This is a genomic window from Streptomyces sp. NPDC048295 (genome assembly GCF_040652135.1).
Lineage (GTDB): Bacteria > Actinomycetota > Actinomycetes > Streptomycetales > Streptomycetaceae > Streptomyces.
Window position 1 is genome coordinate 110,657 of the sequence record NZ_JBEZLL010000022.1, and the last position, 55,143, is coordinate 165,799.

Annotated in this window: 48 protein-coding genes and 3 pseudogenes (1 of these 51 running past the window's edge); 24 read left to right on the forward strand and 27 right to left on the reverse strand. The window is 70.5% G+C overall.

All coding sequences use genetic code 11. From position 1 onward, the window contains the following. A protein-coding gene (locus AB0D53_RS28750; protein ID WP_362451821.1) for an alpha/beta hydrolase crosses the window boundary here: on the forward strand, positions 1 to 697 show its 3' portion. 278 nt of this gene lie to the left of the window's left edge; only the last 697 of its 975 coding nucleotides appear in the window; its start codon lies off the left edge, out of view; it ends in the stop codon at positions 695 to 697. Positions 698 to 858: 161 nt separating this feature from the next. Here AB0D53_RS28750 and AB0D53_RS28755 read toward each other — a convergent pair whose 3' ends face one another. After that, a complete protein-coding gene (locus tag AB0D53_RS28755) occupies positions 859 to 2,121 on the reverse strand; it encodes an NADH:flavin oxidoreductase/NADH oxidase family protein (RefSeq protein ID WP_362451824.1) in 1,263 nt (420 codons plus the stop codon). A gap of 95 nt (positions 2,122 to 2,216) precedes the next feature. Here AB0D53_RS28755 and AB0D53_RS28760 point away from each other — a divergent pair, with 95 nt between their 5' ends. After that, on the forward strand, positions 2,217 to 2,834 hold the full coding sequence (locus AB0D53_RS28760; protein ID WP_362451827.1) for a TetR/AcrR family transcriptional regulator: 618 nt from the start codon (positions 2,217 to 2,219) through the stop codon (positions 2,832 to 2,834). A gap of 114 nt (positions 2,835 to 2,948) precedes the next feature. Then, positions 2,949 to 4,868 carry a cellulase family glycosylhydrolase gene (locus AB0D53_RS28765; RefSeq protein ID WP_362451831.1) on the forward strand — a complete coding sequence of 640 codons (1,920 nt, stop codon included), beginning with the start codon at positions 2,949 to 2,951 and terminating at the stop codon, positions 4,866 to 4,868. Between the two features lie 193 nt (positions 4,869 to 5,061). Here AB0D53_RS28765 and AB0D53_RS28770 read toward each other — a convergent pair. The 3 genes and pseudogenes from AB0D53_RS28770 to AB0D53_RS28780 all read right to left on the reverse strand — a co-directional run. Then, positions 5,062 to 5,214, reverse strand: a pseudogene (locus tag AB0D53_RS28770) (IS630 family transposase); the annotation flags it as partial. A 73-nt stretch (positions 5,215 to 5,287) separates the two neighbouring features. Next, positions 5,288 to 6,268 carry a pyridoxal-phosphate dependent enzyme gene (locus AB0D53_RS28775; RefSeq protein WP_362451833.1) on the reverse strand — a complete coding sequence of 327 codons (981 nt, stop codon included), beginning with the start codon at positions 6,266 to 6,268 and terminating at the stop codon, positions 5,288 to 5,290. Between the two features lie 400 nt (positions 6,269 to 6,668). Then, positions 6,669 to 7,946 (reverse strand): hypothetical protein, encoded by a 1,278-nt coding sequence (locus AB0D53_RS28780; protein ID WP_362451836.1) that lies wholly within the window; start codon positions 7,944 to 7,946, stop codon positions 6,669 to 6,671. A gap of 354 nt (positions 7,947 to 8,300) precedes the next feature. Between AB0D53_RS28780 and AB0D53_RS28785 the strand changes: the two genes are divergently transcribed. From AB0D53_RS28785 to AB0D53_RS28805, 5 genes are all read left to right on the forward strand, one after another. Then, positions 8,301 to 8,627, forward strand: a complete 327-nt coding sequence (locus tag AB0D53_RS28785) for a PadR family transcriptional regulator (protein WP_362451838.1) — start codon at positions 8,301 to 8,303, stop codon at positions 8,625 to 8,627. After that, positions 8,624 to 8,980, forward strand: a complete 357-nt coding sequence (locus AB0D53_RS28790) for a DUF1048 domain-containing protein (protein ID WP_362451840.1) — start codon at positions 8,624 to 8,626, stop codon at positions 8,978 to 8,980. The genes AB0D53_RS28785 and AB0D53_RS28790 overlap by 4 nt, the downstream gene beginning before the upstream one ends. A gap of 1 nt (position 8,981) precedes the next feature. Further along, positions 8,982 to 9,308, forward strand: a complete 327-nt coding sequence (locus AB0D53_RS28795) for a DUF1048 domain-containing protein (protein WP_362451843.1) — start codon at positions 8,982 to 8,984, stop codon at positions 9,306 to 9,308. 330 nt (positions 9,309 to 9,638) lie between these two features. Next, positions 9,639 to 10,625: an ATP-binding cassette domain-containing protein gene (locus AB0D53_RS28800; RefSeq protein WP_362451846.1), complete on the forward strand. Its 987-nt coding sequence runs from the start codon at positions 9,639 to 9,641 to the stop codon at positions 10,623 to 10,625. Further along, on the forward strand, positions 10,622 to 11,413 hold the full coding sequence (locus AB0D53_RS28805; protein ID WP_362451848.1) for an ABC transporter permease: 792 nt from the start codon (positions 10,622 to 10,624) through the stop codon (positions 11,411 to 11,413). Before AB0D53_RS28800 ends, AB0D53_RS28805 begins: the two co-directional genes overlap by 4 nt. Positions 11,414 to 11,812: 399 nt before the next feature. Here the strand turns inward: AB0D53_RS28805 and AB0D53_RS28810 are convergent, their stop codons facing one another. Then, on the reverse strand, positions 11,813 to 12,076 hold the full coding sequence (locus tag AB0D53_RS28810; RefSeq protein ID WP_362451850.1) for a hypothetical protein: 264 nt from the start codon (positions 12,074 to 12,076) through the stop codon (positions 11,813 to 11,815). Between the two features lie 516 nt (positions 12,077 to 12,592). Next, positions 12,593 to 13,429, reverse strand: coding sequence for a ribonuclease activity regulator RraA (locus tag AB0D53_RS28815; RefSeq protein WP_362451852.1), 837 nt, complete (start codon positions 13,427 to 13,429; stop codon positions 12,593 to 12,595). Positions 13,430 to 13,538: 109 nt separating this feature from the next. Between AB0D53_RS28815 and AB0D53_RS28820 the strand changes: the two genes are divergently transcribed. The 5 genes from AB0D53_RS28820 (at position 13,539) to AB0D53_RS28840 (ending at position 20,428) form a co-directional block, all read left to right on the forward strand. After that, positions 13,539 to 14,816, forward strand: coding sequence for an alpha-L-fucosidase (locus AB0D53_RS28820; RefSeq protein WP_362451854.1), 1,278 nt, complete (start codon positions 13,539 to 13,541; stop codon positions 14,814 to 14,816). 462 nt (positions 14,817 to 15,278) lie between these two features. After that, positions 15,279 to 16,523 (forward strand): extracellular solute-binding protein, encoded by a 1,245-nt coding sequence (locus tag AB0D53_RS28825; protein WP_362451856.1) that lies wholly within the window; start codon positions 15,279 to 15,281, stop codon positions 16,521 to 16,523. Further along, positions 16,502 to 17,422 (forward strand): sugar ABC transporter permease, encoded by a 921-nt coding sequence (locus AB0D53_RS28830; RefSeq protein WP_362451858.1) that lies wholly within the window; start codon positions 16,502 to 16,504, stop codon positions 17,420 to 17,422. The genes AB0D53_RS28825 and AB0D53_RS28830 overlap by 22 nt, the downstream gene beginning before the upstream one ends. Positions 17,423 to 17,435: 13 nt before the next feature. Continuing rightward, on the forward strand, positions 17,436 to 18,350 hold the full coding sequence (locus AB0D53_RS28835; RefSeq protein ID WP_362451860.1) for a carbohydrate ABC transporter permease: 915 nt from the start codon (positions 17,436 to 17,438) through the stop codon (positions 18,348 to 18,350). A gap of 101 nt (positions 18,351 to 18,451) precedes the next feature. Continuing rightward, positions 18,452 to 20,428 (forward strand): right-handed parallel beta-helix repeat-containing protein, encoded by a 1,977-nt coding sequence (locus AB0D53_RS28840; protein ID WP_362451862.1) that lies wholly within the window; start codon positions 18,452 to 18,454, stop codon positions 20,426 to 20,428. Between the two features lie 66 nt (positions 20,429 to 20,494). Here AB0D53_RS28840 and AB0D53_RS28845 read toward each other — a convergent pair whose 3' ends face one another. Both AB0D53_RS28845 and AB0D53_RS28850 read right to left on the reverse strand, forming a co-directional pair. Then, positions 20,495 to 21,307: a GntR family transcriptional regulator gene (locus tag AB0D53_RS28845; protein ID WP_362451864.1), complete on the reverse strand. Its 813-nt coding sequence runs from the start codon at positions 21,305 to 21,307 to the stop codon at positions 20,495 to 20,497. Between the two features lie 298 nt (positions 21,308 to 21,605). Further along, positions 21,606 to 22,430 carry an amidohydrolase family protein gene (locus AB0D53_RS28850; RefSeq protein ID WP_362451867.1) on the reverse strand — a complete coding sequence of 275 codons (825 nt, stop codon included), beginning with the start codon at positions 22,428 to 22,430 and terminating at the stop codon, positions 21,606 to 21,608. 110 nt (positions 22,431 to 22,540) lie between these two features. Here AB0D53_RS28850 and AB0D53_RS28855 point away from each other — a divergent pair, with 110 nt between their 5' ends. Together AB0D53_RS28855 and AB0D53_RS28860 are read left to right on the forward strand one after the other, a co-directional pair. Next, complete coding sequence (locus tag AB0D53_RS28855) at positions 22,541 to 24,487, forward strand: hypothetical protein (protein WP_362451869.1); 1,947 nt, start codon at positions 22,541 to 22,543, stop codon at positions 24,485 to 24,487. Continuing rightward, a complete protein-coding gene (locus AB0D53_RS28860) occupies positions 24,484 to 25,440 on the forward strand; it encodes an aldo/keto reductase (protein ID WP_362451871.1) in 957 nt (318 codons plus the stop codon). Before AB0D53_RS28855 ends, AB0D53_RS28860 begins: the two co-directional genes overlap by 4 nt. 68 nt (positions 25,441 to 25,508) lie before the next feature. Here AB0D53_RS28860 and AB0D53_RS28865 read toward each other — a convergent pair whose 3' ends face one another. The 14 genes from AB0D53_RS28865 to AB0D53_RS28930 all read right to left on the reverse strand — a co-directional run bounded on the left by AB0D53_RS28865 (position 25,509) and on the right by AB0D53_RS28930 (position 40,489). After that, complete coding sequence (locus tag AB0D53_RS28865; protein ID WP_362451873.1) at positions 25,509 to 26,738, reverse strand: zinc ribbon domain-containing protein; 1,230 nt, start codon at positions 26,736 to 26,738, stop codon at positions 25,509 to 25,511. Between the two features lie 4 nt (positions 26,739 to 26,742). Further along, a complete protein-coding gene (locus AB0D53_RS28870; protein ID WP_329816653.1) occupies positions 26,743 to 27,306 on the reverse strand; it encodes a phage tail protein I in 564 nt (187 codons plus the stop codon). After that, positions 27,303 to 29,264: a putative baseplate assembly protein gene (locus tag AB0D53_RS28875; RefSeq protein ID WP_362451875.1), complete on the reverse strand. Its 1,962-nt coding sequence runs from the start codon at positions 29,262 to 29,264 to the stop codon at positions 27,303 to 27,305. The genes AB0D53_RS28870 and AB0D53_RS28875 overlap by 4 nt, the downstream gene beginning before the upstream one ends. Then, positions 29,264 to 29,689 carry a GPW/gp25 family protein gene (locus tag AB0D53_RS28880; protein WP_362451878.1) on the reverse strand — a complete coding sequence of 142 codons (426 nt, stop codon included), beginning with the start codon at positions 29,687 to 29,689 and terminating at the stop codon, positions 29,264 to 29,266. Before AB0D53_RS28880 ends, AB0D53_RS28875 begins: the two co-directional genes overlap by 1 nt. Further along, positions 29,686 to 30,003: a PAAR domain-containing protein gene (locus tag AB0D53_RS28885; protein WP_362451881.1), complete on the reverse strand. Its 318-nt coding sequence runs from the start codon at positions 30,001 to 30,003 to the stop codon at positions 29,686 to 29,688. The genes AB0D53_RS28880 and AB0D53_RS28885 overlap by 4 nt, the downstream gene beginning before the upstream one ends. Positions 30,004 to 30,063: 60 nt before the next feature. Beyond that, positions 30,064 to 31,830 (reverse strand): VgrG-related protein, encoded by a 1,767-nt coding sequence (locus AB0D53_RS28890; RefSeq protein WP_362451883.1) that lies wholly within the window; start codon positions 31,828 to 31,830, stop codon positions 30,064 to 30,066. Continuing rightward, positions 31,827 to 32,549 (reverse strand): LysM peptidoglycan-binding domain-containing protein, encoded by a 723-nt coding sequence (locus AB0D53_RS28895; protein WP_329816658.1) that lies wholly within the window; start codon positions 32,547 to 32,549, stop codon positions 31,827 to 31,829. The genes AB0D53_RS28890 and AB0D53_RS28895 overlap by 4 nt, the downstream gene beginning before the upstream one ends. Positions 32,550 to 32,610: 61 nt before the next feature. Continuing rightward, entirely contained in the window at positions 32,611 to 33,036 is a 426-nt protein-coding gene (locus tag AB0D53_RS28900; protein ID WP_072486909.1) for a phage tail protein, read from the reverse strand. Between the two features lie 62 nt (positions 33,037 to 33,098). After that, entirely contained in the window at positions 33,099 to 33,503 is a 405-nt protein-coding gene (locus AB0D53_RS28905; protein WP_362451887.1) for a hypothetical protein, read from the reverse strand. Between the two features lie 2,524 nt (positions 33,504 to 36,027). After that, positions 36,028 to 36,186, reverse strand: coding sequence for a DUF6760 family protein (locus AB0D53_RS28910; protein ID WP_177328192.1), 159 nt, complete (start codon positions 36,184 to 36,186; stop codon positions 36,028 to 36,030). Next, positions 36,183 to 36,674, reverse strand: a complete 492-nt coding sequence (locus AB0D53_RS28915) for a hypothetical protein (RefSeq protein WP_329816662.1) — start codon at positions 36,672 to 36,674, stop codon at positions 36,183 to 36,185. Before AB0D53_RS28915 ends, AB0D53_RS28910 begins: the two co-directional genes overlap by 4 nt. Next, positions 36,671 to 37,111, reverse strand: a complete 441-nt coding sequence (locus AB0D53_RS28920; RefSeq protein WP_072486912.1) for a phage tail protein — start codon at positions 37,109 to 37,111, stop codon at positions 36,671 to 36,673. The genes AB0D53_RS28915 and AB0D53_RS28920 overlap by 4 nt, the downstream gene beginning before the upstream one ends. Positions 37,112 to 37,150: 39 nt before the next feature. Continuing rightward, positions 37,151 to 38,677 (reverse strand): phage tail sheath family protein, encoded by a 1,527-nt coding sequence (locus tag AB0D53_RS28925; protein ID WP_362451891.1) that lies wholly within the window; start codon positions 38,675 to 38,677, stop codon positions 37,151 to 37,153. Between the two features lie 519 nt (positions 38,678 to 39,196). Further along, a complete protein-coding gene (locus tag AB0D53_RS28930) occupies positions 39,197 to 40,489 on the reverse strand; it encodes a hydrolytic protein (protein ID WP_362451916.1) in 1,293 nt (430 codons plus the stop codon). A gap of 237 nt (positions 40,490 to 40,726) precedes the next feature. Here AB0D53_RS28930 and AB0D53_RS28935 point away from each other — a divergent pair, with 237 nt between their 5' ends. The 4 genes from AB0D53_RS28935 to AB0D53_RS28950 all read left to right on the forward strand — a co-directional run bounded on the left by AB0D53_RS28935 (position 40,727) and on the right by AB0D53_RS28950 (position 47,641). Then, positions 40,727 to 41,455: a LuxR C-terminal-related transcriptional regulator gene (locus AB0D53_RS28935; RefSeq protein ID WP_362451893.1), complete on the forward strand. Its 729-nt coding sequence runs from the start codon at positions 40,727 to 40,729 to the stop codon at positions 41,453 to 41,455. A gap of 215 nt (positions 41,456 to 41,670) precedes the next feature. Then, positions 41,671 to 44,808 carry a hypothetical protein gene (locus AB0D53_RS28940; protein WP_362451895.1) on the forward strand — a complete coding sequence of 1,046 codons (3,138 nt, stop codon included), beginning with the start codon at positions 41,671 to 41,673 and terminating at the stop codon, positions 44,806 to 44,808. Continuing rightward, positions 44,805 to 45,509, forward strand: coding sequence for a DUF4255 domain-containing protein (locus tag AB0D53_RS28945; protein WP_329816666.1), 705 nt, complete (start codon positions 44,805 to 44,807; stop codon positions 45,507 to 45,509). Before AB0D53_RS28940 ends, AB0D53_RS28945 begins: the two co-directional genes overlap by 4 nt. Then, positions 45,506 to 47,641, forward strand: a complete 2,136-nt coding sequence (locus AB0D53_RS28950) for an ATP-binding protein (RefSeq protein WP_362451898.1) — start codon at positions 45,506 to 45,508, stop codon at positions 47,639 to 47,641. The genes AB0D53_RS28945 and AB0D53_RS28950 overlap by 4 nt, the downstream gene beginning before the upstream one ends. 9 nt (positions 47,642 to 47,650) lie before the next feature. On the opposite strand, the gene AB0D53_RS28955 is transcribed toward AB0D53_RS28950, so the two are convergent. Next, on the reverse strand, positions 47,651 to 48,142 hold the full coding sequence (locus tag AB0D53_RS28955) for a carboxymuconolactone decarboxylase family protein (protein WP_362451918.1): 492 nt from the start codon (positions 48,140 to 48,142) through the stop codon (positions 47,651 to 47,653). Positions 48,143 to 48,277: 135 nt separating this feature from the next. Here AB0D53_RS28955 and AB0D53_RS28960 point away from each other — a divergent pair, with 135 nt between their 5' ends. The 3 genes from AB0D53_RS28960 (at position 48,278) to AB0D53_RS28970 (ending at position 50,109) form a co-directional block, all read left to right on the forward strand. Next, a complete protein-coding gene (locus AB0D53_RS28960) occupies positions 48,278 to 49,267 on the forward strand; it encodes a pirin family protein (protein ID WP_362451900.1) in 990 nt (329 codons plus the stop codon). A gap of 40 nt (positions 49,268 to 49,307) precedes the next feature. Beyond that, on the forward strand, positions 49,308 to 49,649 hold the full coding sequence (locus AB0D53_RS28965) for a GNAT family N-acetyltransferase (RefSeq protein ID WP_362451902.1): 342 nt from the start codon (positions 49,308 to 49,310) through the stop codon (positions 49,647 to 49,649). A gap of 154 nt (positions 49,650 to 49,803) precedes the next feature. After that, positions 49,804 to 50,109 (forward strand): hypothetical protein, encoded by a 306-nt coding sequence (locus AB0D53_RS28970; protein WP_362451905.1) that lies wholly within the window; start codon positions 49,804 to 49,806, stop codon positions 50,107 to 50,109. Here the strand turns inward: AB0D53_RS28970 and bla are convergent. Both bla and AB0D53_RS28980 read right to left on the reverse strand, forming a co-directional pair. Beyond that, positions 50,106 to 51,059, reverse strand: coding sequence for a class A beta-lactamase (gene bla, locus AB0D53_RS28975; RefSeq protein WP_362451907.1), 954 nt, complete (start codon positions 51,057 to 51,059; stop codon positions 50,106 to 50,108). The two genes, AB0D53_RS28970 and bla, sit on opposite strands and share 4 nt — an antisense overlap. Positions 51,060 to 51,100: 41 nt before the next feature. Further along, positions 51,101 to 51,229, reverse strand: a pseudogene (locus AB0D53_RS28980) (alpha/beta hydrolase); the annotation flags it as partial. Positions 51,230 to 51,442: 213 nt separating this feature from the next. Here AB0D53_RS28980 and AB0D53_RS28985 point away from each other — a divergent pair. After that, positions 51,443 to 52,183: a class I SAM-dependent methyltransferase gene (locus AB0D53_RS28985; RefSeq protein WP_362451908.1), complete on the forward strand. Its 741-nt coding sequence runs from the start codon at positions 51,443 to 51,445 to the stop codon at positions 52,181 to 52,183. A gap of 10 nt (positions 52,184 to 52,193) precedes the next feature. Here the strand turns inward: AB0D53_RS28985 and AB0D53_RS28990 are convergent, their stop codons facing one another. Then, entirely contained in the window at positions 52,194 to 53,960 is a 1,767-nt protein-coding gene (locus AB0D53_RS28990; RefSeq protein ID WP_362451909.1) for a protein kinase, read from the reverse strand. Positions 53,961 to 54,252: 292 nt separating this feature from the next. Between AB0D53_RS28990 and AB0D53_RS28995 the strand changes: the two genes are divergently transcribed. Continuing rightward, positions 54,253 to 55,020, forward strand: coding sequence for a methyltransferase domain-containing protein (locus AB0D53_RS28995; RefSeq protein WP_362451910.1), 768 nt, complete (start codon positions 54,253 to 54,255; stop codon positions 55,018 to 55,020). Positions 55,021 to 55,048: 28 nt separating this feature from the next. On the opposite strand, the pseudogene AB0D53_RS29000 reads toward AB0D53_RS28995, so the two are convergent. After that, positions 55,049 to 55,143, reverse strand: a pseudogene (locus tag AB0D53_RS29000) (lytic transglycosylase); the annotation flags it as partial.

Here is a 55,143-nt window from a genome sequence, read left to right on the forward strand (position 1 = left end):
CGGGTGGGTCTTCGGCGACGACCGGACGCACGACCGCCTCTTCCGCGAGCTGGCCGTCGGCGCCGGGGCGGCCGGTGTCTTTCCCGTCTACGACCGCGCGCCGGAGGCGAAGTACCCCACTCAGGTGGAGCAGAACTACGCCGTCGGCCAGTGGGTCCTGGAACACGGCGCGGAGCACGGCCTAGACGCCTCCCGGGTGGCGGTGGCCGGCGAATCGGTCGGCGGCTGCATGTCGACGGTGTTCGCGCTCATGAACAAGGAGCGCGGTGGCCTCGGCCTCAAGGCGCAGGTCCTGCTCTACCCGGTGACCGACGCCGGCTTCGACACCCCGTCCTATGCCCAGTTCGCGGAGGGCCACTACCTCACCCGCGACGGCATGAAGTGGTTCTGGGACGCCTACACCACCGACCCTGCCCAGCGTGCCGAGGCGCATGCCTCCCCGCTCCGGGCCTCCCTGGAGCAGCTCCGGGGGCTGCCCACCACCCTCGTCATCACCGACGAGGCCGATGTCCTGCGTGACGAGGGCGAACAGTACGCCAACAGGCTCCGCGAGGCGGGGGTCGACGTCACCTCCGTCCGGGTCGCGGGCATGGTCCACGACTTCCTTCTCCTGGACAGCCTGCGAGACACCCGCGCCGCCAACGTGGCACGCAAGCTCGCCGTGGACGCCCTGAGGACGGCGCTGCACGACGGCTGAGACGACACCCGCATCCGGTCCGCACGCGCCCTCGCCCCGTGAACCCGTGGGCGGCCCGGGTCCGGCTCCCCTCCGTGCCCGGGGCGGGCCGGCTCGCCGCGTCCTCCCGGCCGGCCGGTGCCGTCACAGCGGTGAGACGGTCTGCCGGGAACGAACGCCGCTCACACCGGCCGGTCAACCGTCCCGGCCTCCTGCGACGCGGAAAGCCAGGCACGGTACCGACGCAGTGCCCGCTGGTCCTTTCGCCACTCGGAGAACAGGGCGTACGCCGGATGGGTGCCGGGCCTGGGGTCGCTTCCACGGGCGAGGCGGCGCATCTGATGGCGGACCTGGGCCATGCCGGCGGCCGAGGCGAGGGCCTTGTCGGACCAGCCGGCGCGCGGCATCTGCCGGTCGGCCTCGCGGTGGTTCCGCCAGCGGTCGGGCAGGTCCGGGGTGACGGCGAGAGCGGTGCCGATCCCGATGACCGCAACGCCAATGCCGAGGACCTTCCCGGCGGTGGCGCGCCGGGTGATTCCACCGGTGAGCATCAGCGGGAGGGAGCTGGTCCCGACCAGGTCCTTCGCCAGGTCCAGGAAGTAGGCCTCACGGGCCCGGGTACGGTCATCGGCGGGGCGGCCGGACATCGCGGGGCTCTCGTAGCTGCCGCCGGACAGTTCCACCAGGTCGACGCCGAGCGGTTCGAGCATCCCGATCACCTGCCGGGCGTCGTCGGCGTCGAACCCGCCGCGCTGGAAGTCGGCGGAGTTGAGTTTCACCGCGACCGCGAAGGACGGTGAGACGGCGGCCCGGACCGCGCGGACGACGTCCAGCAGCATCCGGGCCCGGTTCGCGAGCGAGCCGCCCCACTCGTCGGTGCGCTGGTTGACCAGGGGCGACAGGAACTGCGACAGCAGATATCCGTGCGCGGCATGGACCTCCACACCGTCGAACCCCGCCTCCTCGGCACGGCGGGCCGTGACGGCGAACCGGTGCACGGTGGCATGGATCTGCTCGGGGGACATGGCGACCGGGCGGCCGAAACGACTGCTGTGCCGTCCCAGGTCGACGCCGACGGCGGACGGGCCCCACACGACGCCGGGCATGCCGGCCCGGACCTGGCGGCCGGGGTGGTTGATCTGCATCCACATCGCAGCGCCGCCGGACTTGCCGGTCTCGGCCCACTCGGCGAACGGCTCCAGCGGCGCGGTGTCGTCGAGCACGACACCACCGGGGCCGGTCAGCGCCTCGGCGTGGACCATGACGTTGCCGGTGATCAGCAGCCCGGCGCCGCCGGTGGCCCAGCGCCGGTACAGCGTCAGCAGTTGCCGGTCGGGCAGCCGGCCGCCGCCGGCCATGCTCTCCTCCATGGCAGCCTTCGCGATCCGGTTGCCGAGTACCTGCCCGGAGCGCAGGGGCAGCGGCGAGAACAGCTCGCTGGTCATCCTGGTTCCCCTCTCCCATCTCCACCGATTACGATGTACGCACCGTTCACATTAAGTGGCAATGTAAGCACTGTAAACTTCAGGGAGTGTGACCTGTGTCGCAGGCCGGTGCGTACCACCACGGCGATCTGCGCGCCGCCTGCCTGCGCGCGGCGCGGGAGTTGCTGGAGGAGGACGGCAGCGCCGGGCTGTCGCTGCGTGCGGTCGCCCGACGGGCCGGTGTGTCGCCGACGGCCCCCTACCGTCACTTCGCGGACCGTGAGGCACTCGTGTCGGCGGTCGCCGCGGAGGGCTACGGCGAGCTGGCCGGGTGCCTGACCGCGGCGCACCCCTCGCCCACGACACCCGAGGATCTCGCCGCGGTCGCCGTCGCCTACGTCCGTTTCGCGCTCGACCACCCGGCGCTGTTCCGGGTGATGTTCGCCGAGCCCTGCGATCCGAACGACGAGGAACGGGTCGCCGCGACCACCCTCATCTCCGAATACGTCCGCGGCATCGTCCGCGGCGCCTTCCCCGGCGCCGATCCGGAGGCGCTGTGGACCACCGTGTGGGCGCTCGTCCACGGTCTGGCGTTCCTGCACCTCGACGGCAAGCTCGACGCCTCCACCCCCGAGGTGGTCGCCGCCCGGGTGAGCGCCGCCGTGCACGCCGCGTTCACCGTCTCCCCGGCGATGTCACGGACGGCGGCCGCACCGCCCGTGCCGGAGGGGTGACAGCCCGATCCGGGGCACAACGGGGCCTCGTCGCCGCCCGTCGAAGGGCGGCGGTCCCGCGGTTCGCGAACAGCGCCATCCCCCACACCCCTTGCCCTTCCTGCGGAGGACACAGTGAGACGAACCCTCTTTCCGGCACTGCTCTCCGGGGCGTTACTCCTCGGAGCGCTCGGAGCCGCCACGGCGACGGCCGCCACGAACGCGCCGCCTCCTACCCGGATACCGGCCGCGGACGACGCCATCGGCCCGGCCGACACGTGGACCGCTCCCCTGAGCACCCGTGGCCGGTACATCGTCGACGCCTCCGGCAACCGCTTCAAACTCAAGTCCGCGAACTGGCACGGCGCACAGGGGTCCTGGACCGGGTCCGGAGACATCGACGACCCCGCGAACCACCATGACGGCGAGAAGGCCGACCAGATGCCGCTCGGTCTGGATCGCACTCCGATCCGGACGATCCTCGCCGATTTCCACGCGCTGGGCATCAACAGCATCCGCCTGCCGTTCTCGAACGAGATGCTGCACGACCAGGCGCCGGTCCCCGACGCCTCGGTCGCCGCCAACCCACAGCTGCGGGGCAGGACTCCGCTCCAGGTCTTCGACGCCGTCATCGCCGCCACGACGGCGGAAGGCTTCGCGGTGATCCTCAACAACCACACCAACACCTCACGCTTCTGCTGTGGCCTGGACGGCAACGAGCGCTGGAACACCAGTCAGTCCACCGCACAGTGGGAGAGCGACTGGATCGCCCTCGCCCGCCGATACAAGGACAACGAGCGCGTCGTCGGAGCCGATCTCTACAACGAGGTCCGCCGTACCGTCACCGATGACGCCAATTGGAACCAGGGCGACGACCACGACTGGTGGGCCGCCTCCCAACACCTCGGTGACCGGCTCCTGGCCGAGGCCAACCCCGACCTGCTGGTGATCGTCGAAGGCATCAACTGGCAGGGCATCCCGCTCGACGGGTTCTCCCACTGGCGCCCCACGCTGGAGCCGGCGCGAACGGTGTCGCACACTCTGGTGGCCTCGAACAAGCTCGTGTACTCGGCGCACTTCTACGGTTACACGGGTCCGAACCACACGGGGGCGAGCGGCCTCGGCGAAACCCACGATCCGCGCTATCAAGAACTGTCCCGCGAAGACCTGTTCGCGACGCTGGACCGTCAGGCCTTCTTCGTCGCCGGCGAGACCGGACGTCACTTCACCGCCCCGGTATGGATCAGCGAGTTCGGCATCGGCAGTGACGAGACGGCCCCGCAGGCCCGCACGTGGTTCGGCAACTTCGTGGACTACCTGATCGACCGGGACGCCGACTTCGCCTACTGGCCGCTGGTCGGATGGACCGGGCACGGCACCTGGTCGATCCTGAACTACGACGCGCAGGGCCGCCGGTCGGGAATCCTCGGCTCCGGTGACTGGCGCACGGCCGACTGGAGCCGGCTCGTCGGCGCACCGCAGAAGAGCGGCCCGGTCCCCGCCTCCGATACATGGGACATGCTCGACCTCGATCACGCGGACGCGGTCCAGTCGCTGCGGACACGAGCGCGGGGAGACTGGGATCCGGGAGCCCGTAAGGGGGTGTGCCCCGACGGCCAGCGTCTCACCGGTCTGGCGCACAGCGGTGGCCGGGGGCTGTGCACCGACGCCGGAGCTGCCCCGACGGCCCCGGCCGGTGCGCTGCCCGCGGTGGTGCGCGACGAGCGCAACGTCCAGCAGGGCGACTGGGCCGGCGGCTACACCAAGTTCCAGTGCGGAGTGGACGAGTTCATGTCCGGGTACAGCGTGCGTGGGCAGCGGGTGTCGGCGGCCCTGTGCACTCCTGCGGGCCGCCCGCTCGGCATGAACGGTCGGACCGTCTGGTTCGACCGCGGGGACAGCCGGCCTGCCGGGGAGCCGGGCGGCGAGTTCGCCCTGGGCAACTACAAGGGCCAGTGCCGAACCGATGAGTACGTGGCGGGTGTCGCCTTCACCGCCGCCTGGGCCAAGGGGAGCACCCCGGACGCCCTTCTGTGCCGGAAGCTCGAGGGCTGAGGGCCCGTCCGTGTGATGCACGAGCGGCGCGCGTCCGCGCCGTGGCAGGGGTCATCTCTCCGAGGGCGTGACCCCGCCGATCGGGCGACCGACGGGAAACCTCGTTGCTCACGGACGCAGGGACCGGACCGCATGGTGCCCATGGCACCCACCACCTCGGTCTCGCTCGTGGCCGGGGGCCGAGGCTCGTGGCCGGGGCCTTGTGCCTGCCGCCGCGTTCGGCCCATTGCCGGCCGGGGTGGTGCTGGTGGCCGATCGGCCCGAACTCGGCCCGACAGAAGACGACTTCGGGTTCCCCTTCCTCGGGCATGACCTCGCCATCACCGATCGCGTCGAGGTGCTCGATTTCACCTGTCCTGGGGGGCATCGGGTGGTGCGTACGAGTGAGGAGGGTACGGCCGGTACTCTTCGCGCGCTCATCAAGACCAGTGGCCGGGAGCCGCGCCCACCCAGCGGTGGTAGGCGTCCACGTCGACGTTGCTGCCGCACACGATGGTGACCACGTGTCGGCCGGCGAAACGGTCACGGTCTTCGAGGATCGCCGCGATGCCGAGCGCGGCCGACGGTTCGACGACGAGGCCGGCGTGGTCGAGGAGCATCCGCATACCGGCGATGATCGACGCCTCCTGGACCAGGACGGCGTCGTCCGCGACCAGGAGGAGGTCGTCCAGGACGGCCGGGTCGGGACGCCGGCCGGCGACGCCGTCAGCGATGGTGTCGGTCGAGTCGGTGGTGACGACGCGCCGCCTGTGCCACGAGTGGGTCATCGCCGGTGCGCCCAGCGGCTGGACGCAGATCACCTCGGCCTCGGGCGCCAAGGTCTTCACCACATGACCTACGCCCGTGGCCAGCGCCCCGCCGCCAAGGGCGATCAGGACCGTGTCGAACGATGTCGCGGTGTCGACCAGTTCCAGGCCGATGGTCGCCGCTCCCTCGCAGGTCTCGATGTCCAGGCTGTCTTCGAGCAGCCGGATGCCGTCGCACCGCGCGATGGCCGCGGCACGCTCGCGCGCCATCTCGTGGTCGCCGTCCACCAGTTCCAACCTGGCGTCCAACGCGCGGATGCGATCAAGCTTGGCCGCAGTCGCGAAGCGGGATGCCACGACGGTGACGTCGAGCCCCCGGCCACGACCGGACCAGGCGAGGGCTTGGCCGAGGTTGCCCGCGCTGGCGCACACCACGGCTCGCGGGCCGATGTCGGCGAGCAGGCTCGCGACCACCTCGGCGCCTCGGGCCTTGAAGCTGCGGACGGGGTTCGCCGTTTCGAGTTTGATGCTCACCGTGCACCCGAGGCCGGGTTCCAACGCCTCGCAGCGGTACAGCGGTGTGTCGAGAAAAGCCGGGTCGATCACCCGGCGAGCCGCTCGGATCCGAGTCGTGTCGAGGCGTGTCTCCCGCATGACACAGCAGCGTAGGGCTGCTGGCGCTGTTTCGTAAGCAGCCGAAGCGGGAGCCGGTTGACGCATGATCGCTGGGCCAAGCATCTGTTCTCCGCCCGATTCGAGAGGACCACCACCCATGGGTACCGCCACCCTGGCCGCCTTCACCGAGCCGGACCGCCCCAAGGACCGGCTGATCCGATGCGTCTCGGTCGGCGGCTAACACGTGGATGTCACCGGCGCCGTCCAGGACGTCTCCGGGCCCGGCACGGCACCGATGGAGCTGGACCTTCTCTGCGCCAACGGTGCGAGTCGGCTGCGCCCGTCTCGATTCGGTGGCCTCACATTCCTCGCAGTCCTCGTGCACCCGCAGTCCTGGAGCCCGTTGCCGGAGGTCGCGCCCCGGGTGAGAGCAGTGAGCTCACTCGCCGGGTCCGACAAGTTCTCCGGTCAGGGTTCGGAGCACTTCAAGACTCGGTGCCACCTGGTCAATGTTTCGGGAGCTTCTGTCGCTGGCTCCCGCGAGACGACCCAGGCGTTCTTCCAGCTTCTTCACCGCACGGGACTGAGCCACGGCGTCGAAGCCCCCGATACCGAGCAGCAGTACGCCGGCGCCAACGGCGACAGACGTCGCGGGGAGCGACATCGGGGTTCCACGAAGTCTGCCCAGGGCCACAGACTTTCCTGCCAGACCTTTCGCAGTGGCGGATGCAGTTGTCGCGATTGCTCCTGACGCCCAGGACGGCACATTCACATGCTTCGAGGCGGGCCGGAACCGGGCACGGACGCTCTCGTCAAGCCGGCCGAGCCGACCATGGACGTCTTCGATCTCGGCACGGAGCTCGCCGGTGGACCGAGTGATGCGCTCGGCCAGGGTCCTGGCGACGTCAGGATTCTTCTTGTGATACTCGAAGGAGATCTCGGCGAGTCCGAACTGGACCGTAGCCGCGTAGCACTTCGCCATCAGATCGAGGTACAGCATCACCTCCTCCACCGCCCCCTCACCCACGCTCTTCTCCGTCTTGCGCGGGGACCTCCGCTCGGCGTTCTCCAACCTCGTGACCGCATCCTGGAGATGGCGAAGGCACTTGTGCCTCGCATCACCCAGGCTGTTCTTCATGACCGAGAACTCGCTCGCCCTGACGCCGCGCTTGCCGTGAGCACGTAGCCGCTCAACCAAGTCCTCGATCTGCTCGACGGCGTTCTCGACAGCACCGATCTGATCGGACTGCAGATACGCGTAGATCTCGTCCAGCCGCTGTCGCATGGCCTTGATGTCCCGGGCCATCTCAGCGGTCTGAGCCTGAGCCGCGATGGCACCCAGGACGGCCGCCCCACCTGACAGGGCGGCGGCACCCGTGGCGGGGCGGATACGCATCAGACGTGTCACTCGACCTCGGTCGTCACGGATGGCGCTCTGGATCCACCCCCCTCCCTCGGTGATCACCTTGCCGGCCCTCATCACCTCGCGGGAGGTCTGGTCGACTTCGACCAGACGGGCGGTCAGCCGCTGAGACTCGATGAAGGACCGGGTCGCCGGGTCCAGTGTCCGCACGAGGGCCGCCCATTCGCCGGAGGTGAGGTCGGTAACCCAGCGCCCCCAACGTGACGGCTTCGTCTCGGAGGGGACATCGATCACGACGGCTCGATCCTCCGACACACGGACGACGATCTCTTCCTGCCCATCCCTCGGCGTCACTTCGTGCAGCCCCCTCGCCTGGAATCGACATCCCGGCCGATTGTAGGTCCCGGGCCTCGGCATATCTCGGGCAGATGAAGCGGCGTCACCACCTCACGCTCCGCCGCATTCCGGCTGCTGCGAGTCGACCCGGTCGTCCTGAGGCCGGCCGACGCCGCCGACGGCGTACCTGGTGGCGCCGGGCCATGCCCCGGAGGGCTCGCAGGAGAGTGGGGACTGCGAGCGGCCGAGTCCCTTCCTTCATTCCACGATCCGGCCCGTGTTCATCGATCGCTGACATCCTCCACTACTCGGTGATACCGTGTACTGGTACTCGGTAGCACGTAGTACCGAGACGGTCGAGGAGGACTCGCGATGGACGACCTGACGGAAATGCTGAAGGGCACGCTCGAAGGGTGCGTGCTCGAAATCATCGGCAGCGAGGAAACCTACGGGTACGCCATCACCCGCCAGCTGAACGAGCTCGGCTTCGCCGATGTCATCGAGGGGACGGTGTACACCATCCTGCTGCGGCTGGAGAGGAACGGACTCGTCCAGGTGACGAAACGACCGTCCGGTGTCGGTCCGCCGCGCAAGTTCTACGCGCTCAACGACGCCGGCCGCGAGGAACTCGCGAAGTTCTGGGCGAAATGGCAGTACGTATCGTCACGCATCGACAGGCTCAAGGAGGGCGGGAGATGAACTTCTGGGAGACCATCACAGGCAGCGATCTCACCAGGGAATGGAAGACGTTCGAAGCCCGGGCCGAGGCCCTGCCGGACGATTACCGGGCGGCGTGGAAACAGATCAAAGTCCACCTCTTTCCCCATGGGGGCTTCACCGGCCGCAACCTGATGCCGATCCTCGACGCCGCCCTGGGGCTGCTCGAAGAAACAGCGGCGGACGGGCAGAGCGTCCACGAGGTGCTCGGCGACGACATCCGGGGCTTCTGCGCGGCGCTGGCCGGTGGAGAAGGGTCTCGAACCTACCGCGACCGTTGGCGCGAGCAGTTGAACAGGAACGTCGCAAGGAAACTGAGCCGGCTGGGAGGCTGACGTGGGCATCCAGGACATCATCGAGGGCAAGAAGCAGTGGCGGGCGCACATGGCCCGGGTCAAGGCACTCCCGCCGGACTACCGGATCGTCTACAAGGAGATTCAGAGGTACCTGTTCAAGGTCGGACCGGTCGACCTTCCCGACGGGCCCCTGCTCCCCGGGATCGTCGACTTCTTCGAGGAGGGCGCCGCCGCGGGAAAGGGGGTCCTGGAACTCATCGGCACGGACGTTGCCGCGTTCTGCGACGACCTGGTCAAGGACTCACGCACCTATGCGGACATCTACCAGGAGTCCCTCGGCCGGGAACCCGGAACAGCCGAGAAGTAACACCCGCCACCTCGTGCCAGTGGGCGTAGCCCGCAGGCACGGTTCGTTCGCCTCGGCGCAGCGCGAGCAGGCGCGGGCCGGCCGGCCACCCGAAGCCGCAGCCGGCCTTGCCCACCGAGGTGGTCGTGCTGGCCCCGCGGAGACCTGACTCGATCCTGCCGATGCCCCGGCGAGCAGGTCTCCGGCGCCGGGCCGCTCGACATCGTTTCCCCCTCTGGCCGACACGAATGACGTGCAGTCACAGACCGTCGCTCGATCCGGGTTCCGATGCAGGTTCCACTCCCCTGTGTCTTCAGACTTCGAAAGGAAGTCACCATGCCTCCATCTGCCATGCCCACGTCCAGTCAGAGTGCGGACCACCCGTCGCCGAACGCCGTCTCCGCGGTCGGGCTGCGCAAGTCGTACGGCGAGAAGCTCGTCCTCGACGGCATCGATCTGCACATCCCGGCCGGGTCCGTGTTCGCACTGCTCGGGCCCAACGGCGCCGGTAAGACCACTGCCGTGAAGATCCTGTCCACACTCATCGCCGCCGACGCCGGTGATCTGCACGTCGGCGGTCACGACCTGGCCGCCGACCCGCAGGCGGTCCGTACCGCGATCGGTGTCACCGGGCAGTTCTCCGCCGTCGACGGTCTGATCACCGGCGAGGAGAACATGCTCCTCATGGCGGACCTGCACCACCTGTCCAAGAGCGAGGGGCGGCGGGTCGCCGCCGAGCTGCTGGAACGCTTCGACCTCACCGAGGCCGCGAAGAAGCCCGCCTCCACCTACTCGGGCGGCATGAAGCGCCGCCTCGACCTCGCGATGACGCTGGTCGGCAGCCCGCGGATCATCTTCCTCGACGAGCCCACCACCGGCCTCGATCCCCGCTCCCGTCACAACATGTGGCAGATCATCCGCGAACTCGTCTCCGACGGCGTGACCGTCTTCCTCACCACCCAGCATCTGGAGGAGGCCGACGAACTCGCGGACCGCATCGCTGTGTTGAACAACGGCGGGATCGCCGCGGAGGGCACCGCCGAGGAACTCAAACGGCTCGTCCCGGGCGGGCACATCCGGCTCCGCTTCACCGAACCGGTCGCGTACCAGTCCGCCGCCGACGCCCTGAGCGGGGTCTCCCGGGACGACGAGGCACTTTCGCTGTCCATCCCCAGCGACGGCAGTCAGCGCGAATTGCGCTCCATTCTCGACCGGCTGGACTCGGCCGGCATCGAGGCGGACGAGCTGACCGTGCACACCCCCGACCTCGATGACGTGTTCTTCGCCCTGACCGGCTCCGGCGTGCCGAGCCAGAAGACCAAGGAGGATGTCCGATGAGCTCCCTCTCCCTCGCCGTACGCGACTCGTCGACGATGCTGCGCCGCAACCTCCTGCACGCGCGGCGCTACCCGTCGGGGACCCTGAACCTGCTGCTCACGCCGATCATGATGCTGCTGCTCTTCGTCTACATCTTCGGCGACGTGATGAGCGCGGGCATCGGTGGCGGCGCCGCCGACCGCTCCGAGTACATCGCCTACATCGTCCCGGGCCTGCTGCTGATGACCATCGGCAGCACCGTGATCGGGGCCGCCGTGTACGTCTCCATGGATATGACCGAGGGCCTCATCGCCCGTTTCCGCACGATGGCGGTCCACCGCCCTTCGGTGCTCGTCGGGCACGTCGTCGGCAGCGTGCTGCAATCCGTCATGAGCGTGGTCCTCGTCGGCGCCGTCGGCGTGGTCATCGGCTTCCGCTCCACGGATGCCACCGCCCTGGAGTGGCTGGCAGCATTCGGGCTCATCGTGCTCTTCGCCCTCGCGCTGACCTGGATCGCGGTCGGCATGGGCCTGGCCAGCCCGAACCCCGAGGCTGCCGGCAACATGGCCATGCCGCTGATCCTCCTCCCCCTCATCTCCAGCGCCTTCATTCCAGCTGACAGCATGCCCGGCTGGTTCCAGCCGATCGCCGAGTACCAGCCCTTCACCCCCGCCATCGAAACCCTCCGCGGCCTCCTCCTCGGCACCGGGATCGGCAACAACGGCTGGATCGCGATCGCCTGGTGCATCGGCCTGATCGCGCTCGGCCACCGCTGGTCGACGGCGCAGTTCAACCGCGACCCGAAGTAACCGGGACGACCTCGCCGGCCGCCTCCCGCAACTCCTCCCGCCCCGTCCGCGTGCAGATCCGCACCCGTATGCCCGACCAATGGCGGGTGGACCAGCCGTGGCGAGCGCAGGTTCCCCAGGGACCGTGCCGAGGACATGGCAGGGCCTTGTCCTCGCGCCCCCTACCTCAGGAATCCGATGTCGGGCTTCGCCGGTGCAGTGACCGCATAGGTTCACCCGGGGACGCGAATCGCACCTGGATGCCTGGGCGAGAGGGGCGCCGCGAACACCCTGGCCGCGCTGCGGTCGATCCACCCGGCCCGCGCCAGGGCCCCGTGGGCGAGTTCTCTCGTCGGCGCCGGATGATACGGCGACCTCGCCCACTGCCGTATCCGAGCCGGTTTCAGAGAGTGAGAGAGCCTAGATCGGCGCGGATTCCACTCTGCCGGTGGCCCGTCCTCCGACGCACTGGGCGAGCCACTCGACGCGCCGCTCACTGCCGTCCGCGCCATTCGTGTGCACGTGAACGGTGTGGTCCGGCGAAGGCTCGTCCTGGTACAGATCAAGGGAGTTGACCGTGAGGGTGAGGTAGGCGTACTTCTGGGAGACGGCCGCCAGGCCGGCTTCCGGCACTTCGGGCCACGCGTTCAGATCCCAGCGCACGGCCGCCGCGGTGCCCGCCACAGCGGAGATGAACGGTTCGGCGCGGTTCGGCGCGGTCCAGCGGCCGGCCCCAGTCGAACACCCTGATCGGCAGGCACGCCGCCGGGTCGTCGCCCGATTCCGAAGAACCGCTCTCCCTGCCCTTCACAGCCCACCACTCGAGGTCGGGCAGCACCTCCTGAACGCGGCTCAGGACCTGCGGCGTGTGAATCGTCGTCTCGAAGTCCACCTCGGCATGGGTGAGGTCGGCGACCGCCAGCAGTGTTCGCACGGCACGAATCGCCTGCCTCAGGTCGGCTGTGAGAAGAACGGCGGCCGCTGCGGAATTGCTCACGGACGGAGCCTCGCACACCCCGGGCCGGCAGGGATCGACGGGGATCAGAATCCGGCAATGGCAGTGCGCGACCGAGTGCGGCGGTCCGCCATGGGACCCGGGATCCGCGAACAGCGCGGGTGCGCCCGCCGGTTCTGACGCGGGGTCCGCGCGAACAGCGCGGTGGCGCCGAGCTGTTCTGACGCGGACCCCGGCCCCGGGGCTCAGGTGGCGGCGGGCCGGCTGGCCAGGTACTCGGACAGGCCTTCGCCGGTGAGCGGGTAGTAGTCGGAGAGCCGTCCGCCCTCGTCCAGGCGGCGGCGGGCGAACTCCTCCCGGTCCTGGTGCAGCAGGGAGTCCTCAGCGAGCGGGATCGCGTTCTGCTGCGGTACGACGACGGCGCCGTCCTCGTCGGCGACGATCAGGTCACCGGGCGTCACCAGGGAGCCGCCCACGCCCACGGGCACGTTGAACGCGGACGGGAACAGCTCCGTCTGCGAGGCGTAGTGCGGGGTGACCCCGGTGCACCAGATGGGCACGCCCAGTGCGCGGACCCGGGCCGCGTCCCGTACCCGTCCGTCCACCACGATCCCGGCGCCGCCGCGCAGCTTGAAGTAGCGCACGAGCATGTCGCCGAGACAGCCGGTGAAGTGGCTGCCCCGGGCCGAAACGACGAGCACGTCGCCGGGCTGGATGGATTCGAGGACGCCCCACAGCGGGGTCTTGCGCTCGATGTCCTCCTGCTCCGCGCCGTTGAAGACGTCCTCGCGCTGCGGCAGGAACTCCAGCGTCACCGCACCGCCGGTGATCTTGACGTCCGGTTCGCGGTGCAGCGGTACGGGTCCGTCGATGAACGTCCGGGTGATGCCCATCTGATGCAGCTTCGCGCAGGCCGTCGCCGCGCTCACGTCCCTGAGGGCTTCCACCATCCGAGACGTCGGTCGTACGTAGGCCGAGGTGTGGACCGGCGCTCGCATCGACTCATAAGTACGGGACTCCTCCATCCCCTTGATGCGGGTCGCCCCCGTCGACGGCGCTTCCTGATCCCCAATCGGGTGCATGCACTTGCCTCTCCGCGTGCTCGCCGCACGCCACGCCAGTGACATCATCGCCTATCGATGGTAGATAACAGCCAATCGATTAGTGATGTCAATGCGTCTGGAGCCGTCCGTGACCGATGCTTCCACCGATCCCACCGACTCCCCTGCCCGCACTGGGTGGTTCGAGGCCTCACGCTTCGGGCTCTTCGTCCACTTCGGCCTGTACAGCCTGGCAGCGCGGCACGAGTGGGTGCGCAGCCGGGAAGCCATGTCGCAGCGGGAGTACGACCGTTACCTGACGCGGTTCGATCCCGATCTGTTCGACGCCAGGCAACTGGCGCGTACCGCACGGGAGTCCGGGATGCGGTACGCAGTGCTGACCGCCAAGCACCATGACGGTTTCTGCCTGTTCGGTTCGGCGCTTTCCGACTACACCTCGGTGCATGCGACCGGTCGCGACCTGGTGCGCGAGTTCGTCGACGCGATGCGCGCCGAGGGCCTGCGAGTCGGGCTGTACTACTCACTGCTCGACTGGCACCACGCCGACTTCACGGTCGACGAACACCACCCGCTGCGGGACACCGAGGCCCGGCGGGAGCCTCGTGACATGGCGCGCTACCGGGCGTACATGGAGGGTCAGATACGCGAGCTCCTCTCCGATTACGGCCCCATCGACCTGCTGTTCTTCGACTTCACGTATCCGGAGAAGGGTCCACAGGAATGGGGAGCGACGAACCTCCTCGCTCTGGTACGGGAGTTGCAGCCGGGCATTCTGGTCAATGACCGGCTCGGCATACCGGGCGACTACGTGACGCCCGAGCAGTATCAGCCCGACCGGCCGCTGGAGCGCGGCGGCGAGCGGGTGATGTGGGAGGCCTGTCACACACTCAACGGCTCGTGGGGGTACGACCGCGACAACCACGACTACAAGGACCCCGCGCTGCTGGTCCGCATGCTGGTGCAGTCCGTCGCCTGCGGCGGCAACCTCATTCTGAACGTCGGGCCCACCGGCCGCGGCGCCCTGGATCCCCGGGCCCGCGCCACGCTCCGCGCGATCGGCGAGTGGACCGGCCTGCACGCCCGGTCCGTACATGGTGCGGGGCCGAGCGCCTTCCAGGCACCTGCCAACGCCCTGTACACGCAGTCCGGCACCCGTCTGTATCTGCACCTGCTGGCCTGGCCCCTGAAACACCTCCACCTGCCGGGACTGGCCGGGCGCGTGCGGTACGCCCAACTCCTGCACGACGGCTCCGAGATCCGCTTCCACGAGATGGACGGCGCACGGCACGAGCACAACAATCTCGCGCCGCCGGACCAGCCGGCGGGCACCCTCACCCTGACTCTCCCCGTCGCCCGGCCCGACGTGCTGCTCCCGGTGATCGAGCTGGAGTTGGACGGGCAGGAGTGACCTCGGTGGTGAGACCGTCGGTCGAGCGCCTTGCGGTGGCGCCGAGCGCGGATGACGGCTCCGACGCGGTGGCGTCGGGGGCGGACGAAGACTCGCGCCTGAGGGGGAGTTGGCGAACCCGATCCACCCGGCTTCCGCTCACGGTCCGCTCCCCCGCAGCCCAAGGCCGCGCAGTCGCAGGGTGGTTGCTCGCCCACGGGGACGGCAACGGCCGGAAGAACGAACTCAGAGGTTTGGCGCAGCACCCTTGAAGAAGCGGGGTGCCGCCCCTAGCATCAGCAATCGATAGACGATAGTCACGGAGGCGAGGGCTCTGCCCCGCCCCCACCGCATCGCACCACCTCGCCGGGCGGCCACCACCGATGACCGCCCGCGGCCCCCTCCCACTACTGCTCCACCGGGAACTCTGCGGCTGAATACCAGCTATCGATTATTCACGACTACGCAACGGAGCGTGTCCCGATGAAAACAATGTGGCGTCGTACCTGCGGACTCGCCCTGGCTCCCCTGGTGATGGCATCGGCCGTCGCCTGTGGCAATGGGTCCGACCAGGCCTCGGAGGGCACGACCCTCCGCGTCATCGTGAACATCACGCCGAACCTGACGGAGAAGTACTGGAACGATCTGTTCGACACCTACGAGAAGTCCCACCCCGGTGTGACGGTCAAGCTCGAACTGACCGGAACCATCTCGGCGGACGCGAAGCTGAGGCAGGACCTGGCCGCGGGCGACCCGCCGGACGTCGCCCAGCAGATCACGCCGACCGCCGATACCGCGTCGCTCTTCGCCGACCTGTCCGACCAGCCCTGGACAGCCAAGACTCCGCTGGCCGACCAGTACGCCATCGACGGCAAGCACTACGTGGTCGGTGTGGGTGAGCAGATCCAGTCGCTCGTCTTCTACAACAAGGCCGCTTTCGAGAAGGCCGGGATCGACGCCACGAGCATCCGGACCATGGATCAGTTCACGGCGGCGATGGGCAGCCTGAAGGGGGCCGGCTACAAGCCGTTGCAGACCGCCGGGCAGTGGGTCACCGGCTCCCAGTTCTCGATGATGGCCGACGCGGGTGTGCTCACCGCCGACCCCGCGTGGACGGCCAAGCGCAAGGACGGCAAGGCCTCCTTCGCCAAGAGCGACTACCTGCCCTACCTGGAGCACTACAAGAGCTGGATCGACGAGGGATACCTGGACAAGAGTGCGCTCGGCCTCACCTACGCGGACGGCCAGACGGCCTTCCTGAACGGCAAGTCCGCCATGTACATCATGGGTTCGTTCTTCGTGCCCGCCGCCGACGCCGCCAAGAAGAGCGACGAGATCGGCGTCTTCACCATGCCGACCGACGGGGCCTACCCGTCGGGCCAGTTCGGCAACATCTCGAACCCGTACGTCGTCGTGAACAAGTCCCGTCACAAGGCCGAGGCGATCGAGTTCGTGAAGTGGACGACCACCGACCCGAAGGCCATCAAGAGCCAGCTCGCCTCCGACGCCAATCTGCGCGAGGGCTTCACCTACCCGATGTCCAGTCTCGGTTCGTCCGTGCAGAAGATCCTGGACAAGGCGCCGTCGGTGATCGTGAAGTCCGGGAAGAACCAGCCGATCGCCGGGTTCAGCGACGAGCTGAACAAGCAGATCCAGTCCCTGTACACGGGCTCGTCCCCCGCGGGCGCGGCCGACGGATTGGACAAGTGGTGGAACTCGCAGAGCTGAACGCAGGGCTCAAGCAGCGGCGTCGGGCGAGGCTGCGAGACTCGGCGATCTCCTTCGGGATGATGGGCCCGGCCGTCCTGCTCTACACGGTGATGACGGTCGTGCCGGTGGGCGTCGCGGTGTATCTCAGCCTGACCGACTGGGACGGCTTCTCCACCGCCACGTTCACCGGGCTCGACAACTACAAGCACCTGTTCGACGACCCGAGTTCGTCGGACGCCTGGTACGTGACGGGGCTGATCGCCTTGGCAGGCACGGTGCTCATGGTGGGACTGGGGCTCGTGTACGCGCTGGCCCTCAAGGGCCGTTCGCGCACGAACTCCTTCTTCCGGGCCGTCGCCTACTTCCCGCACGTGATCAGCGCGCTGATCCTCGGCTATCTGTGGGCGGCGATCCTCGGCACCAACGGCGCCATCAACAACACACTCGCCAAGTTCGGCATCGAACCGCTCGGCTTCCTCTTCGACGAGAAGTTCGCGCTGATCTCGCTGATCGCGGTAATCGTGTGGGCCGGATTCGGCTTCAACGTCGTCCTGTTCGTGGCCGCCCTGCAGACGGTGCCCGCCGAGCTGCTGGAGGCCGCGGCGATCGACGGCGCCTCCAAGCGACAGATCAATCTGCGGATCGTGATCCCCATGATCGCTCCCGTGGTCACCGTGGCAACGGTGCTGAACCTGGTGGGGCTCATCCGGGCGTACGACATCGTGGTGAGCCTCACCGGCGGCGGGCCGGCCGGGTCGACACAGACGTTCACGTACCTCATTCTCGCCCGGTCCTTCGAGGGCACCAAGGTCGGGTACGCGACCGCGCAGGCAGTGTTCCTGATGGTGGTGTCCGCCGTGCTCGCCCTCCTCGTGACGGCGTTGCGCAACCGTCAAGACCAAGCTGCGACAGGTTAGTTAGGAGCCGGTGGTGGTCGTACTAGAGGCAGAGGTCCGTGACAGGCCGAAGGCCGCGCCGACCGAAGGTGGTGTCGCGGCGCGGCGCACGGAGCACAAGGAGCCGCGCTCGCCGGTGCGCTGGGGCCTTCTGGGTGTGCTCCTCGTCGTCATGATCGTGCCGATCTACCTGCTCGTGGTGAACGCTTTCAAGTCGCAGCAGGACATCCTCGACAACCCGTTCTCGATCCCCCTGAGCGGGCTGACCTTCGAGCACATGTCGGCGGCGATCAACAGCCCGCAGTTCAACGTCATCGGCGGTTACGGCTTCACGCTGTTCCTCGTCGTGGTCGTGGACGTGCTGTGCATCCTGCTCGCGGGCCCGGCCGCGTACGCGATCGCGCGCAGCCTCAAGCGGCGTACGCAGCTGGTGCTGCTGTACTTCCTGGCCGGCACGTTCATCCCGGGCGCGGCCGTGATCATCCCGGTGATCTACGTGCTGCGCGAGGTGGGCCTGGCCAATACCGTGACCGGTCTGGTCGCGCACGATGTGGCGACCACGCTGCCGGTGAGCATCTTCCTGTTCGTCGGATTCATCCGCACCATTCCGGTGGACATCGATCACGCGGCGACGATCGACGGCGCGGGCCGGTACCGGACGTTCTGGTCCATCATCTTCCCGCTGATGCGCCCCGCGGTCGTCACGGTGCTGATCCTCAACTCGATCGGGATCTGGAACGACTTCGTCTCGCCGCAGATCCTGCTCAGCCCGTCCTCCGGGCACTACACGGTCACGACGGCGATCTACGCCGGCATCAGTCAGTACTCGACCGACCTGACGAAGGTGTTCCCGAACCTGCTGCTCGCCGTCGCGCCCGTGGTCATCTTCTTCATCTACATGCAGCGCCACATCATCAGCGGCCTCACCGTCGGCGCGGTGAAGGGATGAGCCGCGAGAGCACGGGCCGCAGGGAGACGGCCGGGCTCGATGTTTCCCGTCCGAGAGAGAGCCGAACGAAGAGAGAGGATCACGGAGTGCTGAGGAGATGGATGCCACGGTCCCGCAGGGGACCGTGGTCCGCAGCCGCCCTGCTCGCCGCCCTGACCGTGGTGGTGGCCGGTCAGCCCGCCGCCGCCCATCCGGTCAAGTTCCGGACGGGGCATACGTACTACGTCTCGCCGTCCGGCCAGGACACCGTCGGCGGCAGAAGCCCCAGGGCGCCGTTCCGGCACATCCAGAAGTGTGCCGACGTGATGGTTCCGGGCGATACCTGCCTGGTCCTGTCCGGCACGTACGAGGAGACCGTGGTGCCGGCCCGTTCCGGCACCGCCGAGCTGCCGATCACGTACCGCGCCGCCCCTGGTGCGGAGGTCACGGTGAGCGGGGCCTCCCGGATCGGCGGCTTCGAACCGGTCACCGCCGCCGATGTCACCGAGATCGCCAGGTCCGACCCGTTCGCCGCGGACTCGCCGTTCAGCGAAGCGGTGGCGGCCGGGCACGTCTACAGCACCGGCGTCGACCTCGGCGCGGACGTGACCACCGTGCAGGTGTTCACCGACAAGAAGATGGACATCGAGGCCCAGTGGCCGTATCCCGGTCTCGATCTGCTCGACCCCACGCTCCAGTACGCCGGTGAGGGCAGCGCGGACGCCACCATCGCCGACGCGGACCTGACCCGCCCGGCGGGGTACTGGGACGGTGCGCGTGCCCTCACCGGCTACTGGTACATCTCGGCCACCACCACCGTGAAGAGCTCCGCCACCGGCTCGGTGACGCTGGACACGGCACCGCCGTGTGTGCACAAGGTGGTGCCCAAGGAGACCCGGTACGCGCTCTCCGGGAAGATCGGTGAACTCGCGCATCCCGGCGAGTGGTTCTACGACCCGACCGCCAAGCGCCTGTACGTGTACGGGACCGACGACCCGGACACCCACACCGTCGAGGCCAAGCGGCGCACCCTCGGCTTCGACCTGACGAACGCCGGTCACACGACGATCGCGGGCATCGGCCTGTTCGCCACCACGATCAAGACAGGCCCCTCCAGCACCGGCGTCACTCTGGACGGCATCAACGGCCGTTACCTGTCCCACTACACGGACATCACCCGGGGTGCGACGGACTGCGGCAGCACGGTGACACGGGGCGTCGGCGACACCGGCATCATCCTCGACGGCACCCACAACAAGATCGTGAACAGCGATCTGGCGCTGAGCGCCGGGAACGGCATCGCGCTGCGCGGACAGAACAACACCGCCACGGACAACGTGATCCACGACGTCGACTACATGGGTACCTACGCCGCGGGCATCGCCGTGCAGGGCAACAGCCAGACGGTCACGCACAACACGATCTCCCGTGTCGGACGCAGCGGGATCAACCTCCAGTGGAACGAGGTGAGCGGACTCGCCCCGGGCAAGGACCTGATCGCGTACAACGACATCTCCGGGTACGCCCGGCTCAGCCTGGACGTCGCCGCGATCTACACCTGTTGCAGCGCCTGGATGATGGGCACCTCCATCGACCACAACGTGCTGCACGACCCGGCACCGGCCACGACCTCCACCACGTTCGGGATCTCGGGGGTCTACGCGGACAACGGCCAGAGTGACCTGGTGATCGCGAACAACGCGGGCTGGGGCAACCGGGAGGGCACGGTGATGCTCAACGGTCTGGGCACCGGGTCGCACGACAACAGCGTCTACAACAACACCGGTGGAATGACGCTGTTCTACGTGAAGGAGCCGGGGCAGTCGACCGGCACCAGGATCTACAACAACATCGGCACCATCCGCGGCCTGGACGGCGCCACCGACGGCGGGCTCGTGCTCTCCAACAACCTCCCCACGGGCGTCGATCCGCTGTTCGTCGACGCGGCGAACCACGACTTCCGGCTGACGGCGGAATCCCCCGCACGCAATCAGGCGATTCCGCTGCCGGGAATCAATGACGGTTCCACGGACGCGACTCCGAGTCTGGGCGCCTACCAGTACGGGGCACCGAAGTGGACTGCGGGCGCCCGTAGGTAGCCTGCGCACAACACGGCCGTGGGCCCGATCCGGAAGGAATTCCGGGTCGGGTCCACGGCCGATGGATCAGTTCGGCTTCGCCGCCGATTTCACGGCCGCGGTCTTCCTCGCCGTCGTCTTGCCGGTCGCTGTCCTGCCGGCCGTCGTCTTCTTCGTCGCGGCTGCCTTCTTGCGCGGCTTCCTGGCCTCCCGCGCGTCCGGGACGGGTCCGCGGCCGGCCGCGTGGTCGGCGAAGGCCTCGGCCGCCTTGTCGGGCTCCCCGGACCGCAACAGGCCGACGAGACGGCCGTGTTCATCGGCCATCGCGCACCAGTCGCCTTCGAAGAGCGGGTCGGAGATGGCCCGTAGGGTGCGCAGGCTCGGCTCGATGACCTCCCACATCCGGGCCAGGAACGGATTGCCCGCGTACTGGCTGACCAGGGTGTGGAACTCTATGTCGGCGTCACGGAAGCCGCTGACGTCGTTCGCGGCGACCGTCTCGTGCATCCGCTCGACCAGTGCGTCGAGCTCGGTGAGCTGTTCCTCGGTGATGTGCTCGGTGGCGAGCCGGGCGGCCAGGCTCTCCAGGGGCTCGCGGACCTGACGGGCGTACTCCGCGTCCTGCGAGGAGATCTCGACGACGAAGTGGCCGCGGCGCGGGACGTGCGTGAACAGCCCCTCACGGGCGAGCCGCTTGACCGCCTCGCGCACCGGGGCCTGGCTCACGCCGAGCCGCCGGGCGATCTCCGATTCGACCACGCGGTCGTTCGGCGCGAGATCGCCCTCGACGACGGCCTGGCGGAGCAGTTCGTACACCTGGTCCGAGATCAGGGTCTTGCGGAACCGGTCCTTGTTGGTGGCCAGCGTGGAGACGAATCCACCCGACGCATTAGATGCCATGAATACCCAATCCTGCACAGGGGCACGTCAGTTGCGACATAATACGCGCCCGTCTTCTCTCGATGGAGTCACATCGAGGTTTCCAGCTGCCTGTCCTTCAGTCATTCCCGTCCGACAACTTCATGGGCGGTTCGAAATGTGCCATCGGGCCTCTCTCCGCGGAGGTGGGGGCCGGCTCTCGGCGAGGTGAATTCGGTCACCGTTCATCGCCTATCGATCATCGAGGGAATCGAAGCAGGGGCGTTCGAGCACTGTCAACCGCACGGACGCCGACCGCATGCACATCAGCCACGCGGGTTCAGCCATCGAGCCGGTACACGCGGACCGCGTTCGTATGCAGTACACGATCGAGCCGATCGGCAGCCAGATGGGACAGCCCGAGCCGGGAGGTGGCGAGCGAGTCGGCCCGTGAGCCGCGGGGCAGACAGATCGGCCAGTCGGAGCCGAGGAGGCAGCGGTCGGGCCCGATGGTGTCCACGACGTGTCGCACCAGGTGCGCGATGCGCTGCGGCGGGAGCCCGTGCTGCTGGGTGAGCAGCCCCGAGATCTTCACCACCACGTTCGGGCTCGCGGCGGCGCGCTCCACATCGCGGAACCACTCCCCCGCCTCCGGTGTGCGCGGGTCCGGGGCGTTGCCCAGGTGGTCGACGACGACGGTGAGCCCGGGATGCCGGGCGCCGATGTCGGCAGCCGCCGCCAACGCCCGCCGGTGCAGATTGAGTTCCAGCGCGACACCCGCATCCTCCAGCACGGGGACGAGCGCGCGGGCCGGCTCGGGGGTGTCCGTCCACGAGGGGCCGCCGAGCCGCATCCCATTGGGGCGGGTGTCCCCCAGATCCTGGAGACGGGCGCGGAAGGCACCGGGCCCGTCCGCGCCGTGGACGTGCAGGTTGGCCACGTATCCGATGACCAGATCCGGGCGGCGCCGGCGCACTTCACGCAGGGCGAGCGTCTCTCCCGCGTCGCCGCGCGACGCCTCGACCAGGATCGCCCCGGCCAGGTCGAGGCCCGCACCCGACTGTTCCAGGTCGTCCTCGCCGAAGGCGCGATGGTGCTCGCCGCCCGGTCGGATCCACGGGAATCCCTCGGCCGGATCCCACAGGTGGACATGGCAGTCGATCACGGTGCGCCTCCTCCTCGGGCCTGTCGGGGCCGCTCCGAAGTATTGACACTTCGGCTCCCCTCCCATGAGTCTAACTATCGGCTATCGATGGGCGATTGTTCAATCCGTACATGACGAGGGTGCAGGTGTTCTCGATGCTCAGGCCTGAACGAACCGGCGACGCGCACAGCACGGGCGGGGCGCACGGTCCTCTGCTGACCGCGACCCGGCGCGTCAGCGAGGTCCCCGAGTGGGCTCATTTGGAAAGGGAGTTGTTCGCGGTCCAGGACAAGGCATGGCGACTCTTCGCCGACCGCTACACCGAGGGAGACGGGCGCCTCGTCTTCCGCGACACGCTCGGGCAGGGCATGGACGGCCGGGACGGCGTGGACGACTTCTACGAGCCGTTCTTCAACTGGCCGACGCTCTATCTGCTCGGCGGCAGCGCGGAGCTGCTGACCGCCGCGCGGCGGCACTGGCGCGGAGTCACCGCGCAGCTCACCGAGATGGGGATGCTCTCTGACGGTCTGGAGCGCGGTTACGACTGGTTCCACCAGGGCGAGGGCCTGCTCCTCTTCTACGGCCTGTGCCTGGCCGACCCGCACGACGCGGAGCTGCGCGAACTCGCGCTCCGCTTCGCCGACTTCTACCTTCCCGGCGGCCCCAACTACGACCCCGGGCACCGCCTCCTGCGCGCCCCGCACAACGGCTCGGCGGGCCCGCGCTTCGGCTTCAGCGACGAGGAGGCGTACTTCCCGTGGAGCCTGGCCCTGCGCCCGTACGGTCTGCCGCTGGACGGCGTCGACGACGTCGCGTCCTTCGACGACCTGGCGGCGTCGCCCGAGCGTGCCCGCGCTTACGGCCGCGCGATGTGGGAGCGGATGGGCCGGGGTGACACGATCGTGAACCTCGGCGCCACCGGTCTCGCCACCAACGCCTTCCTGCTCAGCGGGGAACAGCGCTACGCGGACTGGGTGGCCGAGTACGTCGGCGTGTGGCAGGAGCGGCTGGCGGGCCGCGACGTCGTGCCCGACAACGTCGGCCTGAACGGTGTGGTGGGCGAGTACCTGGACGGCCGCTGGTACGGCGGCCACTACGGCTGGTCGTGGCCGCACGGCCTGTCCCCCGTCGGCAGCGCCACCGTCATCGGCGCCGCCAACGCGACGCTCCTCACCGGGGACCGGGGCTTCCTGGACCTCGCCCGCAATCCGCTCGACGCGGTGCTGCGCCACGCCGAGCAGCGTGGCGCCGACGGGATGGGCACCCTGGGCGAGCGCTGGGAGCCGCACCTGCGCGCGATGACGGCCGGGCGCACCCTGATGGTGCCGCAGCGGCACAACGACTCCGGCTGGTTCGACTTCACCGTCATGCCGGGTCAGCTCCCGCTCGCGCTGTGGCACTTCAGCCGTGAGCAGGCCGACCGGGACCGGATCGAGCAGCTGCGCGCCGGGTCCCACTGGGACTGGACCGCCGTGCACACCCAGCGGATCAAGGACGAGGCCGGGCACGAGGAACCCTGGTACGAATACCTGCACGGGCGGAACCCGCACTTCCCCGAGCGGATGCTGCGCAGCGCGCTCGCGAGCTGCGCCGAGCGGGTCGAGGCCATCGAGAACGACGGCGTCGACCCTGCCGTCGGCCCCGACGCCCTGGACATCCACCACTGGCAACACCTCAACCCCGTGGTGACGGAAGCCTTGTTGCAGCTGACCACGGGCTCACCGCAGGTCCTCTACAACGGCGGCCTCGCCCAACTGCATGTGCGCTACCACGACGCGGAGGCCCACCGCCCCGGCCTGCCGCAGGACGTCGCCGCGCTGGTCTCCGACATCCGCCCGGACCACACGGTGGTGGAGCTGCTCAACCTCGGCGGTGCGGCGCGCTCCCTGCTGGTGCAGGCGGGATCGTTCGCCGAGCACCACGTCGCCACCGTCCGTGTGGACGACGGACCCGAGCGGCCGGTCGACGGACCGTACTGCCGCGTCGGCCTTCCCGGGAACTCAAGGATCCGGCTGACCCTGACCATGACGCTGCGCGCGAACCGCGCGGCCTGTGCCTCCCCGTGGGAGACGGCATGACCGACACCACCGCAACGAGCCGGCTGCCCTTCGCCCTGCCCCGTCTCGGTATCGGCACCGCCCCCCTGGGCGGGCTCTTCGAGGAGGTCACCGAGCAGGACGCCGCCGCGACCCTCAAGGCCGCCGCCGAGGCGGGGATCACGTACTTCGACACCGCGCCCCGCTACGGACACGGCCTCGCCGAACAGCGCCTGGGCCGCCTGCTGCCCCCGTCCGGGGACACCGGCCCGGTGATCTCCACCAAGACGGGCTGGCTGCTGCGCCCCCGGCCGGACGGCTCACCCGGTGAGGTGGTCACCGACTGGACCGAGCGCGGCATCCGCGAGTCCCTGGAGTCGAGCCTGACCCGCCTGGGCCGCTCCAGCGTCGACATCCTCTATCTGCACGACCCGGACGACTACCCGGACGAGATACGCCGCACGGCGTATCCGGCGGTGCGCAAGCTGCGTGACGAGGGGCTGATCCGGGCGATCGGATTCGGCATGAACCACAGCGGGCCGCTCGCGGCGTACGTGGCGGAGTTCGACGTCGACGTCGTACTCATCGCGGGCCGCTTCTCACTCCTCGACCACGAGGCGCTCACCACCCTGCTGCCGCTGTGCGCCAGGACGGGCACGGCGGTGGTCGTCGGCGGCGTCTTCAACACCGGGCTGCTGGCCGACCCGTCGCCCGGCGCCATGTTCAACTACCGGCCGGTTCCCACGGAGGAACTGGAGCGGGCACGGCGGTGCCGGGCGCTGTGCGAGGCGTACGAGGTGCCGCTCCCCGCAGCCGCCATCCAGTTCCCGCTGCTGCACGACGCCGTCGGCTCGGTCGTACTCGGCTGCCGTTCGGCGGCCGAGGTGACGGCGAACGCGGCGGCTGCCCGATTCCCGGTCCCGGACGAGCTGTGGCAGCGGCTCGCGGAAGCCGGGTTCGTGCCCGAGCAGTTGCTGGACGGGCGCGCCGGGTAACGCCTCCCGGGAGCAGGCCGGGCAGGCCGGAGCGTCGCTGCCCGGCCTGTCCCGGGTGGTGTCCGGCCTCAGGTGCGCTTGAAGATCTCGACCTCCCCGATCGCGATCGGCCGCCCCGCGCCCTGACCGGACGCGGCCCTCAGCACGAGCCGTACGGAGACGACGTCGCTGATGCCGGTCCGCATCGTCTGCCGGCCCGGCTTGTCGGTGAGCGTCATCGTCTTCTCATGGACCTCACCATCCGCCGAGGTGATGATCACATCGGCCCGGGTGGGCCTGGCTCCCTTCCGGAATTCCTCGGGCTCCGTCGACACACCGGGGTACACCACGACGCCGACCAGCCGGAACGGCTTGTCGAAGGTGCACGTCAGCGACGAGCCGAGCGTGGGTGCCCCCCAGTACTTGTTGGTCAGTCCGTCGACGGCGGCGGACGCCGGATGGCCGGGAGCCTGTGCGCTCGCGGTGACCCCGGTCGGGCTGATCTCCGCCGTTCCGCCGAGCTTGTCCCGTACGTCCTCGAAGACGTAGCGTCCGGCCGGCACGAGCAGGAAGCCCGCGAACAGCAGCCCGACGACCACCAGCACCAGCACGGTCCGCCGCAGCGCCCGGCCCGATCCGCTGCGCACCCGGCGGCGGAACGGCCACACCGTACGCCACCACGGCAGCGGCGCTGGCTGCTCCCTGGTCTGCAGCGGTGCGGCGCAGCGGCGGCAGAACTTGCGTCCCGGCAGGTTCGGGGTCCCGCATGCCGGGCACGGCGGCCCGTCCGGTTCCTCGCTCTCCGTCACGGGCCTCACGACGGGCCGCCGGACGACCGGCCTGGCCGGCTGCACCGCGACCACGGGCTCGTCCGGTTCCGTCGGCTGCGACGGTTGCGGTGCCTGCGGCCGGACAGGAGCGGGCTGCGCCGGTGGTTCCGGCCGTACGACGGCGGGCGGCGCCGGTCGCGGGGCCGGCTCCGGTGCCGGTACGGGCTGTGCGGGCGGCGCCGCGGCGGGCTCCGGTGCACGCGAGCGCTCCGGTCGTGCCGTCGGCTCGGGGCGCGGCGTGGGCCGGTCCCCGGCCGGCGGGGCCTCCGGCTCAGGGGCGGGAGCGGGGCGGGTCACGGGCTCGGCCGGGGTTCCGGCCGCGGGCTCGGCCGGCGGGCCCGTCGGTTCGGTGGGCCGGGCGGGGGCGGTGGGTTCCGCCGCGGGCGCGTTCTGCGGCGCCCTGGACGACCAGCCCAGGTAGGAACCGCAGTTGCCGCAGAATTCGTCGTCCTCGCGGTTGGCCGAACCGCATGCCGGACACGAACGCATCGTGTCAGCCTCCTGTCTCGTCTGGCGGGCCCGGCAGGATCTCCACCCGGCATGTGAGGTGTACGGGGCACGAGGCCGCGACGACGTCCAGGACACGGTTCGCGTCCACCGGGCCGCCGTGCAACGCCCAGACGCGGACCAGCAGTTCTCCGGTCGGCGGCGGAGGCAGCTCCGCGCCCGGCCGGGACGACCATGTGGCGCCGCCGCCGTCCTGGACATCGGCGCCCACGCCGAAACAGAGCCGGAGGTGCTCGACCAGGCCGCGACGGGTGCCGCGACGGCGGTGCAGTTCGACGGCGCGCGCGACGACGGCCCGCCGCAGCCCCTCGGGCCACGCCGGATCGATGTCGGCGGCCACCCAGGACGACAGCCAGGGCAGGAAGTCGGCCGGTGCCAGCGACGGGTCGAAGTAGGCCGGGAGGTTGTCCAGGGTGGACAGGACGGGCGCCAGTACGGTGTCGAGGCCCGCGGTGAACCGCTGGGCCAGGTCGTCGTCGGCGTACAGCGCGGGCAGCAGCCCGCCGATCGGGTAGCGGCTGGCGAGTCCCGGAACCGCGGCTCTGGTCATGAGCCGTCACCGGCCACGCTCGCGATGACCTCCACCTGGTGCTGGTGCGAGAAGACCAGGGCGCCCGGGGCGACGTCGATCCGCTGCACCGCCCCGCCGCGCCGGCCGGTGATCGGGTCCGCGGGGAACATCCGTACCTCCTCCACCAGGGACACCCCCGGCACGCCCTGGAGCACGGCGAAGATCTCGCCGTACTGCACCGGCCTGCCGAATGGCCACCCGGTACCGTCCGCCCCGCCCCGCAGCGGGTCGATGTGGCGGAACAGCGCCGCGACCGCGTCCGCCCGGACCCGGTCCGCGTCGCCGCCGGCCGTCACCAGCCTGGCGACCACGGTCACTCCTTGGTACGCGGGCGGTTCCACCACCAGCCGGGTACCGACCAGCCGCCGTTCGTCGAGCCGCTCCGTGACGGCCGCGAGCACCGGGTCCGACGGGATCAGCTGCTCGAACCGGAGCTGTCCGCCCTCGTCGGCGACCGCGTCGGGCACCACCAGGACCCGTACCGCGCCCGCTTCGCCCGCGACGGCGGGCAGGCACCGGACCCTGCGCAGCGAAGGCGCGGCCTCGCGGGCCACGGCCTCGTAGTCCCCGGCGGTGACCGCCCGTTCCTGCACCCGCAGGATGTTGGGCGCCCGGACCTTCGCGTTCTCCACGGTCTCGCCGTCGACCCCGCCCCGGGCCGCCTCGCGGTTGTCCACGCCCGCCACGTACGGCACCGAGCTGCGCAGCACACTGATCGCGCCCCGGGCCACGTTCCCGGCCGCCCCGCCGCCGGTCCGGTAGCGCGGGATCCTCAGCTGAGCGCCCTTCTCGGGCACCGCTCCGTAGGCCCGCATCGTTCCGTCCGGTTCGCGTACCTCCGGCGGGAAGGCGAACTCGCCGGAAACGGCGTCGATCCGCACATGCCGGTCGTGCGGCGAGGAGGCACCGAAGTGCTCCACCGCGGTCCAGTTCTGCCAGCCGTCCGCGGAGGACACCTGGACGACCGGCGGCTCCCCGTCCAGCAGCAGCGGAGCCCTGCTCACGGAGAACCGCTGCCCGGCGACGCCTTCGGAGGTGCCGAGCGGGACGTCGAGGACGGTCTCCGCGTGTTCGACGTCCGCCGTGCCGCCGACGGTGAACACCTCGGCCTCCCGGATCGTCGGTGACTCGGAGTAGAAGGGCTGGCCCGGTTCCGGTGCGGTGACCCGGCAGCGCAGCCATCCCGCCCGGGTCCCCGCGGTCACCGAGGCGGTGTGTCCGGCAGGGACGAACACGATCACCTCGCCGGGCCTGTTGAGCCCGCCGGTGCTGTCGGTGCCGGTCCGGCAGGTGACCCAGCGGGCACCGTCCCACGCCTCCCACACCAGCGGGGGCTGGCGCGGGTCGACGCCGACGCCCTCCACCCGGCTGTCCAGGCGTACCGCGACGATGCAGCGGGGCACGGCGGTGGGCAGCCCGAACAGCATGGCGTCACCGGGCTCCGGGCGGGGCTGGAAGCACGGGATGTCCTTGCCGGCGCCGAGCGGTGCGGTGCGGTCGGTCTGGTCGCCGGACACCGGCGCGGTGACCAGCCGGACCAGTGAACTCGGCACGATCGGCAGCTCTTCGGAGGTGGAGAACACCACCGCTTCCTCGGACTCGCCGCGCGAGGTGGCGACCTCCGTGCCCGCCGGGAGCCGCACGGTCTCCGGCTGCGGCGCGGACAGCCAGAAGTCGACCTCCGCCCGCGCCACCGTCGGCGGGAAGAGGGTGATGCCCAGGAGGTCCAGGAAGGCCGAGTAGTTCTTGTCCGGCACCCGGTTCAGCCGGTACAGCAGCTGGTCGACCATGTACGCGAACGTCTCGATGAGCGTGACCCCGGGGTCCGACACATTGTGGTCGGTCCACTCGGGTGAGCGCTGCTGGACGTACCGCTTGGCCTCGTCGACGAGCTGCTGGAAGCGGCGGTCGTCCAGGTTGGGTGAGGGCAGGGCCATCAGCGCACTCCCGGTTCTTCGGAGCCCTCGGAGGACGGAATGGTGTAGAAGGGGAAGACGAGGTTGCGCAGGTCGTTCGTGGCCCGCACGGTGTAGTGCACGTCGATGTACAAGGTGCCCTCCTCGATGGCGTCGAACGCGATCACCACATCCGTCACCTCGATGCGCGGCTCCCACCGCTCCAGCGAGGTGCGGACCTCGTGGGCGATGCGCCCGGCGGTGGCGCCGTCACCGGGTGCGAAGACGTAGTCATGGATGCCGCAGCCGAACTCCGGGCGCATCGGCCGCTCGCCCGGCGCCGTGCCGAGCACCAGCCCCATCGCCTCCTCGATCTCCCGGTCCCGCTCGACCATGCCGATGCCGCCCGTGGCGCCGACCCGCAGCGGGAAGCCCCAGCCGCGTCCGATGAATCCGCTGCCACTCACATCGGGCCCCCGATCAGTACGTTCAGCGCACCGCTGATGATGGGCGCGCCGCAGCTGGTGTTGTCCCGCATCCGGGCGGCGGGGAGTCCGCCGATCAGGACCTGACCGGTGACCGCGGCGGCCGGACTGGGCATGATCACGTTCCCCGGCCCGAGCGCGGCGTGCGGGGGAACGACGCACACGTGAAGGCTCCCGGTGACGGCCGCCGGCCGGCCACCGATCAGCACAGTGGCGACGGCCACCGCACCCGGGGGCGGGGTGCCGATGAGGCCGCCGTGGGCGGTGCTGTCGCCCGTGCGGGCTGCGGGGGGCATGGTCGGTGTTCTCCTTGCTGGGAAAGGGACTTCAGTGGATGTCGGGCGGTCGGTGGGGCGTCAGTTGATCCTGATGAGCTTGGCCTTGAGCACGCCGAGCAGTCCGCCGTCGATCGTGACCCCGGTCTTGCCGTTGACGGTCACCGAACTGCCCTTGATGTTCACGTCGCCCGTTCCGGCGTCGAGTGTGATCCCTGACGCGGAGAGCGTCACGGAGCTCAGCGCCCGGGTGCCGCCGCGGGCGTACACCGTCAGCGCGATCTCGCTCCGCCGCTCGTCCAGGGTGACCTCGACCCGTTTGTCACCGGTGGCCAGCCGGACACCGGACGGTCCGCGGGGGGCGTCCAGCAGCTCCAGCCGGTTGCCCGAACGGGACACCAGGGAACGGCGGTTGACCTTTCCGCTGGTCGGGTCGACCAGCGGCACGTCGTGCGGAGAGGGCTTGTCGACCCCGTTGTAGAGACCGCCGAGCACATACGGGCTGTCCAGCAGCCCCTGCTCGAACCCGACCAGCACCTCGTCGTTGACCTCGGGACTGAACACCCCGCCACCGCCCTGGCCGCCCCACTGCACCGTACGGACCCAGTCGGTCACATAGGTGTCGTCGAGCCAGGGGAACTTCAGCCTGACCCAGCCCCGTTCGGCCTTGCCCTCACGGATGTCGGTGACCACACCGATCGCGAGACCCGGCATGCGCGGGCCGCGCGAGGGCGCGTTCGCGCCGCTGGTCAGTCCCGCCAGGGAGCGGTCGGGGGCCGCACTCACCAGCACGGTCGTGCGGTAGCCGCCGTTGGGTTCCAGTACGTGGTGCGCGGCGGTCGCCGTGTAGCGCCCGGCGAACGCGGGTCCGACGTTGCCGAGAGCCACCGGCTCGCCCGCCCGCAGTTGGGGATTGCCCTCGGCGACCGCCTCGATCTCGCCGAATCCGGCGCTCACCGAGGCAGCCACCGAACCGGCCACGGCCGTGGCCTCGGCCTGCGTCCGGTACGGGGTGTCGGTGACCGTCATCCGGGCGTTCGGGCCGAATGCCCCGGCCGCCAGCGACGGGCTCATCCCCGGGGACACCGTGTCACTGCGGATGGACTGCTCACGGGCGACCAGCCGCGTCTTGGTGTCGACGTTCCAGCCGCGCACCTCCACGCTGTCCGCCCCGTCCGCTCCGGTCAGCACGGCCCGCAGGGCCAGCAGGTTGCGCCCGTACTCCAGGACCATCGGGTGCCGGGTGGCGGAGGTGGCCGGTGAGGGGGCGGAGGCCGCCGGCTTCGGCTTCACGAACTGCAACAGGCCCTTGTCGTCCACCCGCACCTGCGCGCCGCTCTCGCCCGCGAGGTACTGGAGGAACTCCCAGTCCGAGACATTGGGCTGGGTGAGCTGTTTGTACGTGATGGGCGCGGCCTCGATCTTCCCGCACGCCAGCCCGGCGCCCGCGGCGACCTTGCGGACGATGTCCGCGGTCCTCATGTTGCGGAAGGCCACCACCTTCCGTCCGCGCTGGAGCCGGTGGGCCTTGGAGAAGGCGCGGACCACCGTGAACGAACCGGTGGTGTCGCTGTCCAGCTCGACCGCCGTGACCTCACCGGTGAACAGCCGCTCGCGCACCCGCTCCTGCACGGTGACCACGGATATCTTCAGCGGGGTGCCGATGGTGAGCCCGGTGGCGGTGAGCAGTTTGTGATCGGGGTCGCGGTACGTCAGGACGGCGGTGTCCGGCAGGCCGACGTTCTCGTCCACCACGCAGCTCACCAGCTGGGCGGCCCAGGCCGCCGGCAGCTCACCGGGGGCCTCGACGATGGGGTCGGCGGCGAAGGAGCGGCCGGCGGCGGTCACCGGCTGCCCTCCGGGGCGTGGTCTTCCAGTCCGGGCACGACGAGCTCCGTGCCGGGGATCAACTGCATGGGGTCGTCGACATCGTTGGCCTCGGCGATGGTGCGCCACGCGGTGGCGTCACCGTACTCCCGCCAGGCCAGCAACGGCAGGCTGTCACCGGCGACGACCCGGTGCGTACGACGTGCCTCCCGCGAGCCGGACGTGGGGTTCTGGCCCGCAGGGTCCACGCTCGCCTCCTCGATCGACAGGGCACAGGTGGCGCGCAACGGCTTCCCGTCGACGTCGAACAGGGTGTACGAGACGGACAGGTTGGACATCACGCCGTCGAACGAGGTCGTCTTCGACGTGCCCCAGTCGAAGCGGACCCAGGGGCTGGCGGGCGTCTTGCGGGCCAGGCTGCTGGGGGTGGGTACACATGCCAGCATCAGCTGCTCCACCGCCTTCTCCACCGAGTTGTCATGGGTGGCGGTGGAGTCCAGGAAGACCTCCAGGGACAGCGCCCGGGGCCCGCTGCCCACGAATTCGGGCAGTGCGGACTGCCCGGCCATCCGGGACGGCGTACGACGCCACTCGGTGCTCTTGCTCAGTGACAGCTTCGCGGGGTTGAACTGCAAGGTGATCCGGGCGAGGTTCCCACCCGGTTTGGCGCCGACGGTGGTCGGCGGTTCCATGATGGTCAGCTGGGCGCGAGCACGGCTGGTACGGACAGCGGGTGACATGGCGCTCCTCCTTCCCGGTCTTCTCTGACTACCTGCATCTGGTGTGGACTGTGACTGGTTGTCAGGACGGCTCCAGGCCCTCGTGCGCGATCTCCAGCGTCTCGATCGCCGCCTGGGAGTTGGCGGGGTCGAAGGACGGCCCCTGCCAGCGGACCGGCACGATTCCGTGCACCTGCCAGCTGATGATGCGGCTGAGGTCCGGACGGAGTGCGACGATCTCGCCGTCCTTGGGCTCGACGCGCTGGATCGTCTCGTTCAGCCACCGTGCGATCTTGAGCGTGTCGGCGGTGACGGGGCGGGTCAGTGTGATGTTGGTCCAGGTGATCCGCCCCGGCAGCTGCCAGGTGAAACCGTTGTTGCCGCCCTCGGCGTACTGCTCCATCTCCACCTCGGCGCCCAGACCCGAGCAGGTGTGGAAGGCCCCCAGATCGCTGCCCCCGATGACGAGCTTGAAGAACACGCTCGTCGCGAAGATGTTGTCCGTCATGTGCTTCTCTTCTTCTCTGATGTATCCAAATACCGTGCGGTGTGCTGGCGTTCGGGGCGCGGTCAGCGACGTCCGTCGTACAGCCGCCCGGTACGCTCCCGCCCTCTGCGCATGTCCGCCCGGATGAGCCGGCTCACCGGGTCGAGCAGACGGCGGGCCAGTTCCTCGATGTCCGCGGCGGTGACCCGGTTCGCGGCCGGAGCCTCCTCGGAAGGCGAGTCGGCCGGGCCGGTCCTTCCCGGTTGCCGGGCGGCCTGCACGGGAGCCGCCCGCACCGGAACACCGGTGATTCCGGCGGCGGCCGCCGCGCGCTGAACCGCCTCTGCCGTGGCCCCGGAGGCGCCAGGAATTCCGGCGGCGCCGGAGGCCTTTGCCGCCGGAGCCGGTGCGCGTTGCGGAACCCGCACCGCCAGCCCCGGTGGTCCGGGGAGGGGGGAATCGGCTCCCTCCATCGGTCCGGAGGTCATCGGGGCAGCGGATTCGGGCACCACCGGCAGCGGCATCCGCTGTACGGGCACGACGGTCGCCCCCGGCCGGTGCGGGCCGGGCGGATCCGGGCGCACCACCGGAACCGGCCGAGCGACGGACGGCACGGACGACGCGGACGGGGTGGCGGATTCGGGCCGTGGTGCCGCGGACGGCACAACGGGACGGTGGGCGGGGTGCGACCCCGCGAGCTGCTGCTCCGGCCGACGGGGCTCGGGGCGGGACGGCGATGTCGTCGCACCGCCGCGTACCGCACGTTGTACCAGCCGCACGAGGGGGCCGCCGCCTGCCGGCCCGCGCGTCTTCCGGTCGGCGGCCGGCCCGCCATCGGGTGCGGCTACGGTTCTGGCCCCGGGTGCCGCACCTGCTGCCGGTCCGGTCCCCGGAACGCGAACAGGTTCACCGGCGGACATCCGGCCCGAGGGCGTTCCGCTCCGAGTGGGGCCGGGCAACGGGTTTGCGGGTACGAGGCGTTGGACGGTGCCGCCGGGGGTCGGCCGCTCGGGCACCGCGCCACCGGACGTCGGCCCCGGAGCGGTCGCACGGGGCCGGGGCGGTGCAGCGGGTCCGGCAGGACGGGAACCACCGGGCCCCGAGGACGGCGACGCCGCATCGGCCCCCGGCTGCTGGACATCGCGACGCCAGGTGGGCACCACGACCGGACGCACGTTGCTGCCTGCCGTCGGCCCCGAGAAGCCCTCACCGGAGCCGGTGCTCACCTTCAGGGACCTGCCCGGGAGGAGAGCCCTCGACCGCTGCACGACGGGCGCGGTCGACCCTCCGAGGACACCGGCGGCGGGTCCGGCCGGCTGTCCCTTCGCCCGCTCCGGGGTGATCCTGCGGACACGTACCGGTGCGACAGGAGCGGGAGCGGAGGGGGCGGAGGGGGTGATCGGTGTGCCGGCACGCGAGGCGTCCGCCACACGCTGGACGGCCGCGGGTTGCGGTGCGGACCCATTGGGCGGAGCAGATACCACGGACGAGCGCACCGGCATCTCGGAAGGCGCGTTCGGGGGCGTCGCCATCGGCGTGGCCGGTGCGGCGGGCGCAGGCTGCTGCGACGCACCCTGCTGCGGGGCTGCGACTCCCGGCCGGGGTGTCCGACGGCGGTCGCCGAGCAGCGGAGCGTCGTTCCGGACGCGGGCCGTCGACGGAAGCGCGGGAAGAGGAGTGCCGATCCCGCCACGGGCACGAGCCTGTGTGCCGAGCCGGTCGGGCTGCGACGACTGTGGAGCCCGGGCTTCCGGGGCCCGGGCTTGCGAAGTGCGAGCTTCCGCGGCCCGCGCTTCCGAGGTGCGCGCTTCCGGGGCCCGGGCTTCCGACGGGGACGACGGCTGACGTACCGATGGCTTCGTCGTATCCGATGAGGGCGCGGTCACCGCCGGGGCCGCCGCGTCCGATTCCTGGCGCTGAAGTACCGGCATGTCCGACGGCTGTTGCCCTGCCGGGGCGGACGGGACGACCCCGCCCCGCGCTGCCGGGCCTGCGGGGACGGCCCCGGTGGGCAGTTCCCGCAGGGGCTTGCCCAGAGCGGGGCGCACCGGGGCCGCGGTGGGACCGCCGGCGGTGGGACTGTTGGTGGCGGGACGGTGGGTGGTGCGGTCCGACGGCAGTGCGGGACCCGGCGCGACGGCTGGTGGGGTCTGCTGAGGCACGTCCTGTCGCGCGGCGGTGGCGGTGGCGGACGTGTCCGGCGCGGAGGCCGTGGGCGGAAGGATTCCGGCGATGTTCCGCAGTGCCATCGCCGGACGCCGGGCAACGATCAGCGGCGGGGTGGTCCGCCGAGGACGTACGGCCGCGGGCCTGGCCCGCTGGAGCGAGACCGGTGCCGGTGCGGTGTCCACCGGGTGCTGCGATGCCGACGTGGTGGCCGGGCCCGGAGTCGCGGCCGGTGCCGTGCCCGTCGCCGGGACCGCCCCTGCCGCGGCTTCCGGAGTGGTCGCGCCGTCCCCTCCGGCCCGCCGCCTCGTCTCCCCGCTCCCGGAGGAACGGGGAGACGAGGGGCGGGTGGACGGCGTGCGGGAGGACGACTTGGTGCTCTTCCGCTGGACGGTCGCGGGCGTCGGGCCCGTCGCGGCTTCCGCCTCCTCGTCCGCACCGGTCCGGGCGGCACGCAGCAGCAGCGGTCCACCGGGGGACTCGGAACGCGGGGCGCCGGGGCGTGCGACGCCATGGATGAGACCCACCGGTGCGGACGGCAGTACGGCATGGCCGAGTTCGCCGCCGAACGCGAGGTTCTGCCACGAGGCGAGGCCGTCCCTGAACCGCAGCCCGTCGCTCACCCCGATCGAGGACCGGGCGACGGTCACCGTGGGCGGCGCGACCTGCCGCCAGCCGCCGTCCCAGTCGCCGCCCCGAGCACCGTTCGGCCGGCAGGCCCCGTTGTCGCCCCGCTCGGCTTCCGGCTCCGGGCTTCGCCCGGTGTCGGCCCCGGCCCCGACCGGGGAGGACGTTCCGGGCTGCTGCCGGTCCCCTCGGCGGAACCAGTCTCCGAACCCCACACGATCACCCGCCTTCGTTGACGCGGGTGTTGATCCGCGCTATCTCCCGCACCCACTCCTGACGCTCGCCGTGGGTGAGGTCGAGGATGTCCTCTCGCTGCCAGTGGAAGTGGTAGGCGACGTACGCGATCTCCTCCCGCAGACGGGAGGGCGCGTACGTCACGATTCCCCCAGGCGCCCACCCGACAGATCCACCTCGAACGACCCGTGGCACAGCGGGCAGGTCACCGCGGCGTGCGTGTGGCCCTCGCTGTTGATCCGGCGGTAGAAGTCCTGGAGGAACGCCACGTCCGTGGCGTACATCCGCTCGACGACTCCGGCGTGCACATCGGTGATGGTGCCGAGCTGGGTGATCACCTGGCTCAGCAGCACCACGGACAGATACGCCGGGTTCTCCTTCACCCGCAGGTCGATCTGCGGGCGCAACTCGTCCCGCGCCGTCGCGAGCCGCATCGAGCCGCGCCGGTGGACCTGGCCCTCGTCGTCGACATAGCCGCGCGGCAGCTCGAACTCGAACTCCGAACGCATCCCCTGCTGTTCACGGGCCGGAGGCTGCGCGGGAGCAGCCTCCTCCCGTGCGGCGGGCGGGGCGGACGCCAGGCTGTCGAGGACTTCGTCGAGCCCGCCCGACGTAACGGTCCTGCGCCTCATTCGACCACGATCTCCTCGAAGGTGATGGTCACCGACTCCGTGGCGGCGCTGGATTCGCCGGCCTTCAGCGAGGGGCCCTCCCACTTGCTGGCCCAGCCCTGCATCAGCTGGATACGCCGGACCGTCTCACCCTTCGAGTCCTTGATCTCGATGGTCAGGTTCTGGCGCGCGGTGTCGACCGCACCGTTGTTGAGCGTCTCCTTGATCCATTTGGTGAACTCGCTGCTCTTGTCGAGTCCTCGGGTGATCGTCACCTCACCCGCCTGACGCGCACCGGGCTGCTTGCGGATGATCTGCTTGCCCTCGGCGGTCACCTGACGGACCTCGACGACTTCCTCCTCGACGGTCAGGCCGCTGATCTCTTGGATCGACTCGACGAGATAGCCGCCGAGCTGCACGCCGAAGACGTGGGTGGAAAGAGCGTCGCCCTCTGCCATGACTCTGTGTCACCTGTTCCGTTTGCGGACCCTGTCGGGTCACTCGTTGACAAGGCTGGTGCTGTCGGAGAACTGCGCGAGGCGGAAGATCACGAACTCCGCGGGCTTCACCGGAGCGACGCCGATCTCGCACACGACCTGACCGAGGTCGATCGACTCCTGCGGGTTGTTGTCACGGTCGCACTTGACGTAGAACGCCTCCTCGGCCGTGCGGCCGAACAGGGCGCCCCGGCGCCACTCCTCGGTGAGGAAGGCGGTGACATTGCGCCGGATGCTCGACCACAGACGGTCGTCGTTCGGCTCGAACACCACCCACTGGGTGCCCAGGAGGATCGACTCCTCCAGGTAGTTGAAGAGCCGGCGCACATTGAGGTAGCGCCAGGCCGGGTCGGACGAGAGGGTGCGCGCGCCCCAGATCCGGATACCGCGCCCAGGGAAGGCGCGAACGCAGTTGACACCGATCGGGTTGAGCAGGTCCTGCTCGCCCTTGCTGAGGCGGATCTCCAGGTCCAGCGCGCCGCGGATGACCTCGTTGGCGGGGGCCTTGTGCACACCGCGCTCGCCGTCGCTGCGCGCCCAGACACCGGCGACGTGACCGCTCGGGGGCACCAGGGCGTTCTGGCCGGTCGCCGGGTCGAAGACCTTGAGCCAGGGGTAGTACACCGTCGCGTAGCGCGAGTCGTATCCCGCGTCGTCGTTGCGCCAGGTGCGGACGCGCTGGGCGTTCATGCCCGGCGGGGTGTCCAGGACGGCGACCCGGTCGCCCATCTGCTCGCAGTGGGAGATCACCGCCAGCTGGACCGCCTTGACGCCCTCCGCGTCGATGTCCCCGCGCTGGTAGGCGCTCATCAGGTCCGGAACGGCGACCATGGTGATCTCGTCGATCGCTTCGAGTCCCGCGAACCCCGTACGGGCGGCGGCGTCGCCGACGTACTCGGCAGGGTCGACGCGCGCGACGCCGGTTCCGGGGGTGGCGGCGGGCGCGAGGGAGAGGCTCTGGTTCTCGGGGCGGGTCTGGGTCGCCCCCGGCTGCTCGGTGACCTCGATGAGCTTGGACTGACGTGCCTGGGTGACGAGATAGCCCTTGACGTTCTTGCGGCTGGAGACGTCGTAGGTCTCCACCACCTTGCCGGCCTGCCGCACCAGCAGCCGGAACCGGTCCTCCGGAGGGTTCTCGCCCTCGGTGTCGGTGACCTCGACGGAGAGGTCCGCGCTCGCGCCGGGCCGCGCGGACACCTGGAACCCTCCGAGGGCGGCGGGCGCGGCCGACCCGGACACGGACTGCTGCGCCGAGTCCTGTGCGGGGCCGCCGATGCGCACGATGTAGGCCGCGCCACCACCGTTGGCGAAGTAGCCGTAGACCGCGGGGGTCAGGTACGTGTCGGCGGTGAACGTGCCGAAGGTCTGGACGTACTGGTCCCAGTTCGTCACCAGCGTCGGCTGGTGGAAGGGGCCGGACTCCGCGAAACCGACGAAGGCTGCGACCGCGGTGCCGACTCCCTCGATGGGCCTGGCTCCGGACTGCACCTCCTCCACGTATACACCGGGGGTGAGGTACGACGGCATACTCGCTCCTTCGCGTGGTCATTCGTTCGCCGACGAGTCTTCCTCGGCGGCCGTGGCGGACAGTAGGTCTCAAAGTCCTGGACACGGGGCAACGGTGCTGCCTTCCCAGGCACCCGAGGGACAGAAATGCTTCCCCTTGCGGACCGGTCGCGGCGGTCGCCGCATTTCCCGGTCCGGTCATGTGACAGCGATGTGTACTGCGGATTTCCGGAACATGTCCGCCGGCAGGGAGGCAGGCGGAAATCAGCCAGAATTCGCGGGCGGCGACTATCCGCTCAGGACCGGTTGATCGAAACCAGCCCTTGCCCACTCCACGTGCCCTTCCGGAGCCCTCCGAGCGGAACGTGGCCGGAAACTCCTCACCCACCGCATACATGACGGAACCCGGACGGGCCGGATGGCCTCTCATGTGCACGGGAGAAGGAAACTGCCAACGCCCGGCAAGCCGGGTTTCCCTCGGTCGGGATTTCTGCTGTTCTCATCCTCCGTGGGGGAAGCAGGAGGCCGGAAGCCTTGTTCCTACGGTGCGAGATCGCTCAGCACACCGCTGACATTGAGCACCTGATGGCACTCGGAAGCCTGGGTTCCGGTCGCCGGTGTGCCGGGTTTGGCACAGGTGACGGACGCGGTGACCGTGTCGTTCTCCTGGATCTGGATGGGGGTGACCCAGTGATAGTCCTGGTTGCGAAAGGTCTCCAGCGCGATGGTGGTGATCTTCCGTTCCCCGAAGGAGATCGTCAGTACTCCTTCGTCGCCCTGGAAGTTCGCCACCACAATGTCCGTGATTCCGAATACCTTCCCCTTCGGAACCCGGTACGTCCCGTTCTTCTTGGCCCCGGATCCGGTCTGCACATCGATCGTTGCCGAGCTCTGCTGGGTGCCGCCCGTTCCCCCGCCCGTTCCCGAACCGGAACCGCCCGAACCGGAGCCCCCGGAACCGTTCGGCTTTCCCTGCCCCTTGTCGTCGCCCTGCCCACCGGACGGGTCTCCCGAACTGCCCCCTGCCGCCGCACCCTTCTGCCCGCCAGGGGGTGTCTTCTCCTGCGCGGCCTCGTGCGCAGCCTGCTTCGCGGTACTCCGCACGGCGGGCCGGACCAGCGCGAACCACGCGAGCAGCAGGGCGAGCAGTGCGGCCAGCACGATCAGCAACCACCGCGGGAAAACGGGAAGTTGTGCAAACTCACCCGGCAGCGTCTCGGCCCTGCCGGGCTGCTCGCGGTCGGCTTCGCCTTCGGTACTTTCGGCGGCCTCGACCTCGAACGGCCAGGTGACCGGCTTGCCGAACCAGATCAGCTTCCGGGTCCGTACCCGCAGCCCCATCTCGGCGGACTCACCCGGTTCCAGGCGCCGTTGGCCCGGGGTGAAGGCCAGTCGCAGCTCTTCCCCGGCCTGTTTGCCGGAGAGGGCGATGTCGACCGCGGTGTTTCCCCGGTTCTGCACCGAGGTGCGGAACCGGGCGCCCAGCCAGCCGGAGCGGCGGCGCGGGTCGAGCTCCGCCCGGAGCTCGTGAAAGGGCCCGACGACCACCGTGGCCTCGGGGACCGCGACCGACTCGGGGTGCTCCGTGGGCAGGACGCGGACGCCCAGGGGTATCTCGCCGGCCCGCACCTCATGCGACCGGGGCGGGGCGAGCCGTACGGTCACCGCTTCGGAGGTGCCCGGGTAGAGGGACACCCGTGCCGGCTCGACGGTGCTCCAGGCGGCGCAGTCACCGACCACTTCGAACGTGTACGCCTCGACGATGTCGCCATCGTTGCGCACGGTCAGGGTCGTCGTCGCCTCGGCACCGGGCGACACCGTCACCGTGGGCATTTCGAGTTCGGCAGATGTGGTCACCCTGCGACGTTAAGCCGCACCGGCGGTCGCGCAGCAGAGACGCGAGGGCAACGATCGGGCACGAGTGGTGCCCCGAGGGCACAACGGCGCGATGTCCCGTCGACCCCTCCGCGGGCCCGCTCGCCGTGCCGGAGGGCGGCGCGGTCGAGTGCGGAGACAGGCGTATCGGACGGAAACGACGGAAGTATCTGAGGAAGACAGGCACGCAGAAGAATGACGACGACAGCAGAGATGAAGACGACGGCCGTTGAGCGCGGCCATTACCGAAGGCCCACCGCGGCGGAGCGATCCGCCGAGGGCCGGGCCAAGGAGGCTCCCCGGGGCAGGGTCTCCGTCGCCGTGTACGCGGAGGACCTGATCCTGCGGACCGGTGTGGAGCACCAGATCCGTCCGCGGCCCGAGATAGAGCTGATAGCCGACGCCGAAGCGGACCGGGCCCAAGTCTCCTTAGTAGTAGTCGACATGGTGGACGAGCGCACCGTCCAGCTCCTCCAGCGTCTCCAGCGCAACACCACGACCCGCACCGGACTCGTCGTCGGATTCTTCGAATCGGGCGCGCTCCAGACGATGATCGAGTGCGGAGTCGCCGCCGTCCTCAGGCGCGGGGAGGCGAACCAGGACAGTCTTGTGCACCTGGTGACGGCCATGGCCAACGGCGAGGGAGTGCTGCCGGGCGACCTGCTCGGCAAGCTTCTCGACCATGTCAGCAGCCTCCAGCGCACGGTCCTCGACCCCCGGGGGCTCTCGCTCTCCACCCTCACGACGCGGGAGGCGGAGATGATCAGGCTGGTGTCGGAGGGCTACGGCACCGCGGAGATCGCGCAGAAGACCTCGTACTCCGAACGCACCGTCAAGAACGTTCTGCACGAGGTGGTGACGCGGCTCGAACTGCGCAATCGGGCGCACGCCGTCGGTTACACCATGCGGCACGGGCTCATCTGAGTACTGGCCCCGGGCTCCCGTGCGGACGGCGTGAGGACGTCGCCGCACGGGGGCGGGCCGGTGCTCCTGGCCCGAGCGGCCGGGCGAGGGGCCGGGGAGGCGCCGCAAAGGGCAACAGTCGCTTCCCCCTCTCCGGGTACTCCGGACCTGTCCTCGGCCCCGCCCGCGCACGATGCTTGTCTTGGAGAGCCATCGAAAAGACTGTGAGGTGGGCCGTGACCGGCACTGCTGGCCCTGCGAGGCATACCCGGCTGGGCCGACTGACGGGCGCCGTCGTGCTGTTGGCGCCGCTGCTGGTGGCGGGTTCCGCGACCGCGCCCCAAAGTGCGCCGCGCATCGCCGCGGCGGCGGACGAGAGCCCCGCGGATGCCGGGCGCATCACCTATGCCGGTACCGAGCACCGCAGCCTCGGCCGGGTCACCGACCCGTCCACCAGCGAGCCGCTGTTCGGCCCCGGACCGGCCCACTACGACCAGGACCCCTTCGCACGCGGTGGGTCACTGGTCTTCACCAGCCTGCGCGACAGCCTGCGTCCGCAGGTGTACGTGCGTGACGCGGACGGTGCGGTGCGCAGGCTCACCACCGACCGGGACGCCGCGCATCCCGAACTCTCCCCGGACGGAAGAACCGTGGTGTTCGACTCCGCGGAGCGCGGATCAGACGGTGTGGTCCAGCGTGAACTGTGGATCGTCGGGATCGACGGATCCGGTCTGCGGCGGCTGACGGACACCCCCAACAACGAGACCTCCCCGACCTTCTCCCCCGACGGCTCACGGATCGCCTACTCCTGTGACTCCGGTCCCGGGCGGACCGGTCTGATCTACGAACGGGCCGTGGCGGGCGGCGCGGCGAGGGTGATCAGTGACGGCCCGCCCGGCGACGCGACCGAGCCGGAGTGGAACCCGGTGGACGACGACACCCACCGGGCTCGTATCGCGTACACCCTCACCACGGACGAGACGACGGGTCCCCGGCTCCGGGTGACCGAGGGAATCGGGGCCGACCGGCCGCTGCTGGCCGGTGTCCAGGCCGACTGGCGCTCCCGGTCGGCCGCCTGGCTGCCGGACGGGAACGGCCTGCTCTTCCTCAGCCCCGACACCACCTGCGGGTGCAAGGACTACGACCACGTCTACCGGACGACCGCCTTCGACGGGAACGAGCCGGGCCTCACGCTCGGCGAGGACCGTGCGGTCGAGTCGCCCACCTGGCTCGGGCCCGCGGGCTCCGGGACCCCCGTCGTGGCACGGCGGACCCCACGCGAGGCGAACGACGTGACGCTCCAGGACGTCCGGCAGGACGGTTCGGACCCGCGGGACCTCGGGCTCTCCATCCTGAAGGAGGACCCGGAGGCCGATACCAACACCGACCCCGCCAAGGACCCGCTGTTCAACCCGGCGGACGCCTACGATCCCTGGACCGAGCGGCAGAACTACACACCGGACGGCAGGCGCATCGTCCTGACCCGCTTCGAGGGGCCGGAGAAGGAGCGCGTCGAACGGATCTGGCTGGCCGATGCCGACGGCACCCACGAAGCGGCGATGCCGCTCGCCGGGCGCGGTCCCCGGGACTGGGACACCGACCCCACGTTCTCGCCCGACGGCACCAAGCTTGCGTTCACCAGGACCTCTCCCGGCCGGGTCGACGGCCGGCCGGGGCCGAGCAGCATTCTCATCGCGGATGTCGCCACGGGGGCGATCGAAGGCCGGATCGTGCCGCCGGCAGGGCAGTCGACCGGAGGCGACGCCCAGCCGGCCTGGTCGTCGGACGGCACCACGCTCGCCTTCACCCGCAACCACGTGATCCGCGGCCTCGGCGGCATCAAGCACGTGTGGACCGTTCCGGTGGCGGCGCTCGACCAGCAACACGACCTCAGCGCGACCATCTGCCCCGGCGAATGCAAGAAGATCGACGACAGTCCCGCGTTCTCCCCCGACGGCAGCTCGCTCGCCTTCAACCGGAAGGACGGCGGCGGCCAGGTCAACGAGCGCGCCGGTGTCGTCGTGACCTCGCTGACCGGCGGCGGGTGCCGGGTCGTGCTTCCGTCCGTCCAGCGGAACAACCCCGACGCCTGCCACCAGGACATCCCCGACACCTCACGGACCGGTCCCTTCCAGCCCCGCGACGTGGCCTGGTCGCCGGACGCGGGGCGTCTGGTGCTGAGTTCACGCCGGGCGCTCGCGCCGAACTCCCCGGAGCAGCTGTCCGTGCTCGACCTCGCCTCCGGCACGCTGACGCCGTTCGGCGAGAGGATCGGCGGGCGGCAGAAGGAGCCCGCGTTCCAGCAGTCGGTCGACCTGTCCCTGACCGCGCCGCCCACCGGCCCCTCGGTCGAGACCGGTTCCTCCGTCCCGGTGACGGTCACCGTCACCAACCGGGGTCCCGCGCCCTCGCCCGGCACCGTGCTCACCGTCGACGCCCCGCCCGGCGTACGCCTGGAGGAGCTCACCACCCCGGCCGGGACCTGCGGCACCGAATCTCCGCAGTGCGACCTGGGCGTGCTCCCGCCGGGGACGAGTGTGGAGGTCACCGCCCGGCTCACCGGGGTGACACCGGGGGACCAGCGGATCGGCTGGTCGGTCGCCGGAGCGGTGGTCGACCCGAACCCCACGGACAACGCCACCGGCACCACCGTCCCGGTCCGGGAGACGCCCGGGAAGCCGACGCCCACCCCGACGCCCCGGCCTCCGGCACCCCAGCCGCCGAAGCCCGAGGCCGGGCCCGCGGTCTCCGTACGGGCCCAGCCCAGTCCGGGCTACGTCGGCGGCCGGGTGGTGGTGACGTACACCGTGCGCAACGGCCGGAACGCGCTCGCCACCGGACTGCGGCTGAAGCTCGGACTGCCCTCGCGGATCCCGGCGGGTCCGCTTCCGGCGGGCTGCGCCGCCGGGGTGTGCACACTGCCCGACCTGGCACCGAACGCCTCCACGGTCGTCCGCGTCGTGCTCGAGCCGGACCGGGCGCTGACGACGAGCATCACCGGAACACTGACCACGACCGGCACGGACGCCGACCCCCGTGACAATGTGTCCAGGAAGCCGCTGCGCATCCTCCAGCCCCGGATCATCGCGGTGCCCGCCGTCGGCAAGCCCGGGTTCGTCACCTCCGTGCGGGGCAAGGACTTCCCGCCCGGGGCACCCGTGAAGCTGTCCTGGAAGCCGGGGATCACGGCGGCCGCACCGCCCGCCTTCCCGCGCCGGGACCGTACGTTCATCGCGCAGCTGCTGATCCTGGCGAAGGACCAGACGGGCCCGCGCACGATCACCGCCAGGGGGCCGGGGTTCAGTCCGGTCACCACGCCCTTCCTGGTGGTCAGCGGAACCATCGTCCCGCCGGACGAGGTGGGGCGCCGATGATCCACGAAGTGGACGAGGGGCTGCGGCTGTTGCTGGTCGACGCCGGCCTCCAGGAGAGCGGCGTCGACCTGGTCTTCGACGCGCCGACGAAGGACTGGTCCGCCCGGCGCAACGCGCCCACGATCAGCGTCTTCCTCCACCGCATCCGTGAGGACGCGACCCGGCGCCGCACCGGTGCGGCCGAGGAGCACGACGAGGAGGGAATGGTCATAGGATGGCGGACCCCTCCGCGCTGGTACGAGCTGACCTATCTGGTGACGGCCTGGACCAATCGCCCGCAGGACGAACACCGTCTGCTCTCCGAGGTGTTGCGCTGTCTCGTACGGTCGGACGTGCTGCCCGCCCGGATGCACACGGGCAGTCTCGCCGAGCTCGGGCTGGCGGTGGAGCTGGAGGCGGCGGGGCCGGGCATCGACGGGCCGTCCGCCTCGGACGTGTGGTCCGCGCTCGGCGGTGAGCTCAAGGCCGCGATCGATCTGCGGGTATGGGCACCGCTGGCCGGTGAACGGACGGCGGCCGGCCCGCCGGTCACCGAAGGCCTGGTGGTGAGGTCCGCGCCCGCACGGGACGGCGACGAGACCGGACCGGGGCGCCGGCTGCGCTACGACGGGGCGTCCGACCCCGGCGGTCAGGGCTTCGCCGCGGAACGGGAACGGCAGTTGCCGCCCGGCCGGCGCAGGCGTGGAGGCGCCGCCCGATGACCACGACACAGGACACCCGTGCCGCCCGCGAACCGGCAGACGCCCCGACGGCGGCGATCGAGGAACTCTGGGAGCGGCTGGTCCACGTCGAGCAGCGGGTGCGGACCGCCGTGGCGCTCCGGCGGGCGGCCGATCCGCAGCCGGACGATCCGTACCGGGGGCAGTACCTCACCCCGGAGGCGGCGGCGCGGATCGTGGAGTCCCGCGACGCGTTCGCGCCCGTCCCCGCGTACGGCTCCGAGCCTTCGCCGCAGTCGCCGCCCGGGAGCCGGATCCGGCGGCTCGCCGAGAACTTCGGCCTGGTCCCGCTGGACATCGATCTCCTGCTGGTCGCGACGGCTCCGGACATCGACAACCGGTTCGAGCGGCTCTACGGCTATCTCAACGACGACCTCACCCGGCGCAGGCCCACGATCGGCCTGGCCCTGGACCTCTGCGGACTGCCCGCCGCGGGCTCCGGCCGCTTCCGGTTCTCGCCGTCCGCGCCGCTGGTCGCGGGCGGGCTGCTGGAGGTCCTGGAGGCCGAGCGCCCGCTGCTGTCGCGGGTGCTGCGGGTGCCGGACCGGATCACCGCGTATCTGCTGGGCGACGACGGGATCGACGGAAGGCTGCGCGGTCTCGTCCGGGCGGTCACGTCCGGGGAGGGGCCGGACAGCGCTCCGGAGGTCCTGCGGGTCGCGGCGGCGCTGGGCACGGGCAGCGGGCTGGTGCATCTGCTCGACCGGGGCGGTGATCCCGGGAAACTGGCGGTGGAGGCGCTTCTCGCCGCGGGCCGCCGTCCGCTGGTGGTCGACATCGCGGCCCTGACGGCTCTTCCCGAACCGGCGGAAGCCGTACGGACTCTGGCGGCCGAGGCCCGGCTGAGCGGCGGCGGGGTGGTCCTCGGGCCGCTGGAGTCGCTCACCCCCGAGCGGCCCGAGCGGGCCCGGCTGCTCGGCGACGTCTGCGCCGCGGTCTGCGGTACTCCCCTGGTCGTGTACGGGAAGAAGAACTGGGATCCGCTATGGACGGCGGAGAGTCCGGTTCCGGTCCATGTCCTGTCCCCCGGTCCGGGGGGCGTGGCGCGGCAGTGGCGGCGGGCACTCGCCGAGGCCGGCGCTTCGGTCGGGCTGCCCGCCGAGAGCGCGTCGGCCGGCGAGGGGCTCGTCGAGGCCACCGCCTCCTACCGGCTCGACTCCGAGCAGGTGCGCAAGGCGGCCGTCGTCGCCACCCGGCTGGCCGTCCTGGAGGACCGTCCGGTGGACGCGCACGACCTGCGTACGGCGGTCCGGGCACAGAACGGGGCGGGGCTCGAACGGCTCGCACGCCGCATCGAGCCGGCGGTCGGCTGGGACGACCTCGTGCTGCCCCCCGCGACCCGTCACGAGCTGTCCGAGCTCGCCCTGCGCGCACGCCACCGCGAGCAGGTGCTCGGGCAGTGGCGGATGCGGCCGGGTGGCGGCCGGGGACGCGGGATCATCGCGTTGTTCGCCGGCGAGTCCGGGACCGGCAAGACCATGTCCGCCGAGGTGGTGGCGTCGGAGCTGGGCATGGAGCTCTATGTCGTGGATCTGTCCACGGTGGTGGACAAGTACATCGGCGAGACCGAGAAGAACCTCGAAAGAATCTTCGCGGAGGCGTCCGACGTCAACGGCATCCTGCTGTTCGACGAGGCGGACGCCATCTTCGGGAAGCGCTCGCAGGTCAAGGACGCGCACGACCGGCACGCCAACGTGGAGTCGGCGTATCTGCTGCAGCGGATGGAGTCCTTCGACGGGATCGCGGTGCTCACCACCAATCTGCGGGGCAATCTCGACGAGGCCTTCACCCGGCGCCTCGATGTGATCGCCGAGTTCCCCATGCCGGACACCGTCCAGCGCCTGGCCCTGTGGGACCGCTGTCTCGGGACGGCGGTCCCCCGCGAGGCCGGACTCGACCTGGAGTTCTGCGCGGGCCGCTTCGAGCTGGCGGGAGGGTCGATCCGTGCCTGCGCGGTGACCGCCGCCTATCTGGCAGCGGAATCGGGGAAGCCGCTGGGGATGGAGCAGATCGTCTCGGCCGTGCTCCAGGAGTACCGCAAACTGGGCCGGCTGGTCCGGGAGAACGAGTTCGGTCCCTGGCTGGAGCGGGCGCGGGGCGGCGGCGCGGGGTAGCGCCGGAGGTCAGCCTCCCGAGGCGGACGTTCCCGGTGCCCTGCGCACGGGGTGCTTGCTCAGGATCGAGACCCGGTTGAAGGCGTTGATCGTGATCGCCACCCATATCACCGCGGAGATCTCGTCGTCGCCGAACACCTCGCGGGCCATGCCGTAGGCGGCCTCCTGCGCCATGGCGTCGGCGGGTTCGGTGGTCGCCTCCGCCAGCGCGAGCGCCGCGCGTTCCCGCGGGGTGAACACCTCCGTGTCCCGCCAGGCCGCCAGCACGCCGAGGCGCTGCGTGGACTCGCCGGCGCGAAGCGCCGCCCTGGTGTGCACATCGAGGCAGTAGGCACAGCCGTTGAGCTGGGAGACGCGGAGATTGACCAGCTCCACCAGCACACGGTCCAGGCCGGCGTCGGCGGCGGTCGCACGGACCGCCTCGGAAGTCTGGACCAGAGCGTGGTACGCCTTGGGGGACTGTTTGTCGACGAAGATCCGCCGGCTGTCCGGTGTACTCATCGCGTCGCTCACTCCGGTCTCCTTCCGACCGCGCCGGTCCGCCCGACGTCGCCGTGCGTTTCGGGCGGTGGTGCCCTAAGATCCAACCATGATAGTTGAATATCCAACAAGCATGGTTCAGGGGGGTGCGGGGCGATGAGCAACGCCGAGACGGCCCCCACCGAGGTGCGCTGTGCGGCTGCGGTGAACGACGGGCACGGCGGAGCAGCACCGCAGGTCGAGGTGTTGACCCCGCGCGACGTCCCGCTCGGCGGCCCACGGGCGATGACGGTACGGCGCACCCTGCCACAGCGCGGCCGCACCCTGATCGGCGCCTGGTGCTTCGCCGACCACTACGGCCCCGACAATGTCGCCGAGACGGGCGGGATGGATGTCGCACCCCACCCCCACACCGGGCTGCAGACCGTGTCCTGGCTCTTCAGCGGGGAGATCGAGCACCGCGACAGCATGGGCAGCCACGCCTTCGTGCGCCCCGGTGAGCTCAACCTGATGACGGGCGGGCACGGCATCAGCCACACGGAGGTCTCGACCCCGCGGACCACGGTCCTGCACGGCGCCCAGCTGTGGGTGGCGCTGCCCGGGGAACACCGGCACGCGGAGCGCGACTTCCAGCATTACGTCCCCGAGCCCGTCCGCCTGGACGGGGGCGAGGCCCGGGTCTTTCTCGGAACACTCGCCGGCACCGCGTCCCCTGTGCGGACCTTCACCCCGCTGCTCGGCGCCGAACTCCTCCTCGACCCGCACGCGACGGTCACGCTCACTGTGGACACCGGCTTCGAGCACGGCGTTCTCGTCGATCAGGGCAGCATCCGCCTGGACGGGACCCCAGTGCTCCGGGCGGAGCTGGGCTACGTGGGTCCGGGAACCGAAACCTTGACGCTCAGCAACTCCTCCGAGGAGACGGCCCGGTTGCTGCTGCTCGGCGGCACCCCGTTCGCGGAGGAGATCGTCATGTGGTGGAACTTCATCGGCCGTAGCCACGAGGACATCGTCCGGGCCCGCGAGGACTGGGAGAGCGCCTCCGATCGCTTCGGCACCGTCGACGGATACCCCGGTGACCGCCTCCCCGCTCCCGCCCTGCCGAACGCCACCATCCGGCCGCGCGGCAACCCCTCGCGCCACTGAGCCACCCGCACCCACCACCCACTCGACGATCGGAATGACCATGACGACTCCCAACGCCTCCGCTCCCGTCGTGGAGCGCATCGACGCAAGGCACCGGTACACGATCCAGGTGGACGGCACGGCCGCCGGCTTCACCGTCTACAGAGACCGGGACGGACAGCGGGTCTTCTACCACACGGAGATCGACGACGCCTTCGCCGGGCAGGGCCTGGCCTCGATTCTCGTGACGGCGGCCCTCAACGACGTACGCGAGAGCGGCATGCGCATCGTTCCGGTCTGCCCCTACGTGGCCAAGTACCTCAAGAAGCACGTCGAGTTCGCCGACATCACCGACCCCGTGACCGCTGAGGTCCTCCAGTGGCTCGGGGCCGGGAAGCCGTAGCAGCGGCCGGTGCGCTCCAGATCTCGGTGGACGCCGACTGTCTCGGCCGGGGTCTGTCCCCTCGCATCCTGGCCGCGCTGCGGCAGGCGGCCGGCCGGGGCACGACGCCCTGTCGGCACCGGTCAGCCCGACGGCCAAGCACGTGGAGCCTCGTGTGCCCATGGCCGAGTACCTCGGCCGGCGCCGGGACGACGGGCTGCCCGCAGACCCGTGGGTGCGGGTGCACGTCAGGGCGGGCGGCACCATCGAGAGGATCGCTCCCGCCTCGATGGCCGTCAGCGGTTCGTCGGCGCGGTGGCGGCAGTGGACCGGCCTGCCGTTCGACCGTGACGGTGCCGTCGAGGTAACCGGCGCGCCGACACCGGTGCACCGCGCACGACCACGCCGTCCATGTCGAACCCGGCGTCTGGATCCGGCACGCCATCGGGCCGCGTCCCGCCTGAGAACGCAGCTCGGCTAGGACAGTACGTCGGCGACCACGGACGCGGCCTGCGCGATGAGTTCGTTGTCGTAGTCGGCGTCCGCCGTGCTGCGGTTCGAGAGGATCGCCACCACGATGGGGGCCCTGCCGGGCGGCCACACCACGGCGATGTCGTTGCGGGTGCCGTAGGTGCCACCGGATCCGGTCTTGTCGCCGATGACCCAGTCCTTGGGCATCCCGGCCCTGATGAGCTCGTCTCCGGTGGCATTGGCCCGCAGCCACTTCGTCAGCCGGGCGCGTTCACCCTTGCCGAGAACGTCTCCGAGGACGAACTCCCGCAGGTCGCCCGCGAGCGCCCGTGGCGTGCTCGTGTCGGACAGGGCACCGGGAGACCACTGGTTGAGTTGCGGTTCTTGGTGTTCCATCCGCGTCACGTCGTCGCCGATCCCGGCGAGCACGGCGTCCAGGCCCCGGGGGCCGCCCAGTCGGTCGAGGAGGAGGTTGGCCGCGGTGTTGTCGCTGAAACGGACGGCGGCGTCGCACAGTGCGCCCAGGCTCATCCCGGTCCCGACGTGTTTCCCGGTCACCGGGGAGTTGCCGACCAGATCGTCCCGGGAGTACGTGATCACCTCGTCCAGCCCGCCCACGGAGTACTTGCGCAGGACCGCTCCAGCTGCCAGTGCCTTGAACGTGGAGGCGTAGGCGAAGCGTTCCCCGTCGTTGTGGGCGACCTCGCGACCGGTTCCGGTGTCGATGGCATAGACGCCGAGCCGCGCGTCGAACCTGCGCTCGAGCTCCTTGAACCGTCCCGTGAACGGCTTCGCGCTCTCGGCCGGTCCCGTCGCCCCGGCATGCGGGGAGGACGCCGCCGGGGAGGAGCGGGACGAGGGGTGTGGGTCCTCGCCGCTGCACGCCGTGAGCGGTACGAGGGCGAGCGCGGCCAGTGCGCATACGGTGACGCGCCGTTCCATCCCGATCAGCGGTTTCATCGTCGTCCGGTTCCTTCTGCTCGTTTCGAGGGCACGGTGGCGAAGTCACGGACCCGGAACGGGTGCCCCGGCGGGACCGTGCCGGCCTCCCCCTTCTTCCGGCCCCGAAGCGCGGTGGCGATCGTCCGGTCCCTGCCGAAGCGGAGGTATGTGCGGGGCAGCCGTACCCATGCCCGTACCCGTGCCCGCGGCCATCACTCGCTTCGTGGTGTGTTGTCATGCCCAGACGCCCCGGCAGGCGGTGACTTCCGGAATGAGGACAACCCTACGGAACGTGGTGAAGAACGCTCCCGGGGCACGCCGCGCGTCCATGTCGTACGCGGACAGGTGCCACCGCATCAATTGGGGCGCGCCGGCGCGTCCCCGGGCGGTACCTTCCCGGGATGCACAGTGACGACGGTTTTTTCGGGGAGAACATCGCGGCGGGCTACGACGAGTCCTCGGCGGACATGTTCGCACCGGACGTGGTGGGCCCTGCGGTCGACCTGCTGGCGGAACTCGCCGCCGACGGGCCCGCGCTCGAATTCGGTGTCGGCACCGGGCGGATCGCCCTGCCGCTGGCCCGGCGCGGTGTCCCGGTGCACGGAATCGACCTGTCCCGGGCCATGGTGGCCCGGCTGCGCGCCAAACCGGGCGGTGACACCGTCGGTGTGACGATCGGTGACTTCGCGACGACGCGGGTGCCCGGCACGTTCGCGGTCTCCTACCTCGTCTTCAACACGATCAACAATCTGACGACGCAGGACGCCCAGGTCGACTGCTTCCGCAATGCCTCGGCGCACCTGCGGCCCGGTGGCTGTTTCGTCGTCGAGGTGGGGGTGCCCGAGCTGCGCCTGCTGCCGCCGGGGCAGACTGCCGTGCCGTTCCACATCGGTCCGGCGCAATGGGCGTTCGACATCTACGACACCGCCTCCCAGGCGATGAGTTCGAACTACGTCACGATCGTCGACGGTCGCGCCGAGCACCGGTCCATCCCGTTCCGGTACGTGTGGCCGGCTGAGCTGGACCTGATGGCGCGGCTCGCCGGACTGCGGCTGCGCGACCGGTGGGAGGGGTGGACCCGCACCCCGTTCACCGGCGAGAGCCGCCGGCACGTCTCGGTCTGGGAGAAGCCCGGCGACTGAGGTGTACGGCTCAGGCGTGGAAACCGTTGCAGACGACGGAGGTGTACTTCGTGGGCCCGCCGTCGACGTGGTACAGCACCACGGTCCAGTCCCCCCTGTCGTCTCCCACCGGGAGCGCGTCGACGGTGCGTCCGCCGAAGTGGGCGCGGAAGTCGTCGGGGTACTTGAACCTGACGGTTCCACCGGAGGACCAGCCGGAGTAGATGTCGACGGGGTCGCTGGTGAAGCCGATGCCCTTGCTGACGGACCGGAGGGGCCGTCCGGTGGCCCGGTCCGTCTCGTGCGGGGGCCGCACCCCCACGGATATGTAGTAGGGCGCGGGCCTCTTGCCCTCTCCGGCGTTCTGTGGGCGCAGCTCCAGCCTGGCAGTGTCGGAGCCCGTGGTGTGGGAGACGGAGGAGCGCAGTCCGGTGGGTGGTGAGGCATCGGTGATGCTGGACAGATCGCAGGAGCCGATGCCCTGGGCTGCCTGCGCAGGATCGTCGGACAGGGTCCAGCGGTCCTGCGAGACACGGTCGTTCACGATGTGGTCCGGCGGTCCATCGGCCGACCGCTTGTCGGTGGACGGCGAAGTGGCCGTCCGCGGCGCGGTCGGCCGGCCGGACGTGGTGATCTCCGTCGTGGGTTCGGCGCCGGTCTCCCCGCTGTCCGGTTCCGGGAGCAGCCAGACCGCCATCGGCACCGCGACCGCCACCGCGCACACCGCGAGCCAGGCTCTGCCGCGTGAGGCCCGGGCGGGGCTCCGCTGCGGGTCCGGGCCGTCTTCCGGCGCGGTGTCCGGCAGCCCGACGGGCCCGGTGGTCGCGGCCCGCTCCGCCCGGCCGGCGGCCGGCCCGTGATACGTCGGCCGTGTACCGGCGCCGCCCTCCGGTGCGCGGACCGTCCCCGTCCCGGGCTCCGCCTCCGGGCGCGCGCCGGGCGACCTGGGCGGCGTCGTGGCGTACCCGGGTCCGGGGACGGGTTCGGCGGTGCGTACCAGCATCCGGTAGTGGGCGTCCGACGCGAGCGGCGAGTCCACCGCGCAGTGCGCGATCACGGCGGCCGGATCGGGCCGGTCCGCCGGGTCCTTGGCCACGCACCGCCGGACGATCTCTGCCAGCTCGGGCCGCACGCCTGCCAGGTCGATGTCCTCGTGCACGGTCCGGTAGCTCACCGCCGCCGGTTCGCCGGTGCCGTACGGAGGCCGGCCCGTCGCCGTGTACGCGAGGGTCGCGCCCAGCGCGAAGACGTCGGCCGCCGGGCCCACCTCGTTGCGCAGGAGCACTTCCGGTGCCGTGTAGCCGGGGGTCCCCGAGACCATTCCGTCCCGGGTCAGGATCGTCTGATCAAGTCCTCGCGCGATGCCGAAGTCGATCAGTTGCGGCCCCTGCGGGGAGAGGATCACGTTGTGCGGCTTCAGGTCCCGGTGCGTGACTCCGTGTGCATGGACGGCGGCCAGCCCTTCGGCGAGCGCGGCGAGCAACCGGAAGGCGCTGTCCGGCGGGAAGGGCCCGCTCGCACCCACGGCGCCGCGCAGGGTGGGCCCTGACACGTACTCGGTGGCCAGCCAGTAGGGCGGCGCGTCGAGCGAAGCCTCGATCAGCTGCGCGGTGTAGGCGCTGCGTACGGCCTCGACGGTCTCGGTCTCCCGCCGGAACCGGGCCAGCGCCTCGGGGTGATCGCTGATCTCGTCGCGGATGACCTTCACGGCCACCAGTCGTCCACCGGGCGATCTGCCGAGATACACCTGTCCCATGCCGCCCGCGCCGAGACGGGCGAGCAAATGATAGGCGCCCATGCGCGCAGGGTCCTGAGGTCGCAGTGCATCCACGGCACGACTGTGCCACAGGTGCACACGTCGTGGAGCGACGGTCGTCAACTCGTGACCGGACCGCTCGCTCTCAACGCAACGGGGCTGAAGCCCTGTTGAGGACCGGGTCGGGCCGTACCAGGGCGGAAGCGCTTCGGGACCGGCGAAGGCCGCGGCGCTCCCCCCGGCCCCGCCGAGCCTCTGAGCCCCCGTGGCCCGGCGGCCGGGTCACGGGAAACGCTTGAGCATCGACGGCGCGGGCGGTGCCAGGATCATGGGCATGTCTGGTCGCGCACTGAGTTTCGGAGTGATGGCGGAAGCGTACGAGCGGTTCCGGCCGGGGTATCCCGTGGAGCTCTTCGACGAGGTGATGGCGTACGCGGGCGAGCCGGCTCGGACCGCCCTGGAGATCGGCGCCGGTACGGGCAAGGCAACCCGCCTGTTCGCCCGACGGGGGGTCGTGGTCACCGCGACCGAGCCCGACGGGGCCATGCTCGCCGAACTGCGCAGGCATGTGCCGGCAGGCGTCAGGACGGTGCGGGCCGCGTTCGAGGACGTGCGGCCCGGCCGCAAGTACGGGCTGGTCTATGCGGCGGCAGCGCTGCACTGGACACATCCGGAGGGCCGGTGGTCACGCATGGCCGCGCTGGTGGAGCCGGGTGGTGTGTTCGCCTCGTTCGGCGGGCCGGTCCAACTGGCCGACCCGGCTGTGGCGGACGCCGTTCGCGCGGCGCGAGCACCGTTCTTGGAGAGCGACGAGGTTCCGTCCCCGGACGGAACGCCTCCGGGGCACGACATGCAGTGGCCGGGTACGGAGCTCCAGCGGTCCGAATGGTTCACCGACGTTCAACAGTCGGTGATCGAACGGCGCTTGACGATGAGTGCTGCCGACTACGTCGGCCAGCTCTCGACCGTCTCGGCCTATCTCGTACTGCCGCCCTCGGAGCGGGAGCAGGTGTTCAGCCGGATCATGCGGGTTCTGCCCGAGACCGTTGAGATCGACGCCGACATCACGGTCCACCTCGCGCGTCGGCGGTGTGCACGGTAGTGGACCGTCTCGGCGCACCATCGGCCTGTCAGTAGGCGGAGTTGACGTTGTCGATGGAGCCGTAGCGGTCGGCGGCGTAGTTGGCGGCGGCGGTGATGTTGGCGACGGGGTTGGTGAGGTCGT

Excerpts from the sequence above, each read along its gene's own strand:
- AB0D53_RS28945 (WP_329816666.1), top strand. The coding sequence starts at position 44,805 with ATGATCCACGAAGTGGACGAGGGGCTGCGGCTGTTGCTGGTCGACGCC.
- AB0D53_RS28935 (WP_362451893.1), top strand. The coding sequence starts at position 40,727 with ATGACGACGACAGCAGAGATGAAGACGACGGCCGTTGAGCGCGGCCAT.
- AB0D53_RS28755 (WP_362451824.1), bottom strand. The coding sequence starts at position 2,121 with ATGACCAGCGAGCTGTTCTCGCCGCTGCCCCTGCGCTCCGGGCAGGTA.
- AB0D53_RS28845 (WP_362451864.1), bottom strand. The coding sequence starts at position 21,307 with ATGGCATCTAATGCGTCGGGTGGATTCGTCTCCACGCTGGCCACCAAC.
- AB0D53_RS28775 (WP_362451833.1), bottom strand. The coding sequence starts at position 6,268 with ATGCGGGAGACACGCCTCGACACGACTCGGATCCGAGCGGCTCGCCGG.
- AB0D53_RS28995 (WP_362451910.1), top strand. The coding sequence starts at position 54,253 with ATGTCTGGTCGCGCACTGAGTTTCGGAGTGATGGCGGAAGCGTACGAG.
- AB0D53_RS28925 (WP_362451891.1), bottom strand. The coding sequence starts at position 38,677 with ATGCCGTCGTACCTCACCCCCGGTGTATACGTGGAGGAGGTGCAGTCC.
- AB0D53_RS28875 (WP_362451875.1), bottom strand. The coding sequence starts at position 29,264 with ATGGCCCTGCCCTCACCCAACCTGGACGACCGCCGCTTCCAGCAGCTC.
- AB0D53_RS28855 (WP_362451869.1), top strand. The coding sequence starts at position 22,541 with ATGACGAGGGTGCAGGTGTTCTCGATGCTCAGGCCTGAACGAACCGGC.
- AB0D53_RS28930 (WP_362451916.1), bottom strand. The coding sequence starts at position 40,489 with ATGCCCACGGTGACGGTGTCGCCCGGTGCCGAGGCGACGACGACCCTG.
- AB0D53_RS28950 (WP_362451898.1), top strand. The coding sequence starts at position 45,506 with ATGACCACGACACAGGACACCCGTGCCGCCCGCGAACCGGCAGACGCC.
- AB0D53_RS28895 (WP_329816658.1), bottom strand. The coding sequence starts at position 32,549 with ATGTCACCCGCTGTCCGTACCAGCCGTGCTCGCGCCCAGCTGACCATC.
- AB0D53_RS28955 (WP_362451918.1), bottom strand. The coding sequence starts at position 48,142 with ATGAGTACACCGGACAGCCGGCGGATCTTCGTCGACAAACAGTCCCCC.
- AB0D53_RS28805 (WP_362451848.1), top strand. The coding sequence starts at position 10,622 with ATGAGCTCCCTCTCCCTCGCCGTACGCGACTCGTCGACGATGCTGCGC.
- AB0D53_RS28825 (WP_362451856.1), top strand. The coding sequence starts at position 15,279 with ATGAAAACAATGTGGCGTCGTACCTGCGGACTCGCCCTGGCTCCCCTG.
- AB0D53_RS28885 (WP_362451881.1), bottom strand. The coding sequence starts at position 30,003 with ATGCCCCCCGCAGCCCGCACGGGCGACAGCACCGCCCACGGCGGCCTC.
- AB0D53_RS28920 (WP_072486912.1), bottom strand. The coding sequence starts at position 37,111 with ATGGCAGAGGGCGACGCTCTTTCCACCCACGTCTTCGGCGTGCAGCTC.
- AB0D53_RS28860 (WP_362451871.1), top strand. The coding sequence starts at position 24,484 with ATGACCGACACCACCGCAACGAGCCGGCTGCCCTTCGCCCTGCCCCGT.
- AB0D53_RS28840 (WP_362451862.1), top strand. The coding sequence starts at position 18,452 with ATGCCACGGTCCCGCAGGGGACCGTGGTCCGCAGCCGCCCTGCTCGCC.
- AB0D53_RS28815 (WP_362451852.1), bottom strand. The coding sequence starts at position 13,429 with ATGCACCCGATTGGGGATCAGGAAGCGCCGTCGACGGGGGCGACCCGC.
- AB0D53_RS28960 (WP_362451900.1), top strand. The coding sequence starts at position 48,278 with ATGAGCAACGCCGAGACGGCCCCCACCGAGGTGCGCTGTGCGGCTGCG.
- AB0D53_RS28965 (WP_362451902.1), top strand. The coding sequence starts at position 49,308 with ATGACGACTCCCAACGCCTCCGCTCCCGTCGTGGAGCGCATCGACGCA.
- AB0D53_RS28800 (WP_362451846.1), top strand. The coding sequence starts at position 9,639 with ATGCCCACGTCCAGTCAGAGTGCGGACCACCCGTCGCCGAACGCCGTC.
- AB0D53_RS28790 (WP_362451840.1), top strand. The coding sequence starts at position 8,624 with ATGAACTTCTGGGAGACCATCACAGGCAGCGATCTCACCAGGGAATGG.
- AB0D53_RS28865 (WP_362451873.1), bottom strand. The coding sequence starts at position 26,738 with ATGCGTTCGTGTCCGGCATGCGGTTCGGCCAACCGCGAGGACGACGAA.
- AB0D53_RS28985 (WP_362451908.1), top strand. The coding sequence starts at position 51,443 with ATGCACAGTGACGACGGTTTTTTCGGGGAGAACATCGCGGCGGGCTAC.
- AB0D53_RS28990 (WP_362451909.1), bottom strand. The coding sequence starts at position 53,960 with ATGGGCGCCTATCATTTGCTCGCCCGTCTCGGCGCGGGCGGCATGGGA.
- AB0D53_RS28900 (WP_072486909.1), bottom strand. The coding sequence starts at position 33,036 with ATGACGGACAACATCTTCGCGACGAGCGTGTTCTTCAAGCTCGTCATC.
- AB0D53_RS28785 (WP_362451838.1), top strand. The coding sequence starts at position 8,301 with ATGGACGACCTGACGGAAATGCTGAAGGGCACGCTCGAAGGGTGCGTG.
- bla (WP_362451907.1), bottom strand. The coding sequence starts at position 51,059 with ATGAAACCGCTGATCGGGATGGAACGGCGCGTCACCGTATGCGCACTG.
- AB0D53_RS28915 (WP_329816662.1), bottom strand. The coding sequence starts at position 36,674 with ATGAGGCGCAGGACCGTTACGTCGGGCGGGCTCGACGAAGTCCTCGAC.
- AB0D53_RS28905 (WP_362451887.1), bottom strand. The coding sequence starts at position 33,503 with ATGACCTCCGGACCGATGGAGGGAGCCGATTCCCCCCTCCCCGGACCA.
- AB0D53_RS28870 (WP_329816653.1), bottom strand. The coding sequence starts at position 27,306 with ATGACCAGAGCCGCGGTTCCGGGACTCGCCAGCCGCTACCCGATCGGC.